Below are 45538 nucleotides of genomic sequence, written 5' to 3' on the forward strand. Positions count from 1 at the left end.
GTGTCTTTGATGACTAATGACAAATTAAAGTCTTATTCCTTCTCTCTGCTGGATCTTGATTAAATGAACAAAATTATATTCTGTTTACGCTTATCCAAATTTTCCTCTACAAACTTACGATGACAAAGTAATCGTGATAGCTTCACTATGTTCGCCTAATTTGTCAAGCGAGGTACGTGGCAGTCTCTTTATAACCTGTATGGAGGGATAGTCTTGCATGAAGAGATAGCTTCATTTCATTCGCTATGACAAAACAATCGTGATAGCTTCTCTTTGTTCACGATGACAAAATGATGGTTAAGAGATAGCTTTGCTCGCTACAAAGTAATCACCTTTGTCACTGCATGGTATGAAGCTTCTCTTGCAGATGAATATTTTAAGAGAGATAGCTTAATGAAATTCGCTCTAAATCTATATGTTAAGCTTAATCAATATCTTCTCACTTCAAAATCACTTAAACCGCCTTTAAAGTTGATATAAATTTTTTGTTTGGCGGTTTTAAAGTTAGAGGTTTCGTAATCGCCTACTTCATTTTCTTTAAAACCATCAAACTTACGAGATGAAAGTTCGCTGGTGTTTTCAATCAGGCATCCAGCGTTTTCAGGAATTTTAATAACCACTTTTGCAACACCAGTTTCTGCGCTAAGGCTTACACTATCTTGTAAACTCCCTATCTTAATATCAAATTTTGCAGCACCACCTTCTAAATCTAAATTTCTTACTTTATAGTCAGATAAATCAAAAGTTGCTTTACCAGCACCCATTTTTAAACTGATATCCCAAAGTGGGTTTGTATTTAAAAACAGTTTTATCTTACTATATTCTTCATCTTTAAAGTTGAAATCTTTATTGTTATTGGTTGTAAAATCCAAATTTACAGTACTATCCTGCTCGGTTTTCTTTAAAATATATCTGGCTTTAGCGCCTTTTATATTAGCTTCGAACAAATTATCTGTGTATTCATCAATCACAAAAGAACTTGCGCCTCCAGAAACTTCAAGTTTAACAATTTTAAAACGTGGGTCGTACGTTTCGGTATAAGCATTTAACTCAGTAGCGTCTTTATCTACCTCTATTTCATCATCATTTGACCAGGTAATTCCTGTATGAGTATCGTTATTTAAACCTTTATAGGTTATAAACCCTAAACTTAAGATGGTTATACCGGCTATTAAGGCTGTTGCTAAAACTGTTTTCCTTTTGGCAAACAAGATATTTATACCTGTAACAATTAAAACCAGCGGCCAAAAGCGCCAAATATATCGCCAACTAAAATCAATCATATTAAAATTCTCTAGCAGGATAATCCCACCTATATAAACCAATATGATTCCCCAAAAAATTCTATCTGTTTTCATAACTATATATTTTCGTTGGTTTTATCTTCAGTTACTTCACTTACTGGTGTTTCTTCTACAGGCCCTTCTTCCTTAGTTTCTGTTGGTATTTCTTTTTCTTTTTTTGCTTTCATCAGCATGGTTACGCCCAATACCACAAAAACCAAAGGCCATAATTTACCAATGCTAAACCAATCTGGTATGAGATCAAACTCATCCATTAAAAAATACGAGCCTAAAACAACGAGGATTAACCCTCCAACCGTACTCATGTTAGCATTTTTCTCTTTCTTTTTTGATGCTTTGTAAGAAATATAATCATCTGGTATAGGTGGCTGATAATTTTTGGTGTAACCACTATACATAGCGCTATACTGTTCTGGCAAAGCAATCCATAATATGATATAAATTAAAAAGCCCCCACCTCCAAAAAATACTGCTAAAGCAAATGCAATTCTTACCCAGGTAACATCTAACTGAAAGTAGTCTGCTAAGCCTGAGGCAACACCAGCAACCATCTTGTCGCTCATGTTTCTTGTTAATTTTTTAGACATAATCTTGTTTTTTACAATCCTTACTCTTCTTTTCTTTCTTAAACCTGTCCGCCTGTTGGGCTTATCATCAGCTGATCTATATTAGCCCCTGCACTCAGGTTTAAAGTTTGGTTAATCATCAGGGCAACATCCTCTGGCTGTACAAATTTATCTGTTGCTACCGTTGTGCCCTCCCAAGAACTTGTTAATGTTGAACCAGGCAAAACTGCTGTTACTTTTACTTGATGATTCATTAACTCTGCTCTCATGATATTGTTAAGACTAAGCATCGCTGCTTTTGTTACACAATAAGAACCAGCATTTACAATATTATGGGTACTAGCTACAGAACAGATGTTAAAAATATGACCTTTTCTGGCTTCTCGCATGCTTAAACCTATTTTTTTATACAATAGATAAGCACAATTTACATTTACTAAAAAGTGCTTTTCTAGTAAATCATCAGCTTCGTCTAAAATGGCAGCAGGCTCAAAAACGCCTACATTATTGATTAAAACATCAATAAAACCAAAATACTGTAAAGATTGTAAAGCAAAAGCATTAACCTCAGCCTTTAAGCTGCAATTAACCGCCTGAGTGTATACTTTTACAGATGGATAAAGCTGTTGTATCTCTTCTTTTAAGGATAATAATTCGGTTTCATTTCTAGCACATAAAGCTAAATGATTACCTTCTTGTGCCATTTTTATAGCTATAGCTTTGCCTATTCCTTTTGTTGCGCCTGTTATGAGTATATTCATCTTGAAATTTTAGCTAAATATGTCAATTTAGGATTAATAATTGCAATTGATAAAAAAGCTTATTTTTACAAAAAATTAATTCTATGATATTTTACCATTTCGGAAAATACATTTTATTGCTGAAATCTGTTTTCAGGCGTCCTGAAAAAGCTTCTATTTACAAGAGAGAGATTTTTAAAGAGATGGTAGATATTGGACTAGGCTCTTTAGGCATCATCAGTATCATTTCTATTTTTATTGGAGCAGTTACTACTGTACAAACAGCTTTTCAGTTGGTTAGTGATTTAATTCCGAAATCTATCATCGGTTCTATTACCAGAGATTCTACCATATTAGAGTTAAGTCCTACCATTTGTTCTTTGGTGTTGGCCGGTAAAATAGGTTCTAGTATAGCATCGCAAATTGGTACTATGCGAGTAACCGAGCAAATTGATGCTTTAGAAATCATGGGTATTAATGCTCCGGGATATTTGATATTACCTAAATTATTGGCTGGTGTGCTGATGATTCCTTTACTGGTGATTATTGCTATATTTCTAAGTATTACCGGGGGATATTTTGCAGGAGTAGCCTCTGGTGCTGTTACCGCAGCAGAATATATACAGGGTTTAACTACCGATTTTATTCCTTTTACTGTTACTGTGGCAATGGTTAAAGCTGTGATATTTGCTTTTATTATTACCACAGTTTCTTCTTACCAAGGTTTTTATACCGATGGAGGCGCACTTGAAGTAGGACAATCTAGTACCAAAGCAGTGGTAATTTCTTGTATTTCGATTTTAGTTGCAGATTATATAATAGCACAACTTTTACTATGATAACAGCAGAAAATATTCATAAAAGTTTTGGAGACAACCAAGTTTTAAAAGGTATTAATGCCGAGTTTAAGCCTGGTACCACCAGCTTAATTATTGGTGGCTCTGGCTCTGGTAAAACTACTTTACTAAAATGTATGGTAGGTTTACACGAACCTACAGATGGTACTGTTGAGTATGATAACAGAAACTTTACAACCATGAATTTTGAGGAGCGTATTGCTATCAGAAAAGAAATCGGTATGCTGTTTCAAAGTTCTGCTTTGTTTGATTCTATGACGGTAGAAGAAAATATCATGTTCCCGCTAAACATGTTTACAGAACAACCTAAAAAAGAAAAATTAGAACGTGTAAATTTTGTTTTAGAAAGGGTTAATCTGGCCGGTAAAAATAAATTGTACCCATCAGAACTTTCAGGCGGAATGATGAAAAGGGTTGGTATAGCAAGAGCTATTGCCATGAATCCTAAATATTTGTTTTGCGATGAACCAAACTCGGGCTTAGACCCTAAAACTTCTATTTTAATAGATGAGCTGATTAAAGAAATTACCGAGGAATATGATATTACCACCATTATTGTAACACATGATATGAACTCGGTCATGGGAATTGGAGAATACATCTTATTTTTACATCAAGGTCAAAAATGGTGGGAAGGCTCTAAAGAAGAAATCACTTCTACCAATAACCAAGAATTAAATGATTTTGTGTTTGCTACAAAATTGATGGAAACTTTACTCAAAAAATAAAATATAATGCCCAAACCTGCTATACAAGCCCTTACCCCTACTTATTGGAAAGATTATGAATTGATTGATTGTGGCGATTTTGAAAAATTAGAACGATTTGGAGATTTAATTCTCATCAGACCAGAACCACAAGCAGTATGGGCAAAAGGTTTAAGCGATGCTGAATGGCAAAAAAGGCACCATATAAAATTTAAAGGCCGGTCTGCCACTAGTGGCGAGTGGGTTAGAAAATCCGGAAATGTATCTGACCGCTGGCATATTACCTATAAAAACCCCGATGTTGAGATCAAATTTAGATTGGCTTTAACCTCATTTAAACATGTAGGCATTTTTCCAGAGCAGGCTGTAAATTGGGATTATATCTCATCAACCATTAAAAAGTTTAAAACCAAAAGTCCAAAAGTATTAAACTTATTTGCCTACACCGGTGGTGCTTCTTTAATTGCTAAAGCTGCTGGTGCTGATACAACCCATGTTGATTCTATTAAACAAGTAGTTACTTGGGCAAATGAAAATCAAGAGATTTCTAATTTAAAAGATATTAGATGGGTGGTTGAGGATGCCTTGAAATTTGTTCAAAGAGAAATTAAAAGAGGTAAAACTTATAACGGTATTATTTTAGACCCTCCGGCTTATGGACATGGGCCAAAAGGCGAGAAATGGAAGCTAGAAGACCAAATTAGAGAAATGATGACTGATGTTGTTAAACTACTTGACCCACAGGAGCATTTCCTTATTTTAAATACCTATTCGCTTGGTTTTTCTTCTATCATCGTAGAAAATCTAATTAAAGGTGCTTATCCGCAAGTTAAAAATTTAGAGATTGGCGAGTTGTATTTAGAAGCAAGCTCAGGTATTAATTTACCGCTTGGCGTATTTGGCAAATTCCGTTCTGTTTAATTGTGAATATCTTTTTTTTAAACATCCAATACATATACCTATTTTCAAGAAAATTTAATCCATGTTATCTAAAAACACACTTTTAACAAGCATTTTTTCCTTAGGTTTAATTTCTGTTTTAGCCTCTTGTGATGGTGCAAACAGCAAAACTGGTAAAAACTCAACATCTACAGCTGATTCATCTAAAACAAATACGGTTACAGAAGAAAAAGTGGCTAACCCATATCAACCTATAGACTCTGCCAAATATTTCGCCTTACATAAAGCATTGGCAAACGGAGATACCACAGGTTTATGGCCAGTTAAAAACCAACCGGTACCTTCGCCAGGAGCAATTTTACCGTTTAAAAGGGTGGTGGTTTATTACGGCAACCTATACTCTAAAAAAATGGGAGCTTTAGGCGAGTATGCGCCTAAAGAAATGTGGAGAAGATTAAATGCTGAAGTTAAAAGATGGGAAAAAGCAGACCCTACAACGCCAGTACAAGCTGGTATACATTATATTGCCGTAGTTGCCCAAGGCGATGGTGGTAAAGACGGAAAATACCGCTTTAGAATGCCTGATAAGCAAATAGATTCTGCTTTAAAAATTGCTAAAATGCATGATGGTATTGTTTTTCTTGATATACAAGTATCTTTAAGTACCATTCAGCAAGAACTTCCTTTGCTAGAGAAATACTTAAAATTACCGCATGTTCATTTGGGTATAGACCCAGAGTTTTCTATGAAAACAGGACATAGACCTGGCACTAAGATTGGAACCTATGATGCAGAAGATATTAACTATTGTACTAACTACTTAGCTAAACTTGTTAAAGAGCATAACCTACCTGCTAAAATGTTGGTTGTACATCGTTTCACCAAAGGAATGGTAACCAACTATAAAAACATCAAATTAAGACCAGAAGTTCAAATAGTTATGCACATGGATGGATGGGGCGAGCCTGAACTTAAAAAAGGCACTTACCGCCATTGGATTAGAGAGCAACCTGTACAATTCACAGGCTTTAAATTATTTTATAAAAACGATTTAAAGAAAGCACCAAATAGACTAATGACTCCGGAAGAGTTATTAAAACTTTCTCCTAAACCGATATACATTCAGTATCAATAAAAAAATTAAAGCTGCCTCCTCCAAAAGGCAGCTTTTTTTATCAACTATAACTACCTAAATTCAACTTTTCTGCTGTAACAAATATCTGTTTCAGTTGTCTTATCTTCGTATCAATAGTTCCCATCCAAAATGAATACGAGAGAGAATATCAAAGTTGCTTTACAATCTATTAAGAGCAATAAATTGCGAACATTTCTTACCGCACTTATTATTGCTATAGGTTTAATGGCTTTGGTTGGTATTTTAACTTCTATAGATGCTATTAAAGGCTCTCTTAACAATACTTTTGCTAGCATGGGGGCAAATTCTTTCACCATTAGAAACAGAGGTACAGGGATAAGAATTGGTGGTAATGGTGCCAGAAAAATTTGGCCTGTGATTACCTATCGCGAGGCCATGGCCTTTAAAAATGATTTTAATTTACCTGCTACCGTATCTGTTAACACCTTTGCCTCTTTTGCTGCTACAGCTAAATATGGTAATGAAAAAACAAACCCTAATATATCTGTTCTTGGTGCCGATGAATCTTATGTTTTTACTGGTGGCTATAAAATAGCCGAGGGTAGAAATTTCTCGGCAAGTGAAACAGAATTTGGTGCTAGTGTTGTTATTATTGGTGATGAGATAAAGCAAAAGTTTTTTAAACAAGGTTCTGCCGTTGATAAAATCATCACTATAGGAAGTAACAAATTTAAAATTATTGGTGTTTTTGAACCTAAAGGCTCTAGCGTTGGCTTTGGTGGCGATAAAGTTTGTGTGGTTCCTATTATAAAAGGTAGGCAAATTATGAGTAATCCCAACCCTACTTATACCATTTCTGTGATGGCTAACGACCCTACTAAAATGGATTATATGATTGGTGAAGCTACAGCTTTAATGCGAAGAGTAAGAGGCCTAGAAACACAAAATGATAACAATTTTGAAATCACCAAAAGTGACGCTATTGCAGAAACGCTAATTGAAAACCTAAAAATAGTTCAGATTGCTGGCGTGGCTATTGGCTTAATTACTTTGATTGGTGCTGCTATTGCATTAATGAATATCATGATGGTTTCTGTAACGGAAAGGACCAGAGAAATAGGTATTAGAAAAGCTATTGGCGCAACACCACAAGTCATCAGAAAACAATTTTTGTACGAAGCCATCGTCATTTGTATGATGGGGGGCATTTTTGGTATTTTCCTAGGCATCATTATGGGAAATTTATTAGCCATTGCTATGGGCGCTTCCTTTCTTATTCCTTGGGCGTGGATATTCATAGGACTGACGGCTTGTGTGGCAACAGGTTTAGTTTCTGGTTTTATACCTGCTTCTAAGGCTGCTAAATTAGACCCGGTAGAGGCTTTGAGGTACGAATAATCAAGGTTTAGAAATAGATTTTTACTTCAAGAGTTCGTTATATAAACTATAATCATCTGAAAGTAATTGTTCTACGGTTGGTGTAAGAAGAGACTTTTGAAGAGAATCTGCATGTCTTAAATGGTGCATATCAGAGCCTAAAAAATCAATCATCATATTTTCAACTAAATTTTCTGCGACTTTTTGAGCTTGTTTCCCATAATGGTTGCTTAATGAAATGGTGTTTAACTGAAAATAACAACCATACTCTTTTACCTGTTGATAGTTTTCTAAAGAGCCATAAAGATAAGGATAACGCTCTGGATGCGCTAAAATGGGTTTATAACCTTTATCATTCATTTTTTGAATAATATCTTTCAGGTTATTTGGATAATTGATGTACGAAAGTTCAAATAAAAGGTAATTATCTCCCAAAGTGAGTAAATTTCCGGCTTCTAATTTCCTTTCAAAAGTTTCATCTAGATAATATTCTGCTGCGGCTTCAACAGGTATTTGGATATTTTGCCTTTCTAGCTCTGCCCTTAACTCGTCTAAAGCTTTACGGATGGTGTCTGGGGTATTTCTGTAACAATCTGCCATGATATGTGGCGTGGCTATTAATTTGGTAAAGCCTAAATCCATCAACCTTCTAACCAATATGATAGATTCTTTTACTGTTGGCGCACCATCATCTATACCAGGTAAGATATGCGAGTGCATATCTACCTGAATACGATTGAAATTATATTTTGCTTCTTTTTTCTTTTTAAAAAATGAAAACATTAACGGTTTTGATATTGGTCTTCATAGTAATGTTGATAATTACCAGAAGTTACATTATTTAACCACTCTTCATTAGCCAAATACCAATCAACAGTTTTTTCTAAGCCTTCTTCAAACTGCAGACTTGGCTCCCAGCCTAAATCATTCTTTAGTTTTGTAGCATCTATCGCATAACGTAAATCATGTCCTGCTCTATCGGTAACAAATGTAATCAGTTGTGCTGATGTACCTTCTGGTCGGCCTAGTTTCTTATCCATCACCTTACATAAGGTTCTAATTAAGTCAATATTTGTCCATTCATTATGGCCACCAATATTATAAGTAGAACCTGTTTTAGCTTTATGAAAAATTACATCAATTGCTCTGGCGTGGTCTTCTACCCAAAGCCAATCCCTAATATTTTCGCCTTTTCCATAAATTGGAATAGGTTTATTGTTTTTGATATTATTGATAGAAAGCGGAATTAATTTCTCTGGAAAATGGAAAGAACCATAATTGTTTGAGCAATTAGAAATCACACAATCCATACCATAAGTATCATGATAAGCTCTCACAAAATGGTCTGAACTTGCCTTAGAAGCAGAATATGGCGAATGTGGGTCATAAGCAGTTTGCTCTGTAAACATTTCTGTTCCCTCGCCTAAAGTTCCATAAACTTCATCTGTAGAAACATGATAGAAACGTTTTTTATCGTAATCGCCTTTCCAACTATTTCTAGCAGCATTTAACAGGTTTACTGTACCAACTACATTTGTCATTACAAACTCTATCGGGTTGGCAATAGATCTATCCACATGAGATTCTGCCGCTAAATGGATAACAGCATCAAAATTCTCATCAGTAAATAGCTTATTGATAAACTCAGCATCAACAATATCTCCTTTTACAAATTTGTAGCTTGGAGCTTGCTCAACGTCTCTTAAATTTTCTAAGTTACCAGCATAAGTTAATTTATCAAGATTAACAATCTGATAGTTTGAGTAGGTATTTACAAAACGCCTTACCACATGTGAGCCTATAAAACCAGCTCCACCTGTTATTAATATTTTTTTCATTTTTTGTTAGATATGAGTATTGAGATTTGAGTATTGAGTAATAATATTGAATTAGACATTCTGAAAAGTCTCACTTCTCAATACTCAATTCGCAAATCTTTCATTAAAACGGATTATTCTTGATGTATTTCTCCCATTCCCAGGCAGATTTCATCATATCTTCAATACCTAAAGCAGCTTTCCAGCCTAGTTCTTGAGTAGATTTTGTAACATCGCCATAAACTTGCTCTACATCGCCTTCTCTTCTCGGACCTATTTGGTAATCTAATTTTTCGCCTGTTGATCTTTCAAAAGCATGGATAATCTCTAATACCGATGTTCCTTTACCTGTACCAATATTATAAACCTCGTAATTATCAGCAGATTTACCAGATTCCATTCTTTCGATAGCAGCAACATGTGCTTTTGCTAAATCTACTACATGGATATAATCTCTTATACAACTACCATCAACGGTATTGTAATCATTACCAAAAACGGTTATTTTACCTCTTTTTCCTATTGCAGATTGTGTGATAAAAGGAACTAAATTTTGAGGGACACCAATAGGCAACTCTCCAATAAGTGCCGATTCATGCGCCCCAACCGGATTAAAATATCTTAACGCAACAATATTATAATTCTTGTTTACTGATGCTGTATCTTTTAAAATTTCCTCTGCAACTTGTTTCGTGTTTCCGTAAGGAGATTCTGCTTTTTTTACCGGAGCTGACTCAGTAACAGGCAAAACATCTGGCTGACCGTAAACGGTACAACTTGATGAAAAAACAAAATTGATAGGTTTCCCTTTATAAGCATCAAGTAAATTAATCAGCGAAACAAAATTGTTTTTGTAATAATCTAAAGGCTTTTGTACAGATTCTCCAACAGCTTTATAAGCTGCAAAGTGGATGATGCCTTTGATATCTGGATTTTTAGCCAAAAACGACTTAGTTTTAGCTTCATCACATAAATCAAACTCATGAAACTCTGGTTTATAACCGATGATTTTTTCTAATTGATCTAATATTTTGATTGATGAATTAGAAAGGTTATCTACAATAATCGGAGTATAACCCGCATGGTGCAGTTCTACTACGGTGTGCGAGCCTATAAATCCGGTACCACCGGTTACAAGAATTTTATTTGCCATTTATTTTTTATTGAAAGTAGTAAAATCTTTATGGTCTATTTTCTCTAAAGCTTCTTTAGATAGCGATTTAAAATACTCGTATGTTATTTTTAAACCTTCTGCTCTGTTTACTTTAGGTTCCCATTTTAACAGTTCTTTTGCCTTGGTGATATCTGGGCGGCGTTGCTTAGGATCATCTTGTGGCAAAGGTTTATAAATTACCTTTTGTTGTGTACCTGTTAGCTTAATAATTTCCTCAGCAAACTGGCCAATCGTGATTTCATCGGGGTTTCCGATATTTACTGGATAAGCGTAATCAGACATTAATAATCTGTAAATACCTTCTACCAAATCATCTACATAACAAAATGAACGGGTTTGTGTACCATCACCAAAAACGGTTAAATCTTCGCCTCTTAAAGCCTGCCCAATAAATGCTGGCAACACTCTACCATCATTTAAGCGCATTCTTGGACCATAAGTATTAAATATCCTTACAATTCTGGTTTCTACTCCGTGGAAAGTGTGGTAAGCCATCGTCATCGCTTCTTGGAAGCGTTTAGCTTCATCATAAACACCTCTCGGCCCAACCGGATTTACATTTCCCCAATATTCTTCTGGCTGTGGGTTTACGGATGGATCTCCATAAACTTCTGAAGTAGAAGCAATAATGATACGAGCCTTTTTTACCCTTGCTAAACCTAATAAATTATGAATGCCCAAAGAACCCACTTTTAAGGTTTGGATTGGGATTTTTAAATAATCAATAGGGCTGGCAGGTGATGCAAAATGTAAGATATAATCTAGATCTCCAGAAACATGCACAAACTTAGAAACATCATGATTATAAAACTCAAAGTTCTCTAATTTAAAAAGATGTTCTATGTTTGATAAATCACCGGTAATCAGGTTATCCATACCGATAACGTGGTAATTTTCTTTGATAAATCTATCACATAAGTGCGAGCCTAGAAATCCTGCTGCTCCTGTTATTAATACTCTTTTTCTAGTTGCCATACTTATGCTTCAATAATTTTTCTACCGATACTGTTATAATAATAACCTAAGTCTATCATCTTGTGTAAATCATAAAGATTTCTACCATCAAATACCACTTTAGCTTTTAAGTTTTTCTCCATCAACTCATAATCAGGGTTGCGGAAAAGCTGCCATTCTGTTGCTATAATTAAAGCATCGGCATCTAGTAAAGCATCATAAGGGTTTTCAGCAAAACTGATTTTATTTCCTAATAAACGTTCAACATTATCCATCGCTTCCGGGTCGTAAGCTACAACTTCTGCACCAGCGTTTAATAACTCATCAATAATATATAAAGCCGGAGCTTCTCTGATATCATCTGTTTCTGGTTTAAACGCTAAGCCCCATAAAGCAAATTTCTTACCTTTTAAATCTCCTTTGTAATAGCTCATCATTTTTTCAATGATTTTAACTTTCTGTACTTGATTAACATCCATTACAGATTTTAAAATCTTGAAATCATAATTGTATTCTTCTGCTGATAAAGCTAGCGCTTGTACATCCTTAGGAAAGCAGCTACCACCGTAACCTATTCCTGGGAATAAGAATCTCTTACCTATACGAGCATCAGAACCAACACCTTTTCTTACCATATCCACATCGGCACCTACCAATTCGCATAAGTTAGCAACCTCATTCATGAAAGTGATTTTGGTAGCTAAAAAAGAATTAGCTGCATATTTAGTAAGCTCAGAAGAACGCTCATCCATAAAAATGATAGGATTACCAGACCTCACGTAAGGAGCATAAAGCTCTTCCATTAATGCTTTAGCTTTCTCGCTTGATGTACCTACTACTACCCTATCAGGTTTCATAAAATCATCAACTGCAACACCTTCTCTTAAAAATTCTGGATTAGAAACAACATCAACCTCTACTAAAGTATTTTCTTTAAATACAGCTTTTACTTTATCTGCTGTACCAACTGGAACTGTAGATTTGGTGACAATAACTTTGTAATTTTCTATTAAACCTGCTATGTCTTTGGCTGCTCCTAAAACAAAGCTTAAATCGGCTCTGCCATCTCCTCCCGGAGGGGTAGGTAAAGCTAAAAATATAATAACTGCATCCTTTATAGCTTCTGCTAGATTAGTCGTAAACTTTAAACGACCTTGTTCTATATTTCTATTGAACAAAATATCTAAACCTGGTTCGTAAATTGGCATAATGCCTTCTTTCATTTTTTGAACCTTTTCTTCAACAATATCAACACATGTTACATTGTTTCCTGTCTCTGCAAGACAAGTGCCTGTTACCAAACCTACGTAACCAGTACCTATTACGGCAATCTTCATATTATGGGGGAAATTATTACCTTTAAAACAAACTTTTTTGCGAAGTTAAACAATACAAAATTAAATGCCATTAATATATAACATTGGAATAAAATTTTATTATTTATTCATACATTTTGCATCTTTTTTTAATATCAAAGCAAAAAAATGGATTGATGGCAGAAAAAACTGGAGAGAGAAATATAAAAATCTATCCGATACACCAACAATATGGTTTCATTTTGCATCATTAGGAGAGTTTGAACAAGGAAAACCACTTCTAGAAGCCGTTAGAAATAAATATCAGCAACAAAAAATAGTGATCACATTTTTTTCTCCATCAGGTTATGAGATTAGGAAAAACTCGCCTTTAGGAGATTATATCTTGTATTTACCATTAGACACAGCAAAAAACGCACAAGATTTTATCCGAATTTTTAAACCATCTGTCGCATTTTTTAATAAATACGAATATTGGTATCACTTTTTTAAAGCTTTAAATCAACATCATATTCCTTTATACATAACCTCTGCTATTTTTAGACCTCAACAAATTTTCTTTAAATTTTATGGTGGTTTTAATAGACAAATACTTAGTTATGTAACGCATTTCTTTACTCAAAACAAAGAATCTGATGATTTACTTTCAAGCATAGGTTTGCGTAATTTCACTTTGTGTGGAGATACCAGATTTGACAGCGTAAATAATTTAGCCCAAAAAGTTAAAGAACTTCCCTTTGTTAAGGCTTTTAAAAATGAAAGTAAGTTATTAATAGCCGGCAGCACATGGCCTGATGACGAAAAACTTTTGTCCCAATGGTTTATAAAAAAACAAAACGATTGGAAAATACTGTTTGCTCCTCATGAAATAAAACCAGAAAAAATAAAAGCACTACAGCAATTATTTAATGATGAAGTAGTTATTAAACATTCTGAAATTGCTGATTTAGATGCGTTGAGAAATTATAAAATACTCATCATAGACAATATAGGGATGTTGTCTTCTCTTTACCCTTACGGGGAGATTGCATATATTGGCGGAGGCTTTGGTGTTGGCATACACAATACCTTAGAAGCGGCAACTTGGGGATTACCCGTTATTTTTGGCCCTAATTACCAGAAGTTTCAAGAAGCTAAAGACTTGATTAAAAATGAAGCAGGTTTTAGTATCAAAAATCAAGAAGAGTTGAATATCGTACTGACTAAACTTACCCAAAACGAAGTTTACTGTATTAACAGTGGTAAAAAAGCCCAAGCTTATGTAAAAGAGAATGTTGGGGCTACAGCTTTAATTATGAAAAAAGTTTTTGACTAAGCTTTAATTCGCTCATCAAAAATAAAGGGTTCTGCTTTTAACAATTTTACAGCTTTAAAATCAGCGTGTTTTGGATTCAACAGATAATTAAACTCTTGAGGAATGATAGAAGAAGGTACTTTTAAAACAGCTGTTTGCTGGTTTATCAACCATTCATTGCCTAAGAATTGCGTTAGCGGAATATTTTCAAAATGATGCCATTTACTTGGCAGCTCATCTTGGTGGATCTCTGTTTGAAGCAAATCATCAGGAATATCTATATACAAAACTTTAAATGAAGCGTTTAAACCAAGTTTATTCCGATGTACCACATTCTCTAAACAAGCTAGAGAAATAGATGAAGCTGTATAAATGACATAACTATCATTACTATTCCACCTAGCCGCCCTGCCGGATGCAAACAAGGCGTCAGAAAATCTTGCTAGAGCAATTCTATAAACCAACATGGATTTAAGCTAAATCACCATAAGCTATACGGATAAGTTCTTCTTCTATCAGATTTATACCTGTAATGGTATCCATGAGATGAAAAGGCGTTTGGTTGCCTAAGCCATAAGCTGGTAAATTTAACCACTGGTGAAAAGCCTCTACCGAACCAAAAACCTCAATACCTTTATTAAAAAGAGCAAAAGACTTGATGAGTTTTTCACTTAAAGCAGCATCTAATTTTAAACCTTGAACAGCATGATTTTGTATGGTTTTAACGGTAGTTTTAAACGCACTTTGAAATTCATCATAGGTAAAACCAGATATATTTAAAAAATCTAAAGCAGCATTTGCACTTAAACCCTCTTTAGAATTTTGTAATAAAGCAATTGGATTAACAGACATTTTCTGATAAACCGCAATAGTTTCCTGAACTAATTGATGAGTAACATCATCATGATGATTGATGCTATAACTTTTTGCCCTTTTTTTATCTGTTTTCATGAGCTTAACTTTAACAATGAACTAATATAAGAAATTTTTCTGATTACAAAAGAAAATTTTCTTGATTTTTAGTTTTTGTTAAGTATGATATCTTCCAGAGCGTCTATCCAAGCCGGATGATCGTTTAGACTTTCTACTAATTGAACTTTTTCGCCGCCAAGTTCTTCAAACTCTTCTTGGTACTCAAAAGAAATTTCAAATAAAGTTTCTAAACAATCAGCAACAAAAGCAGGGCATAAAACTAAAATTCTTTTAACGCCTTTGCCAGCTAATTCTTTTAAAACATCGCTGGTATAAGGTTGCATCCATGGGTCGTTTCCTAAACGAGATTGAAAGCATAAAGAGTACATATCGTCTGATAAATTAAGCTCTTCTGCTATTAATTTAGCTGTTTGATGGCATTGTGCTGAGTAGCAAAACTTATTATTCTCTGTTAAGGTCTTGCAACAATCTTTTACTTTTAAACAATGTTCACCAGAAACATCGGCTTTACGCATGTGTCTTTGTGGCACTCCGTGGAAACTAAATAAGATATGATCCCAACCCTCATCCAAATATTTTCTGGTATTGTCTGCAAATACTTTAATCATACCAGGATGATCATAATAGCTATTTACAAAACTTATAGATGGTATGGCTTGCCACTGGCTAACAATTTCCATAACCAATTGATGAACAGATCCGGTAGATGCCGAAGCATATTGAGGAAATAATGGAATAACTTTAATACTATCTACTTTGGCTTGTTTTAATCGCTCAAGAGCATCAGGAATAGAAGGAGATTGATAACGCATGGCTAACTCTACCTGATAATCTTCACCCAGTCTTTCTGCTATAGCATTTCTAACGTTATTACCATAAATTAAAAGCGGTGAGCCTTGCTCGGTCCAGATTTCTTTATAAATTTTAGCAGATTTAGGCCCTCTAAAGGGTACAATAATCCCTTTAACCAATAAAGTTCTTAAAACAGGATTAATATCTATTACCCTACCATCCATTAAAAACTCATCTAAATATTTCCTAACATCAGCAGTTTTAGGACTATCTGGTGTTCCTAAATTAACCAATAAAATTCCCTTTTTTCCCATTCCTGTTTATATATGATTTGCTTTGTCTTTTAAAATCCATAATTGCCACCAAGGTGTACCCGGCGAGTCGTGATGCTCGTAATGATAACCAAAAAAGTAACAACTTATAAAAGCTAAAAAATGATTTCTTGTTTGAGATCTTGATTGATGTTTATTATCATGTTCTCCTTTATGAGGTAAATAGGTGCCAAAATAAAACAACTGTAAAGTGCTTAATAAAGATGGTATTACCCAAAATAAGATGAGGTTTACTTCATCAAACCAAAGTTTTAAAACATTAAAAGCAATGGCCATAAAAACTATTTGCCACCAAGTGATATACTGTGTTATGAAATGAAAATACCATTGAAAAAAATTACCATGATGGTAATCAGGGTCATCATGAGAGTGTACATGACTATGATGCAAATGATGTTTAGCATTTAAAGCTTTAAAAGGAAACGCTGCATATAAAGCCGTACATAATTGTCCTATTGCGTTATTCAACCCTCTATTAGCACTATAAACTGTACCATGCATGGCATCATGTGCGGTAATAAATAACCCCGTATATAAGTGTGCTTGGATAAGAATAAAAACGTAAATAAGGGGATTAGAGAAATTAACCTCAAAATTTAAGAAAAAAGATAGTGAACAAAACCATAAGGCAATGACAAGCAAAGCAATAAGCAAACCTTTATAAGATTTTTTATTCACGATATAAAAATTTAGTATGTCTCTAAAACCTTCTTCACATCCTCCATTAACCACATTGGGGTAGAGGTTGCACCACAAATACCAATTTTATCTCCTGGGTTAAACATCATGATTTCTAAATCTTCTGCCTTACTGATGAAATAAGTAGCAGGATTATTTTTGCGACATACCTCATATAAAACTTTACCGTTTGAAGATTTTTTACCCGACACAAAAACGATTTTATCAAATTTTTTAACAAAATCTGGTAAGTCTTTATCGCGGTTAGAAACTTGTCTGCAAATGGTATCATTAGCTTTTACTTCGTATCCCTTAGCAATAAGCTCTTCTTTTATCTGATAAAACTTCTCTGTAGACTTTGTTGTTTGGCTATATAACGTGAATTTTTGCGGAAGTTCTACATCTTCCAATTCTTTAATATCTTGAAATACCAAAGCTTCATTATTAGTTTGCCCTTGCAAACCAATAACTTCTGCATGACCATGTTTACCAAAAATCAAGATTTTCTCATTAGCGTCATGCGTGGTTTTGATACGATTTTGCAATTTCAAAACAACTGGGCATGATGCATCTATTAAAGTGATATTGTTTTCAAGTGCAACTTTATAGGTTTCAGGTGCTTCGCCATGTGCTCTTATGAGCACCTTTTCATTTTTAAGCGTTTTTAAATCTTCGTTATCTATGATTCTGAGGCCTTTGGCCTTTAAACGCTCTACCTCTTCATCGTTGTGAACAATGTCTCCTAAACAATATAAATAACCATCTTCCTGTAGTATTTCTTCTGCCATATCTATAGCATAAACTACTCCAAAACAAAATCCAGAATCACTATCAATGGTTACTTGTAAATTATATTTCATGGTGCAAGATAATCAAGCTTTTATGCCGTAAAATTAGGCAAATTCTTGTTTAAAAATCTAAAAACTAAATCAAAGCTCTGCAATATTTAATATGGCAAAAAACACAAACTGACTTATGAATAATACCAAACCAACCGGATTTGTTTTCTTAAAATCAACAGCATAATAAAATCTCAACAAAAGAAAAGAAACAATATACCAACCTACGTAGTTTTGAAAAGGTACGCTGTAGCCTTCCCAACTCCAATAATCATGCTGTATCGCAACTGGTTCTATTAAAATATCAGTGGCAACTAAAAAAACTGCCCCAACTAAAGATTTTATGGTTGGTTGATGTTTAAATTTTCTTTTCAGATAGGAGCCCATAGAAAACACCATAATGAACCAGTTTACCCCTATCATTAAAGGTATATCCGCCAGTTTAAAACCCAACGTATTGCCATAGCTGTAAACCCCAAATATTTTCCCGGTACTTACACCAATAAGTTCTACTATGTAACCTGCAACAGCAACCGTTAAAGCGGTAATCCAAAAGTTAAAGCTAAATTCTTTTTGATTGATGATTAAAATACCCGCCATTAAAAGTAAATGAAAGGGTACTAAAGAGATAAATAACTCATACAAAGCAGGAACCATAAAACCTATTAAGCCCACTATATGGAAAACGATAATGAAGATGATGGAGAGTTCTTTTTTACCTAATCTAAAATTCATATACTTACTTTACGACCTTTCCAGGTTACTTTATTGGTGATTTTTTTTCTGATGGATTGAAATGAAACTACGCCCAATGATAACATTTGAAGGGGATGAAACAAAATATTAATGATTGGTGATTGCCCAGAGAGGAGGGAAATCATCAATCTGCTTAATAAGATAAGTGTACAACAGAAAAGAAACAGTTGCGAATTCAAGTAAAACAAGATTAAAACTGGTCCTAAAAGCACTAAAAACAAATACACCAACAAACCCGGTATAGAGTTACCAAAACCCGATAGCATGTTTTTTGAAAAACCATTAATAGCATCAGTATAACCTTTATACATGCGGCAAAAGATATATCCATTTGCTAATAGCGCTTCACCTTTAAGCTTTTCTTGTTTAATACGCTTCATAATTTCAACATCTTCAACTACCTGCTGTTTTACTTGTTTATGCCATTTATACTGCTGATATGTTGCAGCATTAAACATCATAAATTGGCCGCTAGCAGCAGAAAAAGCTGGATTCTTTGATAAAAAAACCAGTCTCAATGGTAAAAGATTGAGCAATATATAATGCATCATGGGTACTACCAATTGCTCTCCACGCGTTTTCATGGTTTGGTTGGTAAATAAACTTAACAAATCAAGTTTATTCATGTGCATTCTGTGTACAGCACTATTGATAAGACCATCTTTTACCTGTTCATCGGCATCTAAAAAGAGTAAATATTTACCTTTTGCATGCTTAGCTAATTGATGGCAAGCAAAGTTTTTCCCTAACCAACCTTGCTTTAAAACTTCGCCTTTTAGGGTATGAAAACGAGCATCGGTTTGGGCAAATGCTTCACAAATTTCATAGGTATTATCATCAGAATTATCATCTAAAACATAAACTTCTATGTGCTGATAATCTTGTTGTTTGAGTGATTCTAAAAGCGGTAAAATATCTGCTGCTTCGTTTCTGGCGGGTATGAGTACCGAAACCAAATCTTGATAATACTTTGGGCTAGCTGTTAATTTTGGATTAGAAATAAAATTAAATAGCGTAACCGTAAAGCGCAAAATCAAAAAGAAAAATATGATATAAAACAAGATCATCATTTACACTACCATTTTACTTTGCTGGCTTTTAGCATCATCGTAATGCTTATTAAACTCGTTCTTAATAACTTGTAAACTTGTATACTCCTGAGCTTGCCATGTTTTTAAATAAATAGAAACAGAGGGCTTTCTGTTTTGAAAATAATCAAATAAACTTACCGCAAAGAGGTACTGAAATTTTTTGCTTGTATTTTGTACAATGTGCAACAAACCTTTCTCAAAACCAATACTTGAAACATGATTAGAAAAAAGCTGTCCTTGCGGAAATATAAGCACTAAATTTTGGGGATCTTCTAAAAGCTTAGCAGCATATTGTAAGGAGTTAACCACGCTTCTAGACTGCTTTTGAACACTAAAAGCACCTAAATACTTCATAAACCAAACTTTCTTGGCTGTATCTTCCACAATCATCACATGGAATTTCTTTTTGAGGTAAATTTTATTGAGATAAAAGAGTAAGAAACCATCCCACCAACTACAATGGTTGGCCAATAATAAAATTGCTTTATCTTGCTCAATATCAATCTTATTAAAAGAAAAAGATGAAAAATCTTTCTTGATGATATACTGAATATACCAGGAGAAAAATCTATAAATCAATCTGTTTTCTTTTGGTGTTACCATGGCTTGCTTGTAAAATTAGTTTTATTTCTTGATATCAGCTTGTTGATGGTATCATTTCGCCAACTATTTTGGCTGACAATAAGGCTAAAGGTATTCCCCCGCCGGGATGTACGCTTCCACCTGTAAAATATAAGTTTTTAATTTTTGATGAGAAATTGGCATGACGTAAAAACGCTGCAAACTGGTTGTTAGAACTTGTACCATACAAAGAACCTTGATAAGAAAAGCTTTTAGATTCTATGGTTCTTGGGTCTAGAATAGCTTCCGTAACGATAAGTTCATCTAAATTTATTTGTAAATTTCTATTGAGTTTTTTAATGATGTTTAACTTCGCTTTAGTGATTAAAGTATCCCAATCTTGTCCAATATTGTTAGGCACATTAATCATAGTAAACCAATTTTCGCAACCTTCTGGCGCATCATCAGCTTTAAGCTTTGAGGTGATATTGATATAAACCGTTGGGTCATCATCAATGGCTTTTTCTTTAAAAATAGTATTAAACTCTTTCTCATAATCATCGCTAAAGAAAATATTATGTAAACCCAGCTGTTTAAATTTCTTCTTAACTCCCCAATAAAAAATAAGTGCCGAGCTTGAGCGCTCTTGCTTCAATATTTGCTGAGGTTGCTTCTCATCTTTTAGTAAATTTTTATAAGTAAAATACACATCCATGTTAGAAACTACTACATCTGCAAAGTGCTTTTTTGAATGGATGATGATGCCTTTTGTTTCTTTATTTTCTACTATAATTTGCTCAACATAGCTGTTATAATAGAATTTCACACCTAGTCGTTCTGCTAAATGCACCAAACTTAAAGTAATATCAGACATGCCTTTTTTAGGGAAATAAGCCCCAAAATGCTGCTCTAGATGAGGAATAACATTTAAAGTTGCAGGCGCTTGGAAAGGGTTAGAACCGTTATAAGTGGCATATCTGTTAGCATATTGCACCATCTTTTTATCACTAAAAAAAGATTCATTAGCCTTGGCCATGCTTCTAAAAGCGTCTATTTGTGGTAATCTTAAAATAGATTTTAACGTAGGAATATTTAAAAAAGTAGCCAGTTTGTGTAAAGACTTTTCTAAAAAAACATGATTGGTAATCTCGTAAATCTGTTTGCTTTTGGCTAAAAAGGCAAAAAGTTCTTCCCGTTTAGAAGTGGTTTTAGCAGCAATTTCATCGGCAAATTTTTCAACATCTGCCCAAGCGGTTAAATGAGTACCATCATCCCAGAAATACCGGCAAACTTCGTCTAGTTTTTCATACTGGAAATAATCTTCCGGTGATTCATTAGCCAGTTTAAAAAGCTCTTCTACGTATTGCGGCATGGTGAATAAACTAGGTCCGGCATCAAACCTAAACCCGTCTTGTTCAAATTCAGACAATTTACCACCAGGATAGGCATTAGACTCGTAAACATCAACCTGATAACCTTTTAAAGCTAACCTTACAGCACTTGCAATACCTGCTATACCGGCACCAATAACTATTGCTTTAGACATGATATCATTACTTCTTATTTTCTAAATTGTTTTAAAACTGATGATTTTTGAACAAATATTACCGATATGTAGATAACTTTTAATTAAATCTTACGTAAAAAAAGCTTCAGACCCGAAACTTATGACTAAAGTATACACCAAACTACATGATGTAAAGTTTTTAAAAAAAAGTTATAGTCTTAAATTTCTCTTTATATCATTTTTAGGCATTCATATTCCGCTAATTGGTATCATCATTTTTCTTTTAATTGCAGAAGGTGGTTTAGAAAAAAGCACCATCATCCTCATCACATTGGTTTTAACATTAATTGCCACAGCCTCTACTCTACTTATTTTAAATAGTCTTATTAAGCCCCTTATATATTCTAAAAATGCACTTCAGGATTATATTTCTGATAAGAAGCTTCCGCATTTACCTACACACTATAAGGATGAGGCCGGAGTTTTAATGTCGCTTATTCAACAAAATATTTTACAATTAGATGGTTTACTTAAAGAAAATCGAGAGATTACTACTTTGTTATCACATAATTTAAGATCTCCACTTTTACAGATAAAAGGTTTATGTCATGTTCTAGAAATACAAAAAACAGAAAATAAGGATATTATTGACAAGATTGATTTTATTGCTGGTACACAACTTAAAAATATTGATGAATTACTCATGAATTTAAAATATCATTATTTAGACCATGATACTGAGCATAAAACCGTAGACTTAAAAAAACTAGTAGAGCACTATATAACACTAACAAAAACAGAAGCCGACAAGAAAGAGATTGAAATTGTTGAACATTTTTGTACTGAGGAAACTATGACTTTTACAAATGAGCATAAATTAGGTTTAGTTATCCAAAACTTACTAAGCAACGCTATAAAATTCTCCTATCCTAAAAGTAAAGTAATCGTTGAATTAAAACCTTATCAAAATAAATTCAAAATAGAAGTAAAAGACAATGGACTTGGCTTTACAGCTGATTTTGCTAAAAAGCTATTCACAAATTCTGCAACTGTAGGAAGAGTGGGGACAAGCGGAGAACCAACCATGGGCTTAGGCTTAAGCCTCAGCAAAAAAACAATAGAACAAATGGGAGGTAAATTAAAAGCCCATAGCGATGGAGAAAATAAAGGCGCAACTTTTAGCTTGATTATTTAATTGAGTTTAAAAGTGTAAAAATCTTTTGCCTTATAGCTGATGTTGAACCGCTGTAATTATTTACCATAATGGAAAAGCATTTATCTTCATGATAGCCAGCATAACACAAAACATCACCAATGGTGCCGCTTTTCATTTTCATGTTATTGTAAACCGGAAAACTATTAAGGTAAGCATTAAACCACTTTTCTTTTTTTGCCGCCAACAAAACATCAACCATAGTTTTAGAAGTTACCCGGTTTGCTGGTGATAAACCACTGGCATCGTACATATTTAGGCTTTCGCTAACAATACCTCTATTTTTCCAGAAGTTTTTTATAAAAGTTAAGCCTTTTAATATGCTATTATCCGTAGACATTACCCTTAATAATTGCTCACCGTAAAGGTTTAAACTTTTTTGGTTAAACTGATAAATGATATCAGAAAGCTTAGGAGATTCTATCATCAGCAAACTATTTTGTATGCTCTTTACTGCTACAGACTGTAATTGAAGTTTCCTAGTGGTATTAAATCCTGATGTTTGTATACCATTTTGATTTAAAAAATCATGAACATCATAAGCCATGGCTAAAGCAGCATCAGGCAAAGCAAACCTGATGGTTTTCTTAAGATTTTGCGCATAAGTACCTCTTAAATAAATGAAATCACTGTAAGGTGATGAGTAACCATAAACTTGATCTCCAGAGCCGGCAGCACCTGTACCTACCTCATTTACTAAAGTTAAAAAAGGATAAATCTGCTTTTCGTTAATGATAGTAACTGGCTTTCCTAAAACTGTTGAGGGATTGAAATTAACATCAAACTCGTTTTCTCCCCAACAAACCGCACTGGTAGAAGCTCCGTAATAATTACCCATATCTTGCCAAATCCATCCATCTGGTAAAGACTGTGAATCCCAAACCGCATCATCAGCTATAATTTCTCCTGTAATTTTCTTAATTCCGGCTTGTTTAAGGGCGTCTAAAATTTTAGCATAAATCACAGTCTTGGTGGTTGATGCATACCTATCGCCACCCAAAGTAGGGTCGCCACTACCTTTAATGATGATATTTCCTTGTAAAACACCATTATTGATAACACCTTGATAGCCAATTTCTGTTTTAAACCGATAATTTTCTCCCAAAACACTTAAAGCTGTTGCCGCTGTAATAACCTTTAATGTTGAACCTGGTACCATCCCCAACTGTGGCTGAGCAGAAAAAATAGAACTCCCATTAGCTACATTAGTGACAGTAAAAGAAACTGAGGCATGTTTCAACTGCTCATCAGCTATAAATTTCTGGTAGGCTACTTGTATTTTTTGATTTTGCGTTTGGCTATAACCGTTTGAACATACAAAGAAGATGCTAAAAGCAAGAAAGATATTTTTCATCACAGTGAAATTAAAAATTATCATCCATTAAACCAGAAAAACGGTTAAAAACAAAAGGAGCGAAATTAAAATTCCGCTCCTTTAAGTTTATCTACATAAAAAATTAACCTATTAACTTTTGGCTATAAAGATATTCTGCTATCTGGACTGCATTGGTAGCAGCACCTTTTCTTAAATTATCAGCAACACACCACATGTTTAGGGTATTTGCCTGTGATTCATCTCTGCGGATACGTCCTACTAAAACTTCATCTTTACCATGTGCGTCCATTGGCATTGGGTATTTAGCGTTTGCAGGGTCATCAACAACAATAACTCCACTTGTAGCTGCTAATAACTCGCGAACTTTAGCTAAATCAAAATCCTTTTCAAACTCGATATTGATAGATTCTGAGTGACCACCCATCACCGGTATTCTTACAGTTGTTGCAGTAACTTTAATACTGTCATCGCCCATAATTTTATTGGTTTCTTTAATCATTTTCATCTCCTCTTTGGTGTATCCATTGTCTTGGAAAACATCAATCTGAGGGATAACATTTAAGTCGATAGGATAAGCATAAGCCATAGGGCCATCAGTAATACCTTTACGCTCGTTCATTAATTGGTCTACCGCTTTAACACCAGTACCTGTTACAGATTGGTAAGTAGAAACCACAACTCTTTTTATTTTATACGCATCATGCAAAGGTTTTAAAGCTACCACCATTTGTATGGTAGAGCAATTAGGGTTTGCAATAATTTTATCTTCTTTGGTTAAAACAGATGCATTAACTTCCGGGACAACCAATTTCTTGGTAGGATCCATCCTCCACGCAGATGAATTGTCAATTACTGTAGTACCAGCAGCAGCAAATTTTGGTGCTTGCTCTGTAGAAGTGCTACCTCCGGCAGAAAACAACGCTACATCTGGTTGCATGGCAATAGCCTCATCAACAGTTACAACCTTGTACTTCTTTCCCTTGAAATCAATTTCCTTACCCTTGCTTTTTTCTGAAGCCACTGGAATCAATTCTGTAACCGGGAAATTGCGCTCTGCTAATACTTTTAACATCTCCGTACCTACTAGGCCGGTTGCGCCTACAACTGCAACTTTCATTTTTTAAAAATTTAATACTAACTTTCTATTGTTTAACTATTTTACAAAAAATTTCGAACGCCAAATATGAGAAAGATTTTACTATTATTTTTGATTATATGTTACAAAAACTCTTTTGCACAAATAAATGATGCATTTTCTGACGGTAATTTTACCAACAACCCCACTTGGATAGGACAAGATGTAAATTTGAACTTTATTGTTATAAACGAGCAACTACGTTCTAATAATACTACCACTAATACCAATTTTTACATAGCAACAGAAAATAGTAAAGCTTTAGGCTGTACATGGGAGTTTAATTGCAACCTGCAATTTGCAACATCAGGAGCTAATTATGTTGATGTTTACCTCGTTAGCAATACATCAGACCTTAGAGCGACTAATGTTAACGGCTATTTTGTAAGAATTGGTAATACGGCTGATGAAATAGCACTTTACAGAAGAAGTGGCACAACTGCTACAAGTACTAAAATTATTGATGGTAGGGATGGTTTGGTATCAAGCACAACCAATAATAATTTCAAAATTAAAGTAAGCAGAACCGCTAATGCTACTTTTAACTTAGAAAGAGATAGTACTGGTACAGGAAACGCTTATCGTTCTGAAGGAACAGTTACCGATAATACTTTTACTACCACCAGTTGGTTTGGCTTTTTAGTTCAGCAATCTACAGCTACATTTTTTCAAAAACACTTTTTTGATAATATTATTGTGCAAGATTTGGTTGTTGATGTTACTCCGCCTGTCTTAAATACTGTTATACCAGACTCAAATAAAATTACTTTAAACTTTAATGAAGCTATTACACCAGCAGAAGCTAGTAATCGTTTAAATTATCTGATAAATCCTGGAAATATCATCCCGGCAACGGTAAATGTAAGCGGCAGTACGGTAGTTTTAAGTTTAACAAATAACTTAAATACCAATACTTACAACATCAGCATCAATAATATTAGAGATTTAAGTGGCAATGTTGCTAGTACTATAAACAGAAACTTTAACTATAAAAAACCTTACAGAGCTGTATTCAATGATATTGTTATTAATGAAATATTTGCAGACCCAACGCCACCAGTAGGTTTACCCGAAGTAGAGTTTATTGAACTTTGGAATCGTACAGCAGAAGATATCCCACTAAATGGTTATCAATATAGTGATGCCTCTTTAACTTATACCTTTACAGGAGATACCCTAAAAGCAAACGAATATTTAATTATTTGCGCCCGGGCAGATACTAACGCCTTAAAACCTTTTGGCAGAGTTTTAGGAATTTCGCCGTGGCCATCGTTAAACAACACTTCAGATAGGTTAAGTTTCTTTAATGATGTAGGCACACTCATCAATACTGTTAGCTACAGCGATACTTGGTATAGAAATACCACGAAAAGAGCTGGCGGCTGGACCTTAGAATTGATAGACCCCCTTAGTACTTGCAAAACATCACAACTTTATACATCAAGTATAAATGCTATAGGTGGTACACCAGGCATGCAAAACAGTATTTATTTGAGTAACAGAACCACCGATGCTTTAATAGCTTCTGCCGTTGAATTAAGAGACAGTATAACCTTATGGGTAACTTTTAACCGTGGCTTAGATAGTTTGCAAGCATCTTTTAGTAGCAATTACAGTATTAATAATGGCGTAGGAAGCCCTCAAAGCGTTAGCCTTTTAGCACCAGATTTTTCACAGGCAGAACTCAAATATACCACTGCATTAGCCAGAAACTTAAATTACACCCTTACCCTAAATAATATTGCAGATTGTGGTGTCAGTATAATCAATAATCAAGCTTTAGCTTTTACCTATCCAGCATTATTAGAACCAAAGGATTTAGTTGTGAACGAAATATTATTTAACCCAAAACCAGGCGGAGTAGATTTTGTAGAAGTTTATAATCGTTCTGATAAAATTTTAGACTTGAAGGATCTTTATCTTTCAAATTTGAATACAGATAGAGATTCTTTAATAAATATTAGACCAGTAAGTGCAGCTACCATACTAGCAGAACCAGGCAGTTATTGGGTTTTAAGTACCAATCCAGATCAAATAAAAACGGCTTATCAAACTTTAAATCCTACTCATTTTGTTCAAATGGCGAGCATGCCTGCATATAATGATTCTGAAGGTGTTGTTGTATTGTTAGATAAAAACAACAGGCGCATAGACCAATTTAATTACGATGCTGATATGCACTTTGAGTTATTGAGAGATGTTGAAGGCATTTCTTTAGAACGGGTGTCAGCAAATGAGGAGACTAATAAACCGGGTAATTTTAAATCAGCCACAGCAACTGTAGGTTATGCCACACCCGCATATCAAAATTCTCAAACGCAAAACAATATCGTTACAAATGAAGAATTAACCTTATCAGGAAAAAGCTTCTCGCCTGATAATGATGGATTTGAAGATATTTTAACCATTAACTACAAATTACCTAACAGCGGGTTTGTAGCTAAAATTTCTATTTTTGATGATAAAGGACAATTGGTAAAAAAACTGATTGAAAACCAAAACGTTTCTGCTGAAGGTAGTTTTACTTGGGATGGTTTAAACGAAAATAATAACCTTTTACAAACAGGTATTTATATTGTTTATGCTGAGTTTTTTGACTTACAGGCTAACATTAAAAAGTTTAAAAAAGCTGTAGCCTTGGCATCAAAATTAAATTAAAAATGACAGAACATATATTAGTTCTAGGTTCTAATGGGCAAATTGGTACCGAGTTGGTTACCGCCCTAAGAAAAGCCTATGGTTATAATCAAGTGGTTGCTTGCGACATCCGCAGACCCGATTATGATATTAAAAATGCTGGTCCGTTTGAGTTTGTAAACGTTTTAGATAAAGAAAACCTAAAAGCCGTATTTACAAAATACAAGCCTAAACAAGTTTATTTACTAGCCGCATTACTATCTGCAACTGGCGAGCAAAACCCAAAATTAGCTTGGGATTTAAATATGAATGGCTTGCTTAATGTGCTTGATTTTTCTATCGAGTATGGCACACAAAAAGTTTATTGGCCAAGTTCTATCGCGGTTTTTGGGCCATCATCACCAAAAAACCAAACACCGCAGTTTTGTACTATGGACCCAAATACGGTTTATGGCATTAGTAAACTTGCTGGCGAAAGATGGTGCGAGTACTATTTCCAGAAGTTTGGTTTAGATGTAAGAAGTATACGCTACCCAGGCATCATCAGCTGGAAAGCCATGCCGGGCGGAGGAACAACAGATTATGCTATCCATATTTTTCATGATGCCTTAAAAAAGAAGACTTACCAAAGCTTCCTCTCTGCTGAAACAGATTTACCCATGATGTATATGGACGATGCGATACGTGGTACCATTGAATTGATGGATGCTCCGGCAGAAAATATAAATATCAGGTCGAGCTATAATTTTAACGGGCTTAGTTTTAACCCAGAAGAACTGGCTACAGAAATCAAAAAACATATCCCAGAATTTACCTTAACTTATAGCGAAAACGACCCTAGACAAGCCATTGCCAACAGTTGGCCAAAATCTATTGATGATAGCTATGCAGAAAAAGACTGGAATTGGTCGCCTAAATTTGACCTCCAAAAAATAACTAGCGAAATGCTTAGAAATCTGGGAAAGGGTTAAGCATTTTTTTATAGTTTTGGGATTGAAATATAGTTGATGTAACAGCAACATCTAAAAATAGATAAAGACATATCCGACTTCGGTCATCCGACATCGGACTCAAAAATAACAAAAACACAATGGGAAGAGCATTCGAATTCCGTAAAGAAAGAAAATTTAAGCGTTGGGCTAAAATGGCAGTACAATTTACCCGTATTGGTAAAGATATTGTCATTGCTGTTAAAGAAGGCGGACCAAGTCCGGAAACCAACTCTAGACTAAGAACTGCTATACAAAATGCCAAGGCAGTGAATATGCCTAAAGACCGTGTAGATGCGGCCATAAAAAGAGCTTCAGATAAAAGTACCGCAGGTTACGAAGAGATTGTATATGAGGGTTATGGGCCAAATGGCGTTGCTGTTTTGGTTGAAACCGCAACAGATAATACCAACCGTACTGTAGCTAACGTACGTAGCTATTTTAATAAATGTAACGGTGCTTTAGGGAAAACTGGCTCTTTAGACTTCATTTTCAAAAGAGTATCGTCTTTTAGATTTACTCCCGGAGATTTAGACTTAGAAGAATTAGAATTTGAATTGATTGATGCCGGTTTAGAGGAGATTTTTGTTGAGGCCAACGAAGAAGGAGAAGACGAAGTAGTGATACATGCCGCTTTTGAAGATTTTGGTAAAATGCAAAAAGCTTTAGAAGAAAAAGGTATTGAAGTTAAACAAGCTAAATTAGAACGTATTGCGCTTTCATATACAGAAGTGAATGAAGAACAAGCTGCCGATATTTTAAAATTATTAGATAAACTGGAAGAGGATGATGATGTGCAGGCCGTTTATCATAATATGGCAGAATAGTTTTTAAGCCAAAAAACATTATAAAAATGACTTTTGAAGAGTTTTTCTTAAAAAAGAAAATAGACCTTAATAAGCTTAGACAAGCTGATGATGGTTTATACACGCAATTCAAAAGTCATTTTACTTTGATGGGCGAAAAAAGCTTCGATCATACTAAGAAGTATTGGTTTAACAGGCTTCGTAAAGATTTTAGATTATCTGAAGAAGAGGAAGAAAGATTAAAAGCACTAAATCAAAAAATAGTTGCACCTGCCGCTATAGAAGCAAAAGCATCTGAAACAGAGGAAGTAGCCGCTAAACCAACAGGTTTTAAACCCAAGTTTAAAGCAGCTAGTTTAGCTCCAAAAGAAACCCAAGCCCCTGTAGAAGAAAAAATAGCTTCAGAACCAGCAACCGTAGCCAAACCAGCAGGTTTTAAACCCCGATTTAAAGCAAGCGCTACTCCAATAAAAAATGAGGAAGTAAAATCAGAAGAACCTCAAGCAATACCAGAAACACAAGAAAGTAAGCCTAGCGCTCCTGTTGGTTTTAAACCAAGATTTAAGGCTGGCGCTACTACTGTTAAAGCTGAAGATTCCAAAATACAAGAACTTCAAGCAACACCAAACACAGATGAGCCCAAGCCTAGCGCTCCTGTTGGTTTTAAACCAAGATTTAAGGTTGGTGCTACTACCGTAAAAACGGAAGAACCAAAGGTGGAAGAACCTGCTCAAACAGATTCTGAGAATTCAACTGATATTAAACCTTTAGGCTTTAAACCTAGATTTAAAGCTAAGACTACTACAACATTAGAAGAAAAACAGGTAGAAAATACTGCTGAGGAAACCACAAAAACTCCTGAAAAAGAAACCGAGGCTGATAAGCCTGCAACTCCCAAACCTTTGGGCTTTAAACCTAGGTTTAAACCGAATAAGTAATTAAGTAACTTTAGGCATAAGCTTCAATACCACCTATTTGTTCATATAATTCCAGATTATAAATTTTAAAAGCTGGAATTACTTCTTTTTCAATGTTTTTCACCCTTGTGATTGTAAATTTTCGACCAAACTCTATAAACTTCAAATCAAAAAAAGATTCAAAATTTTCTTAGCATCTTCTAATTCATTTAAATCTTCTACTACTACTTGATCATCTTCCTCCAATTTTATAAAGTAGCTATTTTTCAGCATCAAACCTTGATATACAAACTTCTTATAAGTTATTTTCTTCATAATTTTATCTTTTTACAAAGATAATTATTAAAAATATAGTAATTCCAGGGTGCTTTTTTGTCTCACAATAAGTTTTTAAGAACTTAAAGTAAAGTAAAAGGAGGTAGAGAATTTAGTAAGTAAATTATTATTTCATATTGTCCTTAAGTATAAGACTTTTAAAAATAAGGCTTCAGTGCTTTTATCCAGATATCATATCCCTTTTGGTTCATGTGTAAATTATCTTGAATGAAGATATCCTGTCTTACCTTACCATTTTCGGCTAACATAGCTTGGTAAACATCAATAAAATCTGTTGCCGGTTTCGAGCTTAAAAACGATTTAATTTTAGCGTTAGCATCCTGAAAAGCAGCATCAAATTTTTCTCTGCTGATGCTGGGTTTAATAGAGATATAAGAAATTCTTGCTTTTGGGATTTGCTTTCTAATCAGATTGAAAAGGATTTTAAACCTATCCACCGTAACATCAACACTTGCACCACTGGCAATATCATTTTCTCCGCTATAAATAAAAATATGCTTAGGCTGATAAGGATAAATAATAGCATCGGCATAATAAATAGCATCTGCTAAAGTTGAACCACCAAACCCACGATTGATAGCTCCGTGAGCTTTAAAAACATTTTCTAAATCTTTCCATAATCTTAGAGAAGAACTTCCAACAAATAACACTGCATTTTTTTGAGGAAATTGTAGCGAATCTTGCTTTTTGTATTGCGCTATCTCTTTGTAAAAAGGAGCTTTCTGAGGCTGTGCTTGTACACTAACTCCTAAAAACAAGAACACAACAAATAATAAAGACTTAAAAATATGCTTCATGCGTACTTACTTTTTGTTTGAGAATAACCACGGTAAAAGCTCTGGCTCTTTAAAAGCAGGATCCCAACTGTTATGGTTAGCATCCGGGTAAACCGTATATTTTGGATTAGCGCCTAAACGCTTTAATTCTTCATGTATCAATAAAGAAAATTCTGGTATCACAACATCATCTTTTGCGCCATGAAAAATCCATAAATTAACCTTATTAGCATATTTTCTAACGTTTTTTACATGGTCTCCGCCACAAATGGCAAAAGCGGCTGCGAAAGTATTAGGCTGCCTACGTAAAATCTCATAAGTTCCCATCCCACCCATAGATAAGCCTCCTACATAAAACCTATCCTCATCTAAATACGCTAATTTTTTAAGCTCTTTTAAATAGGCTAAAAGTAAAGACATGGCTTTGGTTGGTTTGCCGCTATGTTGAAAATTAAAATGTCTTTTTCCTTTTTCTTTATCAGTAATGATGTTCACATTTGCCCAGTAGCTATCTTTACCACACTGCGGAAAAACCACAATAGCAGGGAATTCATCTTGTTTCTCTAAGAATAATTTAGAACCATGTATCAACTGACTTTTATTGTTGTTCCCACTTTCGCCACGGCCATGTAGAAACAATACTAAAGGATATTTCTTTGTAGCATCAAAATTTTTAGGATACAAAACTCTAACGGGTAAAGTATCTCCTTTATGGATAAAAGTTTCGTCTTTAAATTTAGAAACATCCTGAGCTTTGCTTTCAAAACTCAGGACAACTAACAATAATATACTGCTTAATAGTTTCATTTACTGTAATTTAAAATCGGCCGATTTAACATTTGCGGAACTATTCCCTACAAAAACTTTAAAATCACCAGGCTCTGCTACAAAATCTAAGTTACTATTATAGAATTTCAAATCATCCTCGGTTAAAGTAAAAGTAAGATTTTTAGTTTCTCCGGCTTTTAAAAACACCTTTTGGAAACCTTTAAGCTCTTTTACAGGTCTGGTGATAGAGCCTACTAAATCTCTGATATATAACTGTACCACTTCCTCTCCATCTACTTTACCAGTATTTTTTACGCTTACGCTGATGTTGATTTTCTCGCCAGAACGCAAAGTATTTTTATCTAAAACAGGAGCCTGAATATCAAAAGTAGTGTAGCTTAAACCATATCCGAAAGGATAAAGTGGCTCATTACTAACGTCTAGATAATTTGATTTAAACTTGGTAAACCATTTACCATCAGCCAATGGTCTGCCCGTATTTTTATGATTATAATACAAAGGTATTTGCCCAATATTTTGAGGGAAAGTAGCCGTTAATTTACCTGATGGATTAACATCACCAAATAAAACATCGGCAATAGCCAAACCTGCCTCTGTACCGCCAAACCAAGTATTTAGGATAGCAGGGACATTTTTATCTTCCCAAGATAAATCTAAGGGCCTACCAGTAAACAATACCAAAACTACAGGTTTGCCGGTTTTAACCAATTCTTCTAAAAGTTCTCTTTGGATTTTGGGGATTTGGATATCTGTTCTACTAGAACTCTCTCCGCTCATTTCAGAACTTTCTCCTAAAGCAGCAACAATAACATCGGCTTTTTTAGCGATAGCAATGGCCTCTTGTAAAACCTGCTCTTTAGAGCGATTATCACGTGGGATTTCTCTGCCAAACATGGTTGCTCTGGCTTGATAAGCTGCATCTTCTATTAAATTAGAGCCCAAAGCGTGAAGAATTTTAACCTGTGGACCAGCAACTTGTTCTAAACCTTCTTTTACAGAAACAGCTTTAGCTAAATCTGTAGAAACACTCCAAGTACCCGGCATATTTACCCTACTATCTGCCAAAGGACCAATTAAAGCAATGGTTCCGGTTCTTTTTAGTGGTAATACCGGGTTTGCTTGCCCCGCTAATGGTGCGTTTTTCAAAAGCACAAAGCTTTTAGCAGCAACCTCACGAGCGAATTTTCTATTCTCTGGAGTGAAAATGGTTGTTTTAGCTCTTTCATCGTTACAATAACGATAAGGGTCTTCAAACAAACCTAATTTATATTTAGCTTCCAGAACCAATCTACAAGCTCTATTGATATCAGCTTCAGAAACTTTACCCTCATCTAAAGATTTTTTTAAAGTGGTTAAGAAACCTTCGCCAACCATATCCATATCTACACCAGCTTTTACCGCTTTGGCCGATACTTCTTGTAAATTACCAATACCGTGGTCTATCATCTCATTAATAGCGGTATAATCTGTCACAACCAAGCCATCAAACTTCCAATCTTTACGCAATAAATCAGTTAATAACCATTTATTTGCTGATGCTGGTACGCCATCAATCTCATTAAAAGATGTCATCACACTACCTGCACCTGCTTCAATAGCGGCTTTATAAGGAAGCATAAACTCGTTATACATCCTTACTTTGCTCATATCAACCGTGTTATAATCTCTTCCGGCTTCGCCAGCTCCGTAAAGCGCAAAATGTTTTACGCAAGCCATCAAGGTATTGTATTTAGCTAAATCATCTCCTTGGTAGCCTTTCACCATGGCTTTAGCAATTTCTGCCCCTAAAAAGGGGTCTTCGCCATTACCTTCAGAAACACGGCCCCAACGTGGGTCTCGCGAAATATCTACCATGGGTGAGAAAGTCCAGTTGATACCATCTGCGGAAGCTTCTGCTGCTGCAATACGAGCAGTTTTTTGTATGAGAGGCATATCCCAAGAGGCAGATAAACCTAACGGAATAGGAAAAGTAGTTTTATAACCATGTATCACATCCAAACCAAAAATTAAAGGAATTTTTAGTCGGGTGTTATTAACAGCAAGCTCTTGAACTTTTCTAATTCTGGCTGGTGTTGTTAAGCTGAAAAAACCTCCTACCTCGCCGCGTTTTACTTTATTTTCTAAATCAGAGTTTCCGGTAGTACCTGTAATGGCCTCGCCTCCGGTTAATAAATTAAGCTGACCAATTTTTTCTTCGATGGTCATTTTAGACATTAAGTCGTTGATAAAAACATCCATCTTACTTTGTGGAGCGCTAACAACTTTTTTTTGTTGCGCACACGCCGATAATATGGCTAAACAGCATCCGCTAAGGGCTAATAAAATAAAAAACTTGTTCTTCATGGATGATTAATTTGTTATATACGGACTTTGGAAACCTAATTTCTTTAAACCGGCCTGCACTTCTGGAGCTTTCATAAATAAATTCCATAATAAGCCACTGCGGTGGTTTTCTAACATCACTACAATGGGGCCTTGGTCTATACCTAAATATCTTTTCGGGTACCAGTTTGCTGATTCAGAAAAAGCATCGTAAAAACCATATTTCCCCCATACTTTATCTCCTAAATTCTCGTACCAGTGGCGCATGGCTTTTAAAGATTCTTCTGGTGTATAAGGAAAAGAAGATAAAGCAGCTGTTGGTGAGATTACGCCTAAATCTCTGTTGATGGTATGACCAGCATAACCGTTTACAGAATAACTAGCTGTTAAGCCCCAGCTATTTTCGCCGTAACCTTTAAAGCCTTTTGGGTTTGCCACACAATAATCTTTGATTGCTAAAGTATGGTTTCTATTCTGTTGCCAATAATCTGCATATTGGTCTTTTAAGCCTTTAGGATTTAAGCCCAAATAAGAGTAATGTGCCCAAAATAATGGCCCAACACTATTTTTTTCTCCCTGATGGTCTAAAGTAATTTGATGACCGTAAACGCTTGCATTAGTTTTAATAGCTCCGTTTCTTGCCCATCCTTCATGATAAACTTCTGCCGGGATAGGATGTGTGGGAGATGATGCGCCAAGCACATACATAATTAAACATTCATTATATCCTTTTACAGGGAAATTCATTTGCCATGCATAATTTGGCGACCAATGCCAATACAATACATTTTGGTTGTTTCTGTAAAAGTCAAAATCTATTTCTTTCCAAAGCTGGTCTGCCTTAGCAGCTAAAGCTTTTTCTTGCGTGTTTCCTGATTTAAAATATTCTCTTATACAAATAAGAGATTGTGCTACAAAAGAAGTTTCTACCAAATCGCCACCATCATCTTTTGTAGAAAAAGGTTTTGTTTTACCGGTTTCACCTTCTAGCCAGTGTGGCCAAGCGCCATGAAAACGGTCTGCTTTTTCTAAGAAATTGAGTATTTTTTCTAATCGGGCTGTACCTTCTGCCTTGGTAACATAGCCCCTATCAATAGCACTAATAATAGCCATTAAGCCAAAACCAGTTGCGCCTGTAGCTACTACATTTCTATCATTTTGTTGATAGATATTATCTAAATGAATACGCTCTCTGCCTGCTCCTGAGTTGGGTTCTGCACCTTCCCAGAAATATTGAAAGGTTTGTTTTTGCACCAAATCAATCAATTGTTCATCACTTAATTTATTTTGATTTTCTAAAGGAGTATTAACAATTTTCTTTCCATTACTACATCCCGAAAGGATGATAACAATAGCAGCTAGGGCAGATAAAAAGGGTTTTAACATGATATGATATTTACGTCTTCACTAAATCTTTTAAAAGGTAGAATTTGTATTTCGAAGGAATTTAAATTTGCCAGTCAGAGCAAAGTTGATTTTTGCATATTTATATAAGCATAACCAACTCCGCTCTTTATGACAAAAAAACAAACCAACTTAAACTTTTATTTATTTGCTTTACCTAGATTATACAAAGCTCTGATGTGTGCATCTGGTAAGGCTCTGTTGTACACCCTTATCTCGTCTATTTGTCCTACCATGTTAGCAAAAGTAGCATCAGTGCTAACTGTTTTACCGGGGATAGTATTATAGTTGCCTCCAATAATAATTTCACCTGGCTCGTAAGATTTGAATAAATTAGTAGGAGTAGTTCCTCTATTATTAAAAGAACCTACATTTACGCCATCTGCCCACATATTAAATACACCAGTAGTAGGTTCGTATTTAAGTACCAGATGTGTCCATTTATCAGCACCAATAGTTGGAGATAAAGTATTATTTAAATTATCTTGAGAACCGCCACCTACAGTTGTAAACCTTGGGTTCATTCTTAAAGTAGTAGTATTAGTTGCTGGAAAACTTTGGGTATTTAACCTAAAATCCAAGCTCCCGTTAAAAATACCTGGTCTAGCAATTTGGAAAATCATGGTTCTTTTAGAGCCGTTATTGGTGATTTTAACCCACTGGCTAAGCGTAAAACTTTTTAATGAATCTGATTTAAAAGCATTTATTTGAGTTGCATAATACAAATAACCGCTGTTTAAACTGATAGCTTTACCTCTAACGCCACCATCAACAAAAGAATCATTTAATGTTTGCGTTGGTGATGTGTTGCTTTTCACTTCATTTTTGGTATCATCAAAAGACCAATAAGCTACCAAGTTACGTGGAAAAATCTCATCTGAACTTGAGTAACCATCAATTTTACCTTCGTAATCTGCCGGATTTACATCTGGCAAATTATTAGGGTTACCATCTTTTTCGCAAGAAGATAGTAAACCAAGACCTATTAGTGCACTTAGCATTAATTTTCCTGATATATATGTTTTAAAAATTTTCATATCCTAATAAGATTAATTATAACCTGGATTTTGAGTTAACCTTCCTTTACTTAAATCAATTTGAGCTTGCGGTATTGGCAATAGCTCGTGTCTGCCTGGAATAAAGTTTTTACCAACCCCTTGCATAACAGTAGCAGCCGTACCCCATCTTACTAAATCAAAGAAACGCTCATGCTCCATAGCTAGCTCTATTCTTCTTTCTTCTCTGATTGCTTGACGTAGTAATTCTTGATCTGTAGTAGTAACGTTAGGCAAAATATTAGCATTCGCACCTCTTGCTCTTGCTCTTACGCTGTTTAAAGCCTGTAAAGCTCTGGTTGTATTTTCTGTACCTCCTAATTCGTTAGCTGCCTCAGCGTACATTAACACTACATCAGCATAACGTAGTAAGCGTACATTCATCCACCAGCCAGAACGGCTTCCAATAGTTGCTCTTTTAGCAGGGTTGGTATATACTTTATTGTTATAACGAGGGTTAGGTAAGCCTGCTTGTGGACGCTCGCCAAAAATGGTTACAGAATCTGGAACACTGTAGAAAATTGTACGTCTTCTTCTTGGATCGCCAGGTTCATAAGCATTAGCTAAATCTGCACTTGGAACATTAAAACCCCAACCATAATTCCAGTCTCCAGAGCCTCTAACACTTTGAACTTGGGTATATTGAGAACCAAAATCTGTTGGTACTGTTGGTGTTGCGGTTGCTTGCACTTCAAAAATAGACTCTTTGGAGTTCTCTCCTTCTTCATTAAAAATGGTTGCATAAGGAACTGATAAATCATACTGTCCAGAAGTCATCACAATATTAGCCTCGCTCATGGCTTGTGCCCATTTACCTTGGGTTAAGTAAACTTTTGCTAATAGAGCATGGGCAGCACCAGAATTAATCCTACCAATAAACTTTCTATCATAACCAGATGCGGGTAATAAGTTATTAGCTGCAAATTGTAAATCTTGCTCTATAAATGCATAAACCTGTGCTGGTGTACTTTGTGGAATATTTGACTCTGATACTTCAGTTGAAATCAACGTATCTAAAATAGGTACTCTGCCATAGCATCTTACCAACATGAAGTATGCATAACCACGTAAAAATCTAGCTTGTGCTTCTGCATCAACTTTTAATGCTTGTGGTGTATTAGGGTTAGGATCATTAGCAATTCTATCTAAGACAAAATTACAATCATTAACTAAGTTAAAATGACCAACCCAAAGGGCATTTACCAAACCATTGGTTGGTGTTAAAGTAAAATTGTCAAATTGCAAAGCATCAGGACTATCTGATGGTGTGCTTCCTTTATCAGCGTCGTCACTTCTCATGCTAGTAGCAGCTAGAAAAGGAAAAACTGTAACATTATAACTTCTTAAGGTAGCATAGGCTCCGTTTATGAATTGGTCATAAGGTCCTGAACCTTCTGGATATGGATAATCATCTTGATTATAGGCTCCTTGGGCTCTGCGATCTAAGAAATCGTTACTACATGAACTTAATGCAAACGCTAAAACTATTAAAGCGAAACTTGCATAGCTGTATTTTATGTTAAATAGTATTTTCATATCAATAATACTTTTAGGTTAAAAAGTTACATTAAGACCAAAGGTATAGATAGCAGGTAAAGGGAATACTCCATTATCAGCACCTCCTCCTAAAACATCATTTATTGGCGCTTCTGGTGTATAACCTGTTGTTTTACTCCAGGTTTTGATGTTTTGACCACTTACATACATTCTTAATGATTTAACACCTATTTTTTTAATAGCGTCACTATTTAAAGTATAGCCTAATTGTACGGTACGTAAACGGAAATAATCTCCTGGTTCTAAGAAATAGCTACTAAACAAGTAGTTATTACCTCTGGTATTATCGAGAATGGGTTCTACATTAGAAGTTCCCGGACCAGTCCAAGCGTTTAACCTGTTACTTTCATAATTAAAAACTGCAAAATTGGCTGTTCTTCTTTGTGTATAAACATAGTTACCAGCAACTCCTTGGCCCTCAACTAAGAAATCAAAGTTTTTATATCCCAAAGAAAGGTTTAAACCATAATTGAAATTAGGGAAAGGATTACCTAAGTTTACACGATCGGCTGGCGTAATCACACCATCTCCATTGGTATCGGCATAAGAAATATCTCCTGGAAGCGAATCACCGAAAGCCGGAGTTCTGTCTAAATCTGCAGTTGATTGGATAATACCTGTTTGACGATATCCAAAGAAATGTCCTATAGGTTCTCCAGAAACAGTTCTATTCGCTCCATTATTACGTAAAATCTGGAAGTTAAAATTATTTCCTATAGATTCAACATTATTTTTATTGTAACTAAAATTAGGTGAGAAAGAATAAGATAGTTCTCCTAGTTTATCAGCCCAACTTAAAGCTACCTCTATACCTGTATTTTTTATAGTTCCTAAGTTAGTTTTATAATCTCCATCTAAGTTTACTAATTCAATGTCGGTAATAATATTATTGGTTGTTCTATCATAGAAAGCAATATCAGCACTTAATCTATAATCGAAAGCTTTCAATTCTAAACCAGCATCAAATCCACGTATAACTTCCCACTTAAGATTAGGATCTGGAAAATAAGCTGGCTTTACTGAAGGATAAACATTATCACCGAAAACGCCTACATCAGAAACAGATAAACCTGGCAAGAAAAGATTTTCTCCAAACCCTATAGCATTACCTAAAGTACCCCAAGAAGTTTTAAACTTTAAAAAGTCAATTTTATCGATGTTAAAGAAGTCTTCTTCACTTGCTACCCATCCTAAACCTACGCTACCAAAAGTACCCCATCTGTTAGCCGGAGCGAATTTAGAAATACCATCTCTTCTTATGGATAAATTAACCAAATACTTATTATCATAAGCATAATTTACCCTACCAAAATAAGAGAGCTGTGCAGACTCTGCGCCATTACCAGCTTCGATATTTGGACTTGGATTAGAGTTATTTACAATGTCTAAATACCAATAATCTGGATTATTTGGAATGTTTAGCGAGGTATCTCTTCTAGTAACTCTTAATAGCGCACTTCCAGTATAAAGTGTACTAAAACCAGCTAAAGCTGTAACTTTATGTTTTTCTATAGTTTTATCAAAAGTTAAGGTATGATCTTGTTGATATTTTCTAAACTCATTTTGCCCTTGAGTAACTGATGTACGAACATTTCTATCAACTACTGTTTCTGTAACACCTGTGCCTTCGCCTAAATTTATAATTCTATTTGCTAATGGCGAATAACGCCTTATCCCGTTGAAAGATAAGTCTGTATAGAAGCTAGAACGCCATGTGAAGTTTTTTAAGAATTTTATTTCCCCAAATATATTTCCTACTACACGGTAACCTTTATTAACCTCATTACCATCATTTCTATACAAAGTAGCAATTGGGTTTCCAACTTGTGCTCTTTGGAAAGATGGCATACTGTAGAAAGTATTTTCATCTGCTTGTACAGGTACAATTGGTGCGGCCCATAATGCATTATTTAATCCTATATCCGAAGGATTTCTTATATAATGTGATCCTACAATATCACCTCCAACTTTTATATTATCATTAATTCTAATCTCTTCATTAAAACGTACATTAAAACGTTGAAAATTGGTATTTCTTAAAACACCTTCTTGATTATTATATCCAATGCTTAATAAGGTAGTTGTTTTTTCTCCACTATTTGATATACTTAAATTGTGGTTTTGCATAGCCGCAGTTTTAAAAACTAAATCCTGCCAATCTGTATTAGCTGTATAATTAGTTGTGTCAAATGCTGCCGCATTTAAATTTCTTAATTGTGCAGCATATAATCTTTTAAAACCTGTTGCATCTACTACATCAATTCTATTGGGTACGATTTGGATACCAGCAGAGCTTTGTAAAGAAATTCTGGTTTGGCCTTTAGCTGCTCTTTTTGTTGTTATAACGATAACCCCATTACCACCTTGCACCCCAAAAATAGCAGTTGAAGAAGGGTCTTTTAATACTTCAATACTTTCAATGTCACCCTGGTTTACGTAGTCTATATTGGTTTGGATAACTCCATCAACCACATAAATGGGATCAGCAGAACTAGAGTTAGTACTATTAACACCTCTAATTCTTACCGTTGGTTGAGAGCCTGGAGTACCGTTATTTACAATGGTTAAACCAGCTACTTTACCTTGTAGGGAAGATATAGGATTTACGTTTGGAGACTTCTCTATATCCTCTCCTTTAATAGAAGTAATAGATCCTGTTAAGTCTCTTTTTCTTTGCGTACCGTAACCAATGACAACTACTTGTTCAAGACTTTGCGAAGACTCTGTTAATGTAGCATTGACAACTGTACGATTGTTAATTGCAATTTCCTGAGTAGCATAACCCAGATAAGTAAATACTAAGGTTCCATTTGAAGGGACATTTATGGTGTAATTCCCTTGAGCGTTTGTCTGTGTAGCAATGTTAGAACCTTTTAACAATACTGCTACCCCTATCAGTGGTTCTCCATTGGCATCAGAAACTTTACCTGTTACACTAAGGTTCTGTCCAAAGGATGATAAACTGAACGAGAAAAGACATAGAAATAGTAAAATCTTTCTTTTCATAATTTAGTTAGTTGTGAAATTATTTAATTGGTTTTTTGGTATCACAAACTTCAGTCTATTTCTTTGATTGGCAAAGAAAATCACCTCTACATTACTACATCAAACTAAAGAAAGAGTTTTTTATGTAAGGTAAAAATTGGCTTTTTTAAAGCTAAAAACACGGTTTAAAGATTACAAGAGCAATTTTAACACTACATCATAGCAGTACTTTTACAAGCACAAGAAATATGATTAAATAAATACCATGAGAGGTAATGATGTAGTACTAAAGTTCTATCAAAAATTCTACTAAATTTTTATCATGCGGTATGTTTAGTTTTTTACGCAAACGGTATCTCCTAATCTCTACACCTCGTACACTAATGTTTAATAAAGAGGCCATTTCTTTACTACTCATATTTAGTCTTAAATAGGCACAAAGCTTCAAATCATTTGGAACCAAATCGGGATGATTGTGCTTTAATTTCTTAAAGAAATTCTCATGAGTTTCATTAAAACTAGTTTCAAACAAATTCCAGTCGCGTTCATCACTCATACCATCATCTATAACCTTTTGTATTTTTCTAAGTTGTTCTTCAGACAGTCTTTTACCTGTATCATCTTTTAGGTTAGAGAGTTCATGTTTTATTTTCTGAAGTAACTCATTCTTGTAAACAATATTCATGGCAGAATTGGTAACTTCTCTACTCTTACTTTCAAGCTCGGCCTGTAATTTTTCATTTTTAAGCTTAATCATCCTTTGCTCGTTTGCCAAGGCTTCACGTTTAAGGTGCTCTTCTTTTTCTTGTTGAAGCTGTTGTTTGATATGCTCTTGATGTTTGATAAGTTTTCTGAAATACCATTTTCTTACCAGATAAACAGCCATAATCAGTAAAATTAAATAAACAAAAAGAGCTGTTTTAGTAACATAAAATGGAGGTAAAACTTCAAACTCAAAAACTGTTTCTGGTGTAATAATGGTTTCATTAATTTTTGCCCTAACTTTAAATCTATAAGTACCGAAACTTAAATTAGTAAAGTCTTTTTGCGATTGACTAGACCACTCAGACCAATCATCAGAAAAACCTTCTAAATAATATTGATATTGAATATTTGCCTGCCTGTAATAAGGTAAGGCATAGTTTATTCTGATGCTACTTTCAGCAGCCGATATCTCAATATTTTTACTGAGTGAGCCACTACCTGTAATTAAAAAATTAGAGCCGGTAATATTGGTTATCTTTCCTATAACTACAGATGGGATTTTAGGCTGTTGCTCTTTACTTTCTTGATTGTAAAGCACAAAGCCATCATCAACACTAATGAGGTATAAATTACTGTTGATTTTGGAGATGTTTTCATAATCCTGAACCATCCTCCCATCTAAAACACTAAACTTATTAGAGTCGATTTTAACTTCTCCTGCATCTTTAAAGTTTACTAAAGCAACTCGTCCGTGGTCTATAAACCAATATAAGTTATCACTTGCTTTAATAACTTTGTTTGATTTTGCGTAAGATCCTAAATTTTGGTTAAGCTCTTGGTAGCGCTTAAATTTATCTGTGATCTCATCGTAAACATAAAATCCTTTTTCTGAGGAAAAAATGATGCGACCATCTAAATTAAAGATATTGATGCCATAACTAGATGGCAAACCATCTTTCTCGCTGTAGTTTTTAAGTTTGGTAACTCGCTTTAAATCTCCACTTAAATTAATCTTAAATACACCTTTATAAGCTTGGCTTACCCAGATATTACCTTTAATATCTTGTTCTACATACCTAGAAGGCTCGCCAAAACCATCAATTTTATGAGAAAATTGGTAAGTATTAGCTGGTGTTTGGTTATAAATCACCAAACCTGTATAAGTACCCTGAATAAGTTTATCAGCAAGTAAAGGCATTTTCTTTAAAGTCCAACCTCCGTTTACTGCTGATATTCTTGTGATATTAGCTCCGCTTACTATAAAAGTTCCAGAGTTATGACCGCAATACAACTCACCGTTGATAACGGCAAGCTCCCAAACCTGTCCCTGCGAATTAGGGATAAGCTGAAAATTAAACTTCTGCATTTTTCCGCTTGCATCCCAATTGCTGTAAAACAAACCTTGATTGGTTCCTAAATAAATCTTTCCGCCGTAAATGATACTGGAATAAACCGTTCCGAAAACACCTGCTTTATCAAAATAAAAAGATAAAGGCGAGTTTAATTCTATTCTGTCAATACCATTATCTAAACCTGCCCAAAGGTTTTGTGCATCATCTAAAAACAAACTTAAAACGGTATTATTTTGTAGTCCGCTTGACTTATTTATATGCTGAACAATATTACCCGCTTTATCTATCACTACTACCCCATCTAAAATGGTTCCGAAGGCATAATACTGTTCTGATATTTTTACGCCATTATTGAGTTGCGCTACTTTTAAAAAATCGCTTGCCTGAACTTTCCAAGGTATTATTTTATTACCATCGTATAAGAACAAACCACTTTTAGACGTCCCTATCAAAGACAAACCATTACCAAAAGGCAATACAGATAATATGGCACTACCATTTAAAATTTCACTACCAGTAACATAATTTAATTGCTTTCCATTTAACTCATGTAAGCCTTTTTTTAGCTCCTCAACAAAAAAACGTTTTCCAGATTGCAGCAAAAACAAGTATGGATTTGCAGAACGTACAACCTCTATCTTACCTGCTTCATAAATTAAAATAGCTGCAAATGATTGAAATAAAATGCGGTTACCATCTATATAGATTTTCCAAATCTCATCATTAAGCTTAAAATTTTTGGGTATTAAATGGGTTAGCGATTGGTATTTTAAAATAGCTTTATCATTATATGTCCAATAACCTAGCTCGCCAAAAGCACCAGTAAATATTTTACCTTTTTTATCAGCCGCTACAGAACGTACGATAAGTTTATTGGGTAAACGGTGTAATTGCCAAGACCGTCCATCAAAAGATAACAATCCCTCTGAGTTACCGTAGTACATGATGTTTCGCTCGTCTTTAGTAATGCCCCAATTTTGATTACCTGCTTGATAAACAGCTTTCGCATAATTCTCTATATAAGGCACTCCAATTTTTTGTATCTCAGCAAAAACAATGGAAATAATAAAAAGATAATATAAAATAAATGCTACAAAAGACTTTAGCATGGCTATTCTGTTTATATTTAGAAGATAAAATACTTTAACACAATGGTCGTTTCTTAAATAAATTAAAAACTGCCTTTGTTTTAATATTATTGATTATGAAATCTAAATTACTGATATTTTTTGCTTTCCTTGCCTTCATAGGCAAACTAAGCGTTGCCCAAACTTATACCACCGGAACTTTTAATATCAGGTTGGATACCGAGGCTGATAAAGAGAACCAATGGAAAAATAGAGCCGCAGTTGTTAGTCAGTTAATTGAGTTTCATGATTTTGATATTTTAGGTACGCAAGAAGGCTTTCATCATCAATTACAAGATATTTTAAAAGCTTTACCACAATATGCTGTTTACGGTAAAGGCAGAGATGATGGTAAACAAGCTGGCGAGCACTCGGCTATCCTCTACAAAAAAGATAAATTTGAACTTTTAGCTCAAGGCGATTTTTGGTTATCAGAAACACCAGAAACACCTTCTTTAGGCTGGGATGCTAAATGTTGTAAACGTATTTGCTCTTGGGTTTATTTA

The 45538-nt window shown here is 34.7% G+C and carries 39 protein-coding genes and 1 pseudogene; 12 read left to right on the forward strand and 28 right to left on the reverse strand.

The genetic code is table 11. From position 1 onward, the window contains the following. Positions 1-428 precede the first annotated feature (428 nt). The 3 genes from B2745_RS16705 to B2745_RS16715 are packed head-to-tail and all read right to left on the reverse strand — an operon-like array spanning position 429 to position 2631. On the reverse strand, positions 429-1358 hold the full coding sequence (locus tag B2745_RS16705; protein ID WP_304069006.1) for a LiaI-LiaF-like domain-containing protein: 930 nt from the start codon (positions 1356-1358) through the stop codon (positions 429-431). A gap of 2 nt (positions 1359-1360) precedes the next feature. Beyond that, positions 1361-1891, reverse strand: a complete 531-nt coding sequence (locus B2745_RS16710) for a PspC domain-containing protein (RefSeq protein ID WP_304069008.1) — start codon at positions 1889-1891, stop codon at positions 1361-1363. Between the two features lie 38 nt (positions 1892-1929). After that, positions 1930-2631, reverse strand: a complete 702-nt coding sequence (locus B2745_RS16715) for an SDR family NAD(P)-dependent oxidoreductase (protein WP_304069009.1) — start codon at positions 2629-2631, stop codon at positions 1930-1932. An 83-nt stretch (positions 2632-2714) separates the two neighbouring features. On the opposite strand from B2745_RS16715, the gene B2745_RS16720 reads away from it, so the two are divergent. The 5 genes from B2745_RS16720 (at position 2715) to B2745_RS16740 (ending at position 7568) form a co-directional block, all read left to right on the forward strand. After that, positions 2715-3449, forward strand: a complete 735-nt coding sequence (locus B2745_RS16720; protein ID WP_026904627.1) for an MlaE family ABC transporter permease — start codon at positions 2715-2717, stop codon at positions 3447-3449. Beyond that, entirely contained in the window at positions 3446-4195 is a 750-nt protein-coding gene (locus B2745_RS16725; protein WP_304069011.1) for an ABC transporter ATP-binding protein, read from the forward strand. The genes B2745_RS16720 and B2745_RS16725 overlap by 4 nt, the downstream gene beginning before the upstream one ends. A 6-nt stretch (positions 4196-4201) precedes the next feature. Then, positions 4202-5095, forward strand: coding sequence for a class I SAM-dependent methyltransferase (locus tag B2745_RS16730; RefSeq protein ID WP_304069013.1), 894 nt, complete (start codon positions 4202-4204; stop codon positions 5093-5095). 61 nt (positions 5096-5156) lie between these two features. Continuing rightward, entirely contained in the window at positions 5157-6209 is a 1053-nt protein-coding gene (locus B2745_RS16735) for a hypothetical protein (RefSeq protein ID WP_304069015.1), read from the forward strand. 129 nt (positions 6210-6338) lie between these two features. Continuing rightward, positions 6339-7568, forward strand: coding sequence for an ABC transporter permease (locus B2745_RS16740; RefSeq protein WP_304069017.1), 1230 nt, complete (start codon positions 6339-6341; stop codon positions 7566-7568). Positions 7569-7589: 21 nt separating this feature from the next. Here B2745_RS16740 and B2745_RS16745 read toward each other — a convergent pair whose 3' ends face one another. From B2745_RS16745 to B2745_RS16765, 5 genes are all read right to left on the reverse strand, one after another. Further along, positions 7590-8330, reverse strand: a complete 741-nt coding sequence (locus tag B2745_RS16745) for a tyrosine-protein phosphatase (protein ID WP_304069019.1) — start codon at positions 8328-8330, stop codon at positions 7590-7592. Then, on the reverse strand, positions 8330-9385 hold the full coding sequence (rfbB, locus tag B2745_RS16750) for a dTDP-glucose 4,6-dehydratase (RefSeq protein ID WP_304069021.1): 1056 nt from the start codon (positions 9383-9385) through the stop codon (positions 8330-8332). Before rfbB ends, B2745_RS16745 begins: the two co-directional genes overlap by 1 nt. 103 nt (positions 9386-9488) lie before the next feature. Beyond that, entirely contained in the window at positions 9489-10517 is a 1029-nt protein-coding gene (galE, locus tag B2745_RS16755; RefSeq protein WP_304069023.1) for a UDP-glucose 4-epimerase GalE, read from the reverse strand. Further along, complete coding sequence (locus B2745_RS16760) at positions 10518-11513, reverse strand: UDP-glucuronic acid decarboxylase family protein (RefSeq protein ID WP_304069025.1); 996 nt, start codon at positions 11511-11513, stop codon at positions 10518-10520. A gap of 2 nt (positions 11514-11515) precedes the next feature. Beyond that, positions 11516-12829 (reverse strand): UDP-glucose dehydrogenase family protein, encoded by a 1314-nt coding sequence (locus B2745_RS16765; RefSeq protein WP_304069027.1) that lies wholly within the window; start codon positions 12827-12829, stop codon positions 11516-11518. A 64-nt stretch (positions 12830-12893) separates the two neighbouring features. Here B2745_RS16765 and B2745_RS16770 point away from each other — a divergent pair, with 64 nt between their 5' ends. Beyond that, entirely contained in the window at positions 12894-14123 is a 1230-nt protein-coding gene (locus B2745_RS16770; protein WP_304069029.1) for a 3-deoxy-D-manno-octulosonic acid transferase, read from the forward strand. On the opposite strand, the gene B2745_RS16775 is transcribed toward B2745_RS16770, so the two are convergent. The 9 genes from B2745_RS16775 to crtD all read right to left on the reverse strand — a co-directional run bounded on the left by B2745_RS16775 (position 14120) and on the right by crtD (position 21630). Continuing rightward, positions 14120-14569, reverse strand: coding sequence for an RES family NAD+ phosphorylase (locus B2745_RS16775; RefSeq protein ID WP_026903526.1), 450 nt, complete (start codon positions 14567-14569; stop codon positions 14120-14122). The two genes, B2745_RS16770 and B2745_RS16775, sit on opposite strands and share 4 nt — an antisense overlap. A 4-nt stretch (positions 14570-14573) precedes the next feature. Beyond that, entirely contained in the window at positions 14574-15053 is a 480-nt protein-coding gene (parS, locus tag B2745_RS16780; RefSeq protein WP_304069031.1) for a type II toxin-antitoxin system Xre/ParS family antitoxin, read from the reverse strand. 68 nt (positions 15054-15121) lie between these two features. Further along, positions 15122-16141, reverse strand: a complete 1020-nt coding sequence (gene hemH / locus B2745_RS16785; RefSeq protein WP_304069033.1) for a ferrochelatase — start codon at positions 16139-16141, stop codon at positions 15122-15124. Between the two features lie 6 nt (positions 16142-16147). After that, a complete protein-coding gene (locus B2745_RS16790) occupies positions 16148-16837 on the reverse strand; it encodes a fatty acid desaturase (protein ID WP_304069035.1) in 690 nt (229 codons plus the stop codon). Positions 16838-16848: 11 nt separating this feature from the next. After that, positions 16849-17697 carry a 4-hydroxy-3-methylbut-2-enyl diphosphate reductase gene (locus tag B2745_RS16795; RefSeq protein WP_304069036.1) on the reverse strand — a complete coding sequence of 283 codons (849 nt, stop codon included), beginning with the start codon at positions 17695-17697 and terminating at the stop codon, positions 16849-16851. A 69-nt stretch (positions 17698-17766) separates the two neighbouring features. After that, positions 17767-18411, reverse strand: coding sequence for a carotenoid biosynthesis protein (locus tag B2745_RS16800; RefSeq protein ID WP_304069037.1), 645 nt, complete (start codon positions 18409-18411; stop codon positions 17767-17769). Next, the gene (locus B2745_RS16805) at positions 18408-19502 is read right to left on the reverse strand and encodes a glycosyltransferase (protein WP_304069038.1); all 1095 of its coding nucleotides are present in this window, start codon (positions 19500-19502) and stop codon (positions 18408-18410) included. Before B2745_RS16805 ends, B2745_RS16800 begins: the two co-directional genes overlap by 4 nt. Continuing rightward, the gene (locus tag B2745_RS16810) at positions 19503-20126 is read right to left on the reverse strand and encodes a lysophospholipid acyltransferase family protein (protein ID WP_304069039.1); all 624 of its coding nucleotides are present in this window, start codon (positions 20124-20126) and stop codon (positions 19503-19505) included. Between the two features lie 34 nt (positions 20127-20160). Further along, positions 20161-21630, reverse strand: a complete 1470-nt coding sequence (crtD, locus tag B2745_RS16815; protein WP_304069040.1) for a 1-hydroxycarotenoid 3,4-desaturase CrtD — start codon at positions 21628-21630, stop codon at positions 20161-20163. A 121-nt stretch (positions 21631-21751) separates the two neighbouring features. Here crtD and B2745_RS16820 point away from each other — a divergent pair, with 121 nt between their 5' ends. Beyond that, positions 21752-22786 (forward strand): sensor histidine kinase, encoded by a 1035-nt coding sequence (locus B2745_RS16820; protein ID WP_304069041.1) that lies wholly within the window; start codon positions 21752-21754, stop codon positions 22784-22786. On the opposite strand, the gene dacB is transcribed toward B2745_RS16820, so the two are convergent. Together dacB and B2745_RS16830 are read right to left on the reverse strand one after the other, a co-directional pair. Further along, positions 22779-24158, reverse strand: coding sequence for a D-alanyl-D-alanine carboxypeptidase/D-alanyl-D-alanine endopeptidase (gene dacB, locus B2745_RS16825; protein WP_304069042.1), 1380 nt, complete (start codon positions 24156-24158; stop codon positions 22779-22781). The genes B2745_RS16820 and dacB overlap by 8 nt on opposite strands. Before the next feature lie 103 nt (positions 24159-24261). Next, positions 24262-25257: an aspartate-semialdehyde dehydrogenase gene (locus B2745_RS16830; protein WP_304069043.1), complete on the reverse strand. Its 996-nt coding sequence runs from the start codon at positions 25255-25257 to the stop codon at positions 24262-24264. Positions 25258-25323: 66 nt separating this feature from the next. Between B2745_RS16830 and B2745_RS16835 the strand changes: the two genes are divergently transcribed. The 4 genes from B2745_RS16835 to B2745_RS16850 all read left to right on the forward strand — a co-directional run bounded on the left by B2745_RS16835 (position 25324) and on the right by B2745_RS16850 (position 30645). Then, a complete protein-coding gene (locus tag B2745_RS16835) occupies positions 25324-27933 on the forward strand; it encodes a lamin tail domain-containing protein (protein WP_304069044.1) in 2610 nt (869 codons plus the stop codon). Positions 27934-27935: 2 nt separating this feature from the next. Beyond that, entirely contained in the window at positions 27936-28883 is a 948-nt protein-coding gene (locus tag B2745_RS16840; protein WP_304069045.1) for an NAD-dependent epimerase/dehydratase family protein, read from the forward strand. Between the two features lie 119 nt (positions 28884-29002). Next, a complete protein-coding gene (locus tag B2745_RS16845; protein WP_026903513.1) occupies positions 29003-29728 on the forward strand; it encodes a YebC/PmpR family DNA-binding transcriptional regulator in 726 nt (241 codons plus the stop codon). A 26-nt stretch (positions 29729-29754) separates the two neighbouring features. After that, on the forward strand, positions 29755-30645 hold the full coding sequence (locus B2745_RS16850; protein ID WP_304069046.1) for a hypothetical protein: 891 nt from the start codon (positions 29755-29757) through the stop codon (positions 30643-30645). Positions 30646-30786: 141 nt separating this feature from the next. Here B2745_RS16850 and B2745_RS16855 read toward each other — a convergent pair whose 3' ends face one another. The 9 genes from B2745_RS16855 to B2745_RS16895 all read right to left on the reverse strand — a co-directional run bounded on the left by B2745_RS16855 (position 30787) and on the right by B2745_RS16895 (position 45014). Next, positions 30787-30939, reverse strand: coding sequence for a hypothetical protein (locus B2745_RS16855; protein WP_304069047.1), 153 nt, complete (start codon positions 30937-30939; stop codon positions 30787-30789). A 158-nt stretch (positions 30940-31097) separates the two neighbouring features. Next, positions 31098-31757: a GDSL-type esterase/lipase family protein gene (locus B2745_RS16860; protein ID WP_304069048.1), complete on the reverse strand. Its 660-nt coding sequence runs from the start codon at positions 31755-31757 to the stop codon at positions 31098-31100. A gap of 6 nt (positions 31758-31763) precedes the next feature. Continuing rightward, complete coding sequence (locus B2745_RS16865) at positions 31764-32543, reverse strand: prolyl oligopeptidase family serine peptidase (RefSeq protein ID WP_304069049.1); 780 nt, start codon at positions 32541-32543, stop codon at positions 31764-31766. Continuing rightward, positions 32544-34868, reverse strand: coding sequence for a beta-glucosidase BglX (gene bglX, locus B2745_RS16870; protein ID WP_304069050.1), 2325 nt, complete (start codon positions 34866-34868; stop codon positions 32544-32546). It lies immediately after the preceding gene. A gap of 6 nt (positions 34869-34874) precedes the next feature. Further along, positions 34875-36233 (reverse strand): glucoamylase family protein, encoded by a 1359-nt coding sequence (locus tag B2745_RS16875; protein WP_304069051.1) that lies wholly within the window; start codon positions 36231-36233, stop codon positions 34875-34877. A gap of 158 nt (positions 36234-36391) precedes the next feature. Then, positions 36392-37288: a LamG-like jellyroll fold domain-containing protein gene (locus B2745_RS16880; RefSeq protein ID WP_304069052.1), complete on the reverse strand. Its 897-nt coding sequence runs from the start codon at positions 37286-37288 to the stop codon at positions 36392-36394. Positions 37289-37300: 12 nt separating this feature from the next. After that, positions 37301-38842 (reverse strand): RagB/SusD family nutrient uptake outer membrane protein, encoded by a 1542-nt coding sequence (locus tag B2745_RS16885; RefSeq protein ID WP_304069053.1) that lies wholly within the window; start codon positions 38840-38842, stop codon positions 37301-37303. An 18-nt stretch (positions 38843-38860) separates the two neighbouring features. Then, positions 38861-41869, reverse strand: coding sequence for a SusC/RagA family TonB-linked outer membrane protein (locus tag B2745_RS16890; RefSeq protein WP_304069054.1), 3009 nt, complete (start codon positions 41867-41869; stop codon positions 38861-38863). Positions 41870-42134: 265 nt separating this feature from the next. Next, complete coding sequence (locus B2745_RS16895; protein WP_304069055.1) at positions 42135-45014, reverse strand: triple tyrosine motif-containing protein; 2880 nt, start codon at positions 45012-45014, stop codon at positions 42135-42137. 95 nt (positions 45015-45109) lie between these two features. Here B2745_RS16895 and B2745_RS16900 point away from each other — a divergent pair. Beyond that, positions 45110-45538, forward strand: a pseudogene (locus B2745_RS16900) (endonuclease); the annotation flags it as partial.

The sequence above is a fragment of the Pedobacter glucosidilyticus genome, from assembly GCF_002483235.1.
GTDB lineage: Bacteria > Bacteroidota > Bacteroidia > Sphingobacteriales > Sphingobacteriaceae > Pseudopedobacter > Pseudopedobacter glucosidilyticum_B.

Coding starts and splice junctions, on each gene's coding strand:
- B2745_RS16775 (WP_026903526.1), bottom strand. CDS start 14,569: ATGTTGGTTTATAGAATTGCTCTAGCAAGATTTTCTGACGCCTTGTTT.
- galE (WP_304069023.1), bottom strand. CDS start 10,517: ATGGCAAATAAAATTCTTGTAACCGGTGGTACCGGATTTATAGGCTCG.
- B2745_RS16865 (WP_304069049.1), bottom strand. CDS start 32,543: ATGAAACTATTAAGCAGTATATTATTGTTAGTTGTCCTGAGTTTTGAA.
- B2745_RS16810 (WP_304069039.1), bottom strand. CDS start 20,126: ATGGTAACACCAAAAGAAAACAGATTGATTTATAGATTTTTCTCCTGG.
- B2745_RS16875 (WP_304069051.1), bottom strand. CDS start 36,233: ATGTTAAAACCCTTTTTATCTGCCCTAGCTGCTATTGTTATCATCCTT.
- hemH (WP_304069033.1), bottom strand. CDS start 16,141: ATGGGAAAAAAGGGAATTTTATTGGTTAATTTAGGAACACCAGATAGT.
- B2745_RS16835 (WP_304069044.1), top strand. CDS start 25,324: ATGAGAAAGATTTTACTATTATTTTTGATTATATGTTACAAAAACTCT.
- bglX (WP_304069050.1), bottom strand. CDS start 34,868: ATGAAGAACAAGTTTTTTATTTTATTAGCCCTTAGCGGATGCTGTTTA.
- B2745_RS16880 (WP_304069052.1), bottom strand. CDS start 37,288: ATGAAAATTTTTAAAACATATATATCAGGAAAATTAATGCTAAGTGCA.
- dacB (WP_304069042.1), bottom strand. CDS start 24,158: ATGAAAAATATCTTTCTTGCTTTTAGCATCTTCTTTGTATGTTCAAAC.
- B2745_RS16805 (WP_304069038.1), bottom strand. CDS start 19,502: ATGATGATCTTGTTTTATATCATATTTTTCTTTTTGATTTTGCGCTTT.
- B2745_RS16795 (WP_304069036.1), bottom strand. CDS start 17,697: ATGAAATATAATTTACAAGTAACCATTGATAGTGATTCTGGATTTTGT.
- B2745_RS16745 (WP_304069019.1), bottom strand. CDS start 8,330: ATGTTTTCATTTTTTAAAAAGAAAAAAGAAGCAAAATATAATTTCAAT.
- B2745_RS16885 (WP_304069053.1), bottom strand. CDS start 38,842: ATGAAAATACTATTTAACATAAAATACAGCTATGCAAGTTTCGCTTTA.
- B2745_RS16830 (WP_304069043.1), bottom strand. CDS start 25,257: ATGAAAGTTGCAGTTGTAGGCGCAACCGGCCTAGTAGGTACGGAGATG.
- B2745_RS16730 (WP_304069013.1), top strand. CDS start 4,202: ATGCCCAAACCTGCTATACAAGCCCTTACCCCTACTTATTGGAAAGAT.
- B2745_RS16710 (WP_304069008.1), bottom strand. CDS start 1,891: ATGTCTAAAAAATTAACAAGAAACATGAGCGACAAGATGGTTGCTGGT.
- rfbB (WP_304069021.1), bottom strand. CDS start 9,385: ATGAAAAAAATATTAATAACAGGTGGAGCTGGTTTTATAGGCTCACAT.
- B2745_RS16720 (WP_026904627.1), top strand. CDS start 2,715: ATGATATTTTACCATTTCGGAAAATACATTTTATTGCTGAAATCTGTT.
- B2745_RS16765 (WP_304069027.1), bottom strand. CDS start 12,829: ATGAAGATTGCCGTAATAGGTACTGGTTACGTAGGTTTGGTAACAGGC.
- B2745_RS16735 (WP_304069015.1), top strand. CDS start 5,157: ATGTTATCTAAAAACACACTTTTAACAAGCATTTTTTCCTTAGGTTTA.
- parS (WP_304069031.1), bottom strand. CDS start 15,053: ATGAAAACAGATAAAAAAAGGGCAAAAAGTTATAGCATCAATCATCAT.
- crtD (WP_304069040.1), bottom strand. CDS start 21,630: ATGTCTAAAGCAATAGTTATTGGTGCCGGTATAGCAGGTATTGCAAGT.
- B2745_RS16760 (WP_304069025.1), bottom strand. CDS start 11,513: ATGGCAACTAGAAAAAGAGTATTAATAACAGGAGCAGCAGGATTTCTA.
- B2745_RS16800 (WP_304069037.1), bottom strand. CDS start 18,411: ATGAATTTTAGATTAGGTAAAAAAGAACTCTCCATCATCTTCATTATC.
- B2745_RS16705 (WP_304069006.1), bottom strand. CDS start 1,358: ATGAAAACAGATAGAATTTTTTGGGGAATCATATTGGTTTATATAGGT.
- B2745_RS16725 (WP_304069011.1), top strand. CDS start 3,446: ATGATAACAGCAGAAAATATTCATAAAAGTTTTGGAGACAACCAAGTT.
- B2745_RS16845 (WP_026903513.1), top strand. CDS start 29,003: ATGGGAAGAGCATTCGAATTCCGTAAAGAAAGAAAATTTAAGCGTTGG.
- B2745_RS16840 (WP_304069045.1), top strand. CDS start 27,936: ATGACAGAACATATATTAGTTCTAGGTTCTAATGGGCAAATTGGTACC.
- B2745_RS16770 (WP_304069029.1), top strand. CDS start 12,894: ATGCCATTAATATATAACATTGGAATAAAATTTTATTATTTATTCATA.
- B2745_RS16895 (WP_304069055.1), bottom strand. CDS start 45,014: ATGCTAAAGTCTTTTGTAGCATTTATTTTATATTATCTTTTTATTATT.
- B2745_RS16855 (WP_304069047.1), bottom strand. CDS start 30,939: ATGAAGAAAATAACTTATAAGAAGTTTGTATATCAAGGTTTGATGCTG.
- B2745_RS16715 (WP_304069009.1), bottom strand. CDS start 2,631: ATGAATATACTCATAACAGGCGCAACAAAAGGAATAGGCAAAGCTATA.
- B2745_RS16850 (WP_304069046.1), top strand. CDS start 29,755: ATGACTTTTGAAGAGTTTTTCTTAAAAAAGAAAATAGACCTTAATAAG.
- B2745_RS16890 (WP_304069054.1), bottom strand. CDS start 41,869: ATGAAAAGAAAGATTTTACTATTTCTATGTCTTTTCTCGTTCAGTTTA.
- B2745_RS16740 (WP_304069017.1), top strand. CDS start 6,339: ATGAATACGAGAGAGAATATCAAAGTTGCTTTACAATCTATTAAGAGC.
- B2745_RS16860 (WP_304069048.1), bottom strand. CDS start 31,757: ATGAAGCATATTTTTAAGTCTTTATTATTTGTTGTGTTCTTGTTTTTA.
- B2745_RS16820 (WP_304069041.1), top strand. CDS start 21,752: ATGACTAAAGTATACACCAAACTACATGATGTAAAGTTTTTAAAAAAA.